Raw genomic sequence first — 57671 nt, 5'->3', positions numbered from 1 at the left:
TTCGGAACCATTCATATATCTAAGGGGGCATCTAACAATGACGAATCCAAGTGTTCAAGAGGTGGTAAAGCTGTCGCGGGATTATAATCTGATTCCTGTTGTAAAGCGACTGCTCGCGGATATGGAAACACCTATCCGATTATTCCAACGTTTCGCTGAACGTGATCGCGCGTTCTTACTTGAAAGTGTAGAGGGTGGAAAACAATGGGCACGGTATTCGTTCATCGGTAGCGATCCCTTTTTGATGATATCCGGTAAAAAGGGTGCAATTAACGTTGAAGTCGGCGGAGAGAAGAAGCAACTATACGGAAAGCCGATTGAGGAGCTTAAAGCGTTACTTCGTTCATACCGTAGTCCTAAGCTTGACGAAATGCCTCCATTTACTGGAGGGGCTATCGGATTTTTCGGATATGATCTGCTGCAATATTATGAGAAGTTACCTCAGCATCCTGTGGATGATCTCCAAATGGATGATATAAGATTTATGTTTTGCGATCGGATCATTGTTTTTGACCATGTGAAGCAACAGATTCTGCTTGTTGGTAACCTGCATGTAAAAGACGGAGATACAGATTCGGATATCAGATCCAATTATGAAAGCCTGAGTCGTAAGCTGGAGGCTATGGCCGAAGATCTACAAAAAGAAGGCCCTAAGGAAAATGTGAATCGTCGCAGCATTCCGCAGGATATCGAGCTTGGAGAGATTCATTCTAATCTCACTAAAGAGCAGTACATCAACAATGTAGAACAGGCGAAGGAATATATTCGCTCAGGCGATATTTTTCAAGTGGTATTGTCACAGCGGTTGCATATTGAAACGGAAGTTTCTCCATTGCATGTATATCGGATGCTCAGAACTCTTAACCCCTCTCCTTATATGTACTATTTGAAAATGGACGAGGAGATTATTGTTGGCACTTCACCTGAAGCACTCGTAAAGGTAGATGGAAATCGTGTGGAGACACGGCCGATTGCTGGAACTAGACCAAGGGGTGACAGTGAAGCATCAGACCGGGCGTTTGCTGCGGAGCTCTTGGAGGATGAAAAAGAACGTGCGGAACATCTGATGCTTGTTGATCTGGGTCGTAATGATCTAGGGAGAGTATCCAAATTTGGTTCAGTAAAATGTGATTCCTTTATGGAGATTGAAAGATACTCCCATGTCATGCACATGGTATCGAATGTGTCAGGCACGCTCAGTGAGGATAAAGATTTCTTTGATGCCTTTCTCTCCTGTCTGCCTGCCGGAACGGTTTCTGGGGCACCGAAGCTGCGAGCTATGGAGATTATAGCAGAGCTGGAAAAAGAAGCTCGAGGTGCTTATGCCGGAGCAATTGGATATTTAGGGTTCTCAGGAAACATGGATTCTTGTATCACCATTCGTACCATCATCTTCCGAAAAGGTCGTGCGTACGTACAGGCCGGAGCAGGTATCGTTTGGGATTCGGTTCCCGAGAAAGAGTATGAAGAAACGGTGAATAAGGCGAAGGGGATGCTGAAAGCTATTCGTATGGCAGAAGCTATGTTTCCATCCGAAGTGAAAGAAAAACAAGTTATCAACCAAGATTATATGTACGAATATACCCCTGAACAAGTGGTTTGATTTATATAGTAACTCATTAAGGCTGGGAGGAAGAACATTATGGATGCAACGAAATTAATTCAAACAGGAATCGCCGGACTAATCGAAGGCAAGAATCTGACACGTACAGAAGCACGGGATATAATGGGTGCTATAATGCTAGGAGATGCTTCACAAGCGCAAATCGGTTCACTGCTGACCGCTTTACGAATTAAAGGAGAAACCGTGGAGGAGATTACGGGTTTTGCAGAAGCTATGAGAGGGTTCGGCACATCCGTACTGACTGATCGCGCACGCTTGTTAGATACTTGTGGTACGGGCGGTTCCGGCATCCATAAATTTAATATTTCAACCGCCTCAGCAATTATTTCATCAGCGGCTTCTGTAAGAGTTGCCAAGCATGGAAATCGCTCTGCTTCAGGCAGAGCGGGAAGTGCGGATGTACTTGAAGCCCTTGGCGTAAACATTCATCTGAATGCAGACCAAGCCCGAGAATGTCTGGATCGTATCGGCATTTGCTTTTTATTCGCACAAATTTATCATCCTTCGATGCGGCATGCAGCAGCTCCTCGCAAGGAGCTTGGTGTACGTACGATCTTCAATATGTTGGGTCCTCTTACGAATCCCGCTGGAGCTGACCGTCAGCTCCTAGGGATTTATGACCGAAATAAGACGGAGACGGTGGCTAATGTACTGAAGGAGCTAGGTTCCAAGCGCGCAATGGTTGTAAGCAGTTCGGATGGTCTAGACGAGATTAGCATCTCAGCCTCTACATTAGTGTCTGAACTAAAAGAGGGTGTAGTGACAACTTATGAAATTACTCCGGAGGGATTAGGTCTTAACAGACATCCACTTGAAGCTGTTTTGGGTGGAGACGCAGCAGAGAACGCAGCAATTATTACCTCTGTGCTCCAAGGTGAGATCAATCCCTACCGAGATATCGTGTTAGCTAATGCAGGAGCATGTATATATGTTGCGGGTCTGGCAGATACCATGGCCGGAGGCGTCGAGAAAGCTAAAGAAGTAGTGGATTCGGGTAAGGCATTATCCAAGCTGAAACAGCTTGTTGTGATGACGGAGGAGCTTAATTATGTATCTTGATAAAATTGTCGCTACAAAGATCAAAGAGGTGGAGGCGCTCAGTAATAGCTTTTCTCTAGCCCAAGCTGAACGTGATATAGCAGCACTCCCTCAGACTAGAGGCTTTCGTAAGGCTCTGACCCAGGGGAAGAACAGGGATATAGGTTTGATTGCGGAGGTAAAGAAGGCATCCCCTTCAAAAGGGCTGATTCGTGAGGATTTCGATCCTGTTTCCATTGCAAAAGGTTATGAAGCGGGCGGTGCTGATTGTTTATCTGTTTTGACGGATACGGATTATTTTCAGGGAAGCGCTGCTTACTTGCAGCAAGTGAAGGAAGCTGTAAATCTGCCGCTGCTACGCAAAGATTTTATTATCGATGAGAAACAAATTTATGAAGCGCGTATTCTTGGAGCAGATGCGGTGTTGTTAATCGTTGCTATTTTGACACCGGATAAACTGTCTCATTTTATAGAAATAGCTACTGGACTTGGAATGGATGTATTAATCGAAGTTCATGATCGGAATGAGCTTGCAGTGGTATTAAGTACAGACAAGATAACACATCCTAATATTCTGCTGGGTATTAATAATCGTAATCTGCGTACCTTTGAGACGTCCTTAGAGACAACGGCAGAGCTGGCAGCACTAGTACCTCAAGGGGTACCTGTGATCAGTGAAAGCGGAATTGCAGGGCCAAGTGATATTGACTACTTAAGAACGACTGGCGCTCACGGGGTCCTCGTAGGGGAATATCTAATGCGTCAGGCAAATGTAGAAGAAGCGGTAAATGGATTGCTAGGAATGCTTCCAAATGGAAAGGACCGTGTCGTTCATGGCTGAGACATTGGTAAAAATCTGTGGACTTCAGGACGTTGAAGTGCTAAAATCTATGTTACACTTACCACTAGATTATATTGGATTTGTATTCGCTCCTAGTCGTCGCAGGGTTACTCTGGAGCGTGCTTCCGAACTGATTGCTGAACTTCCGCAATGGAAGACTAGTGAAAAACCTAAAGCTGCTGGGGTTTTTGTTAATCCAGAGCTGGATGAGCTGAGCGAACTGCTTTCCGTTGTGTCACTAGATGTCATTCAGCTACATGGGCAGGAAAGTCCAGCCTTTTGTCAAAAGGTTCAGCAAGCTTTCCCACAAGTTCAGGTGTGGAAGGCATTGTCTGTTGCTGATAAAGAGCGTGATGACGCGGATAACAAATATACATTGGAACAATACGCAGGCTTCGTTGATGCTGTATTGTTAGATACTTATGATCCTCAGCAGAGCGGCGGCTCTGGGCGCACGTTCGCTTGGGAGAGGTTGCCTGATTATCAGGAAATCGCGCTACGAAATGGTTTGCCGTTATTTGTGGCTGGCGGACTTCATCCTAATAACGTAGGAGAGTTGCTAGATACTTATGCTCCGTACGGAGTAGACGTATCTAGTGGAGTAGAGAGTGAAGGCGTTAAAGATATTATTAAAATGACAGCTTTTGTGGAAAGGGTGAAGCAATCATGACACAAGTACCGGACCAGCATGGACGTTTCGGTTCATTCGGAGGGCGCTTCGTGCCCGAAACTTTGATGACTGCATTGATTGAGCTGGAGGAAGCCTATGAGAAGTATTCGGCAGACCCTGCTTTTCAAGAAGAAATAGATTATCTATTAAAGCAATATTCCGGACGGGAGACCCCACTGTATTATGCGGAACGTCTAAGTAAACATCTGGGAGAAGCAAAAATATATTTGAAGCGTGAAGATTTGAATCATACGGGCGCTCATAAGATTAACAATGCGATTGGTCAGGGCATTCTGGCTAAAATGATGGGTAAAACCAAGGTGATCGCTGAGACTGGAGCTGGTCAGCATGGTGTAGCTACTGCTACGGTTGCAGCCCTTCTTGGTATGGAATGTAAGGTATTTATGGGGGAAGAGGATACTCGTCGCCAGGCACTCAATGTATTCCGTATGAAGCTGCTTGGTGCTGAGGTAATTCCCGTTACGTCCGGATCGCGTACCTTAAAAGATGCCGGCAACGAAGCGCTTCGCTACTGGGTTAGCAATGTGGAAGATACTTTTTACATTCTCGGTTCTGCCGTAGGCCCACATCCTTATCCGATGATGGTTCGTAACTTTCAGCGGGTTATTGGTGATGAAACGCGGCGCCAGATTCTGGAGGCTGAAGGAAGACTGCCGGATGTGCTTGTTGCTGCAGTAGGCGGCGGTAGTAATGCTATCGGCATGTTCTATCCATTCGTAGAGGATAAAGGTGTCGGTATGATTGGTGTTGAGGCAGCAGGCAAGGGAATTGACACACCATTTCATGCGGCGACGATGAGTAAGGGGACTCATGGCGTATTCCAGGGTTCGATGAGTTACCTTCTGCAGGATGAACATGGTCAAGTAACAGAGGCTCATTCCATCTCCGCAGGTCTGGATTATCCAGGCGTAGGTCCTGAACACTCTTATTTAAAAGATATCGAACGCGCAAAATATGTTCCGATTACGGATGCAGAGGCGCTTGATGCACTGAAGCTGCTATGTGTAACGGAAGGCATTATTCCAGCTTTGGAGTCAGCACATGCGATAGCCCATGTAGTGAAGATGGGTCCAACCCTTACCAAGGATGATATTGTTGTTATCTGCCTGTCAGGCCGGGGAGACAAAGATGTGGAATCGATCATGGCGTACACAGAAGGGAAGGGAAACGAATGACAACCGAAACTACAAACCGGATGGATTTGGTATTCCGGAAGCTTAAAGCTGAAGAACGGACGGCATTAATTCCTTTTCTGACGGTTGGAGACCCTGATCTGGAGACTACGCTTGCCATCATCGCAGAACTGGAGGCGGCAGGTGCAGACATTTTGGAGCTAGGAGTACCTTACTCTGATCCGCTAGCAGATGGCCCTGTCATTCAGCGAGCGTCTGCACGAGCTCTGCGGGGGGAGGTTCACCTGCGTACCTGTATGGAGACCGCGTTAAAAGCTCGTCAAGCCGGAAGCAGCCTGCCCTTTATTTTGTTTTCCTATTACAATCCTATCCTGCAAATGGGGTTGGATACATTTTTCGCAGAACTGAATGCTCATGAGATTAGTGGTCTTATTATTCCAGATCTTCCTGTCGAGGAATCAGAGGAGATGCGCCGCCGCAGTAGTGAAGTTGGCGTTAATCTCATTCCACTAGTTGCACCGACCTCAAGTGAACGTATTGCGAAGATTGTCTCAGGTGCGAGTGGGTTTATCTATTGTGTATCCTCGTTAGGTGTGACAGGGGAACGATCCACTTTCCATGCTGATGTAGAGGCGTTTATTGATTCCGTGCGTCAAGCTACGGATCTGCCGGTGGCTGTAGGATTTGGGATCTCAACTGGCGAACAGGTTGCCCGCTTTGCTCAGATTTGCGATGGCGTGGTAGTAGGTAGTGCGATTGTTCGTAAAATAGAAGAGGTCATTCCGCTGCTCGATAATCCCGCTACACGGAATGAGGGGCTGTTGCAAATTCGAGAATTTGTGGCACAATTAAAAAGACCATAACAGTGTCATTTTGACCTGTGTATAGTGGAGTAATCAACTATGGAGAGCGAGGACTATTCATGAATCCAAAACCGAATATAGTTAATCTCCCTGTCTACAAACCAGGGAAACCTATAGACGAAGTTAAGAAGGAGCTTGGCTTAAGTGAGGTTATTAAGCTTGCATCCAATGAGAACCCGTATGGAGCTTCCCCGAGTGCTAAAGAAGCTATTCTAGCAGAGCTTGAGAATCTTTATCTATATCCAGACGGATCGGCCGTTGAGTTGACGGCAGCACTTGCCAACCGTCTTGGTGTGAACAGCGATAATATTATTTTTGGCTGTGGTTCTGATGAGATTATTGCTCTTATTGCTCGTGCTTTCTTCTTGCCAGGTGATGAGACAATCATGGCTGACCAGACCTTCTCTGTGTATAAGAGTAACGCAGATATCGAAGGCGCTGTGTCCATCGAGGTACCACTTGTAAATGGTACACATGATCTGGATGGGATGCTGGCCCGTATTACGGACCGTACGAAGGTTATCTGGATTTGTAATCCGAATAACCCAACAGGAACGATTGTACCAGAGGAAGCCTTGGTTTCTTTCCTTGATGCTGTTCCTTCCAATGTAATGGTTGTTCTTGATGAAGCTTACTGTGAGTACGTAACAGATCTTTCTTACTCCAACGGTATCCAATTATTAAATCGTTATACGAATTTGGTTGTGCTTCGCACATTCTCCAAAATTTATGGCTTAGCCGCATTGCGTATTGGTTATGGCGTTGCTAGTCCTGAGATTATTTCATTGATCAACAAGGTACGCGAGCCTTTCAATACCACTCGTCTTGCGCAAGCCGCGGCTCTTGCTGCCTTGAATGACCAAGAATACGTGGAGGAATGCCGTCGTCTTAATAGCGCGGGTATTGTCCAATTACAAGGTGAATTCAAACGTCTGGGCCTTGAATCCTTCCCTGCACACGGGAACTTCATTATGGTAGATGTTCGTAAACCTGCAACCGAGGTTTTCGATGCTTTGATGCGTAAAGGAATCATAGTAAGAGCGGGTCATCAAGTTTACCCTACTTATATTCGTGTTACTGTGGGCTCTGCTGAACAGAACACAGCGTTTATAACTGCGCTGGAACAAACGCTTATAGAGTCTGGTGTGCGGGCTTAGTAATAAACAGCAAGACTAGACTAAAAAAGGCAGGTAGTTCAAAGAACATGACGACAAAAATAGCTATATTCGGTGTCGGTCTGATCGGAGGCTCACTGGCCCTTTGCTTTAAAGGCAAGGAGGGCCTGACCGTCGTAGGACATGCCCACCGTCCTGAATCCGCGAGTAAATATATAAGCAGAGGTGTGGTTGATCAAGCCACGCTTTCTGTTGAAGAAGCGGCACTTGATGCTGATTTCATTTTTTTATGTGTACCGGTAGGGATGTTAGAGGATTATCTGCAGCAATTAAGTAAATTGCCTCTAAAACCCGGCTGCATTATTACAGATGTAGGAAGCACGAAAGCTAGTATTGCCGCATGTGCGGTCTCCTTAGATATTCCTGGAGTACATTTTATCGGCGGACACCCAATGGCAGGATCAGAGCGCTCAGGTGTTGAGGCAGCTTCATCACTGCTATTTGAGAATGCCTATTATGTGTTGACGCCTCCTCCAGGAGTGCCAGATGAGGCTTATCATGCACTGGAGTCTCTACTACACCACACAAGAGCACAGATAGTACGCCTTGATCCAGAACGCCATGATGAGATTGTAGGTGCCATTAGTCATCTACCGCATATTATTGCTGTTGCTTTGGTAAATCAGATTCGTGCCTATGACGATACAGACTCCTTATATAGCACGCTAGCTGCAGGGGGCTTTCGGGATATCACTCGGATTGCGTCCAGTGATCCTATAATTTGGCGAGACATTTTGCTGAACAATCGTTCCGTAATGCTTCGTTTATTGAAGGATTGGAACGAGGAAGTTTCTTCTTTTGTTCGTCTACTGGAAAGAGAAGATGGCGTAGGGATTGAAGAGGCCTTCGAAGAAGCGAATGGCTTCCGCAGTCAGTTGCCTGAACGGCGTAAAGGCATGATCGCACCTTTATTTGACCTACATATTGATGTACCGGATCATCCGGGGATTATCGGTCGCATCGCTACTGAGCTGGGGGACCAAGGCATTAACCTTAGCAACGTACAAATCATCGAGAGTCGTGAAGATGTGCCGGGTATTATGCGCCTATCTTTTCGTCAGGAGAACGATATGGAACGAGCGAAAGTGCTCCTGCAGGAGCACGATTATACCGTATATGTGTAGTATTAAGGTTCGCTCAGGGTCATTTTCAAATCGTAATAAATAGTAAAAACAGCGATTCTCATGTTATTAGAGAATCGCTGTTTTGTTATTCTGGCTTGTTGGTTGCTAGCTTCCACATGCCGCCGTCAGTACCACCTTTGAAGTAGTCTTTCGGACTCCACTGACGCTATTTCATTTGGAGGGCTTATATTGGGTGTTTTTCGCTCTAATTTAGATTTGGCTTTTTGTAACTGTTCCCGAACTCGCTTTCTCCATTTCGATCAGTATTTCTTCCAAGAAATTCTCAGGTACATAAGTCATGCCATTCATTATAAATTCCTGGCTGACATTAACCAAATTAACTTGAGTTTATTTCGCCGTAACTATTTTGGCTATCTACAAAACGATTTCTTGCTGCTCCTATACCAACTAAAAAGAGAAAGGCCGAAGCTCCAAGCAGAATGAAAAGTGGCAGGTTCCAACTATTTGTCGCATCATGCAGATATCCTATAAGGGCAGGACCGATTGCGGCAAGCAGATATCCGATCGATTGCGCCATACCAGACAGTTCCGCCGCTTGATGCGCATTTTTAGTACGTAAACCGAAAAACATCATGGATAAGCTAAAGGCGCAGCCTCCACCAATTCCGAGTATGATGATCCACAACAGAATGATATTGGAGCTTCCGTAAAGCAGTCCGAGCGTTCCCGTCAAAAGCAAAATGGTTGTGATGACCACTAACGAACGTTGACTTGACATTCGCCCAGCAATAACGGGGACAATAAAGGTAAATGGAAGCAGCGCTAACTGCATTATTGAGAGGTACCATCCTGATTGGCTTGAGTCAATGCCTTGCTGCTTTAAAATTTCAGGCAACCATGCGATCAGCACATAGAAAATCATGGACTGCATACCCATAAACAAGGTTACTTGCCAGGCGAGAGGGGAACGCCAAACATTTACATCATTGCAGGCCATCTGTTGACTCGTCGAGGTTGTTCGCTTCGTATGCTTCCTTAATTGAGGCAACCAGCAGAGGATCGATACAAAGCTTAAGATCCCCCATATTCCCAACGCTCCCTGCCATTTTAAACCTACGTTTGCGGCTAGCGGTACACTAATTCCCGATGCGATCGCTCCAGATAAACTCATTGAAATTCCAAAGATACCAGTCATGGCACCTATTTTATTAGGGAAATCACGTTTAATTAAACTTGGCATTAATACATTACAAACGGCAATTGCAAATCCAAGAATTGCAGTTCCAATATACAGATTTGCAGCGCCAGCTAAAGAACGTATTACAATACCAACAGTCAAAAAGATCAGGGCAAACAAAATTAAAAGTTCTACTCCATACCTGCGTCCTAGTTTTGGTACTAGAGGCGATAATAAAGCAAAGGTAAGTAACGGTACCGTTGTTATCAGGCCTGCTAAAGTATTGGAGATATGAACGTCTTCCCTTATGAGACCCACTAAAGGACCGACCGAGGTTAAGGGAGCACGTAAATTTGCGGCAATAATAATAATGCCGAGTATTAGCAGCCCTAGAGATGATGGTAAGATTTTCTTGTTCGGCATTCTTCATTTCACCTTCCAGAATTATGTGTACTTTTGGTTTTCTGCTGATTGAAAAACTATGAAATAACATCCGCGCGGACAATAAAAGTATATTATAATATATTAAAATTAACAATAAGTATTTTATAGTTAACTTTATAAAGACTGTCCTATCACTTGAAGTGCTTTATATTAGTTAAAAAAAATACAACTCTGAGTTCCCATATATAATGGAATACTGAGTTGCATTTTATAAGTGAAATTTTCGGCTTTTAGAAACCATATTTTAAGGAGATATGGAGCACTGTTTCGCTATTCGTATGATTGGTATAAGAGTGAGGGCGATCTGCACGAAAACTGATCGTATCATATTGATTCAATGTGTACATCTCACCATTGACTTGAATTTCAATGGAACCAGTCATTACTGTCGCAATTTCAGTTGTATTCACATGATGACCTTCAGGGTGATACGAACTATTTGGCTGTAAGTAAGCTCGACACATTTCAATATCGTTGCTTACGTTTTTAAAGACGGGTTCAATGATCCAATTCTTTTGATCATTAGAAAACCGAAGACCTTCGCCTGCTCGATACAAACTAACAGGGTCTTCAGATTTGAACAAAGCTAGTAGGGGTAAAGATAGGCCTTTTGAAATTTTCCATATAATCGCCAAAGTTGGATTTGTCTCGCCGCGTTCGATATTCCCCAGAGTAAGTTTACTTACACCTGTTAATTCCGCTAAGTCATCTAAGTTCATGTTTTTTTCTTTTCTGTACTTTTTCAAGGCACCGCCGATTTGAAGTACAAGTTGTTTTGATTCATCGATTTCATTCATTTCATATTCACCTCAACAAATATCTTTATAGCTAGTATATTGTTTATCTTGACTCTTTTCCATACCTCTTCAAGTGGACGCAAACGGGGTAATAGATGACTGTGGGGATTTGTAGAAGCTAATTCGCTCGCTATAGTAAAATAACCTATTATAGATCATCTAACAAAAGGTACAGCGCTTACAGGACAAAAAAAGACCGCTTACAAAGTAAGCGGCTACAGTTCACAATAAATTGGAACCGTGTAGTATTTGGATAGGAGTGGAGAGAAACCATACTGTACTTTTATTATATGTATACGTTTACATTTTGTCAACAGTTTATTAAAAAGAGATTAAAGTCACATTACAGTGATCAAAGTCTTATGGTTGAACTTCATGTTCGTTTATAATCTGTTGTCAGGTCATGCTGACGAGATTACTGCTCTGAAGTCTATTAATGTCATCCTATGAGAATCTGTGATACAATAGATCTGGTATATTTCTAGATTCGTTATAAAATTTATATGCTCATAGAAATATGCCATTTTTCTTTTTATATTCATCACAATCATCATGCCTTAATTATTGGGTGTTTGAATATACATAGGTGTATTTCAAAATTGAAGAACGGATAAGTTGCACGTCATATATTTCCCCTTAAATTCCCACAAGGAACGTTTGTCTTACATAAAAGGTCGACAATATCGTTTCTTCTTGTAATAAACTAAAAAGTTGTAGTAAACCAGCGCAACTTTTAAAGCCCAAACCGGTATAATAAGTACGGACCGGACGGGAAAAGACGTGCAAGGGCGAGGAGGGCCAATCTCACCATGACGGATTCCCAGTTGATCCAGGAAATTAAACAAGGCAACACAGAATTATATTCAGAATTAATGCGTCGTTATCAACGAAAAATATTGGCATTTGTATATCATATGCTTAGAAACTCACAAATGGAGCTAATTGCAGAGGACCTTTGTTCGGAGACTTTCTACAAGGCATTCCGTAGCTTGCATTCCTTTCGAGAGGTAGATGCTTCCTTTTCAACGTGGTTGTACACTATTGCTCGTAATACCGTGCTAAGTGAGCTTCGTAAGAATCGTGCCGGAAATGTATCCCTAGAAGAGAGTGGATATACTCCCGTTGCACCGTTTGAAGTAGCGCCTGAGCAGGCTGCATTGCGTAAAGAACGGATGAATTTGGTTCGTGAGGCAATTAATAATCTTCCGGAGAAACAACGCTCTGCGCTAATCCTGCGTGAATACGATCAGATGGATTATCAAGAAATTGCAGAAATTTTGGATCAGAGTGTAAGCTCCGTGAAATCATTGTTGTTTCGTGCCAGAAGTAGTGTGAAGCTTCAACTCGAATCCTATTTCAATGAGCCTGAAGTTGAAGAGCAGGTTGAGAGGGTGTAAGGCGAATGAATTGCAGGGAAGCGCAAGAATGTATTCCGCTCTTGTGGGACGCTCCCCCCACACATCCTAGGCGGATTTTGCTCGAACAACATATTGAAACTTGTCCTTACTGCGCGGCTGAATGGTCTCTGTGGCAAGAGAGTAGCCAGCTTATGCATGATTTGAAAGAAGAGATTAGTGAAGAGCGTGCAGAAGTTATAAATGTTAAAGTTATGGAGCGGATTTATCTAGAGAGTCCTTGGTTGATGCCAGGGGATGGGAAATCCGCAGGGACATCTGCCATTGTTCGTCATAGGCTTAGTCTCTGGATCGCTTGCTTCCTGGCGGTATTTTTGTCTAGTGTTCTTTACTTTACTATGTTTAGAACACCTGCAGATATCACTGTGGCTCAAAGTGGAATTGTAGAGACTGGCGTTGCTGGCTCTATGGAATGGACTTCTACATATCCCATTTTAGGCTCTGAAGGTGGGATTATTGAACCGCTTGTAGTAAATATGGGACCTACTCATCCTCAATATTGGATGATGTTATCCATGCTTGGCGTGGGTTTTGCAGTGTTTTCGTTAACCCGGCTGAATCGATATCGCAGATCATAAAGGGTCTATTGATGTATGACTTAGCTATTGCAGTATATAATAGTGTTAAGAACGATGTAGGAGTCCCTTTATGTAAAGATAAGGGGCTTTTTTGTATTCTAATACGCATAAAAGAAGACTTTTTATTTCATCCATGTTACATTAAGAGACAAATACTTAGGTGAAAAGGGGGAGGCAATATGCTAATCGGCTTGATACGCCATGGATTGACGGACTGGAACGCAATTGGAAAGATACAGGGGCAAAGTGATATTCCGCTTAATGATGAAGGACGGATGCAAGCTGCTATGCTTGCTGACCGCTTATTACAAGAGCCGTATCGCTGGGATTATTGCATTACAAGTAACCTTTCCCGGGCAGCAGAGACAGGCAAGATCATCGCTGATAAATTAAATGTACCGTTGCTTGATCCTGATGACCGGATCCGGGAACGTGCCTACGGGCAAGTAGAAGGGCTTACTGCCGCTGAGCGTGAAGAGAAGTGGGGGAAAGATTGGAGTCAGCTTTCACTTGGTCAAGAAACTGACGAACAGCTTCAAGCACGTGCACTTGCCTTTATGGAGGATATTTCTGCGCAGCATCCCAATCGGAACATACTAGTCATATCTCATGGAGGATTCCTCGCTCAACTGTATACTGCATTTTACAAAGATAAGTATTCTGAGCGAATTGGGAATTTATCCCTGACAATTTTGGAGAAGAAAGAACGGGAGTGGAACCCTATTCTATATAATTGTACTCGCCATATCCTGCAAAATCAGCGTTAACCCGTGCATCGGGTTATTTTTTTTGCGCAAAGGGGAATAAAAAGGGCTGTATTTCCCATAATGGTAGTAAAACGGTGAGGCGATAAAACATGAATCTGGCGGATATGCTCACTTATGCAGATATTGGACAGCTGACCGCCATAGCGGGACGCTACCGGTGTGAATGCAAGCAGAATTCCAAACATGACTTGATCCAGAGTATTTTGATTATGCTTGGAAGCAGAAGTTTTATGGAGTCTCATATCCGGGAATGTGCTCCGGAGGATCTACGGTTTCTGAATACATTACTTTTTGATGAACGCAGCTACTTTAGTCTGGAAGATTTGTTGGCTGTAGCTAGACAGGCTTCTTTTGATGCTCAAGAAGGAAAGACCGGGGGCTTCCGGGAAATGGTTTCTCGTTTCAAAAGCGGAGGCTGGCTCTTTAGCGGTTCCTCCCAGCAAACCAGATACTTGTTCCAAGTGCCTAAAGACTTGAAAGAGCGCTTTCGTGAGACGATGAGCGCACATATCAAGGATAAGGTTGCGGTTAGCTCTGAACCAGCCATGTATCGAAATGAAGGAGAATTGTTATTAAGTGATCTGGTTATGCTTCTGAGATATATCAAGGAAAATGAGCCAGAGCTTAATCAGGAAGGGGCAATGTATAGGCGGTATCAGCAAGGAGTGATGAATGCACTTCATATTCCGGAGGATCTTCTTAGCAAAGGCGGCTGGAGATTTGGTTATGGTAGGGCATGTGAGCATTATCCGCCTAGATTAGCGCTCCTGTATGATTATGTTCGTCATCGCCGCTGGATCACTGAAGAAGGTTTTCGGCTAAGGCTTACGGCGACTGGAGAGGCAGTGTTAGCCGACGGAAAATGTGACTCTTTGATGCAGATATTCTCTTTTTGGTTAAAACTATATAAGGGGGCTGTACCAAACCTGCCTTCACTTGTGTATTGGGTAAGCATTAGTGCTGGGAATTGGGTGAGCGTACCTTCATTAGTGGATGGTATTGGGTGGTTAATTAAACCGTTCTATTATGACAATGCTGCCTCTATTTTGGAGCAACGAATTATTCGGATGATGGTGCACCTTGGGATGCTTAAATTAGGGGAGACTACTGCTGGTCTCACTGTGATGATGACGCCGTGGGGGATGGAGATAGCCGTGCCTAAACATCTATAGTAGTATGAAGGCATACAAGCAAATGCTTATGGGGATTACATACGTAGATGAGGACTTCGCTTTGGTTGTTGATAGGAACATTAGATGAAGTATTGATCAGAATGGGTAAATATGTAGAACGTAGACAGGATTGTTGAATATGATTTAGTAGGTGCCGTCACTTTTGAAACCGAAAACAAAATCATCTTGATGGATATCAAAATATTAAAGCAATAAGGATCTCTTAAACAGCGGAGGTGTATCGAATGGACAAAATGAAGGCTACGTACGAAGTGATGCTAGGACTTGCGGCAGAAATGGTGTGGGATGAAGCGCTGCGAAAGCGTCGCTCCGACATCTTGCACCGTGAGATTGACACGGCGCTGGCTACAGGAGATAAATTGGCTTTTCGAAATCTTACAGAAGAACTTAAAAGTTTGGCATAAAGAAATGCGCTTAGCGCATTTCTTTTTTTATTAAATAGGTACCTGTTCAACTCACTTTCTGTATCAATTAGAGGTGAAGGAAGCCGGGGGAAAATCTAAATCTAGACGTTTGTCCTCCTCTTTCAATATAATGGGATTTGTAACATCGGGCAAATTTGTGAAAAGTGGACGCGAAGAAGGATCGTAAATAGGGAGATGACATTAATGAAATTCAGTGATTTTGAAGTTGAACAGTGGGAAGAAAATCGAAAGTTCTATGATACATGTCTCATACCTTTTACAGGATTAAGTGGGTCCGAGAGTCCTCCTGAGACGGTTCAAGCATTAGAAAGATTACGTGATTTTATGGATTTGGTGGAAATACCGTTTAAGGGACGGATTGTAACTTACCCGGCGATTCAGTATGGAGGGGAAGGATATGTCGATCTAATTAATGAGGTTTGCCGAAAAGTCAAATCCAGTGGTTTCCAGTATGTCGTGGTGTTAACAGCAGATATAGCACTTCTGGAACAAGAAATTTTTGAAAGCGATTTAGTACTCTCTCTGCCTATCATTGAGGGCTCTCCGGAAGGTAAGATTAATAGTGATATTGGTATGAAAATTCAAAAGATGTGGGGACGGTGAGTCTCTTTTAAATGTGACAGAAAATCAACAATTGTAAGCGGAAATCACTTTTTGGCCTGTCACAAATTAGACAATATTCTTGACGGGTTTTAGTGCCTAAGCTATTATTAGGTTGAATCGAAATGGTATGTGATGTATTTCATTGAAAAGATTTGAAAACGGATTATTTATAGTAAGGCATCTCTGATCGGACACCTTAGATACTTTCTTATATCTTGAGAAGGGGGTTATATAACAGTATGAGCAGCCATAATGATCAACAGGATATTTGGCCTGAACAACCACCCAGCCGTAAAGAGATGTCGCGCAGGCAATTTTTGACCTACACGCTAGGTGGCGCTACTGCTTTTATGGGGGCAGGTACAATTCTCCCAATGGTCCGTTTTGTCGTGGACCCAATATTACATAAGAAGGGCGCAGGTGATTTTATAAAGGTTGCTGAAATTAGCAAAATCACCGAAGAGCCCCAAGAGTTTACGTTTGAATTGAAACAGAAAGACGGATGGTACGACAGCACAGCGACGCTGACTGCGTGGATCCGTAAAGACGCAAAGGGTGATATTTATGCGCTTTCACCCATTTGTAAACATTTAGGATGTACGGTTGGATGGAACAATGATAAGGCACATCCGGACGAGTATCACTGTCCTTGCCACGGTGCACGTTATACCAAACTCGGCAAAAATCTCGAAGTAGCTCCAAAACCGCTTGACCAGTATAAAACGAAATTTGATAACGGGTGGGTTCTTTTGGGTGATATTGTGCCTAATACAGTAGCTAGTGAGGAGGCGTAGGTTCTAATGTTTAAAAATGTCTATAACTGGATTGACGAACGTTTGGATGTTACGCCAATTTGGAGAGACGTGGCCGACCACGAGGTTCCTGAGCATGTTAACCCGGCCCATCACTTCTCTGCGTTTGTGTATTGTTTTGGCGGACTGACCTTTTTTATTACAGTGATTCAGATCTTATCGGGTATGTTCTTAACGATGTATTATGTTCCAGATATTATCAATGCTTATGCAAGTGTTGAGTATTTACAATCTAGTGTTGCCTTTGGACAAATTGTTCGCGGAATGCATCACTGGGGTGCCAGTCTTGTCATTGTTATGATGTTCCTTCATACGATGCGCGTCTTCTTTACAGGCTCTTATAAAGCTCCGCGTGAGATGAACTGGGTAGTTGGAATGCTCATCTTCTTCGTAATGTTGGGGCTTGGTTTAACGGGTTACTTATTGCCTTGGGATAATAAAGCTTACTTCGCGACTAAAGTAACACTCGAAATTGCTAACTCTGTTCCAGTGATGGGACCCGTATTGAAAGAACTTATGCAAGGCGGTACGATTGTTGGTGCAGAAACGTTGACTCGGTTCTTCGCACTTCATGTATTCTTCCTCCCAGCGGTGCTTCTTAGTCTGCTCGTAGGACACTTTATTATGATCCGCAGACAAGGGATTTCTGGACCGTTGTAAGTTAATCTGAGAGAGGAGGAATACGGATGGCACATGGAAACAATTCTAAGGAAAAGGTTGTATATGTCGGTGATACCAGAGTTCGTAAAGGCAATGGATTTATCACACCTCCAGACTATTCAGCCTATCCTGGTAAATCGGAAGCCTTTATCCCTAACTTTCTACTGAAAGAATGGATGGTTGGCGTCGTTGTACTTGTAGGAATATTAGTGCTTACTATTTCAGAGCCAGCGCCGCTAGGGTTTCCAGCGAATGCGAGTGCTACGGTTATCCCAATTCCTGACTGGTATTTCTTGTTTCTCTATCAGTATTTGAAGCTTCCTTATGCTTCAGGTGATTATATCGTTCTGGGTACATTAGGTGTAACCGGTGTAGCTTTTGGTTCACTTCTTTTAGCACCATTTCTTGACACGGGCAGAGAACGTCGCTTCTATCGTAGACCGATCGCTTCATCTTTGATGTTCTTATCGCTAGCGGCGATTGTGTACTTAACAAATACCGCTTGGACGGAATACAAACATGAAATGGCTGAAACTGGTCAAATTCCTGAAGATGTTCAACGGGAAGAGAAGGCGGCAGAGAATAGGGCGAAGGGGCTTCCAACCTCGAGTGCAGTTAAGGCAAAGGAAGTAGCGATTGTAGATAAGGATGATCCGGCTATGGGGCTGTTTAAGCAAGCTACTTGCATCTCTTGTCATGCGGCGGATTTGAAAGGGGCAGGCGGGCCTTCACTTCGCGGCGTTGGGGACACCCATGATAAAGAAGCAATCCTTACTATTATAAAAGAGGGTCAAGGACAGATGCCGAAGATGTATGATATTGCTCTGGGAGCGGGGCTTTCGGATCAAGACATTGATGCCTTGGCAGACTGGCTTGCCAAACAAAAAAGCGAACAGTAAAATAAAAATAACGCAAAACCTGATCGAAACTGCGGTCAGGTTTTTGTATGTCTAAATGTAAAGTTGCCACTACTTGGGAGGTTAATGATCTGTATGTCCGTTCTTGATAAACTGTTTAAGCACCGAGGAATCATTTGGTTGTTATTTATTGTGAATCTTCTCGGTACCATTTATGGCTACATATGGTATGGCAATCAATTGGAGTTCACGGCGGCTAACTTTCCGCTTTGGCTGCTCCCGTTTGTTCCAGATAGTCCAACCGCAAGCTTGTTCTTTACCTTGGCGCTGTTGCTAATGCTCTTTCCTCCAAAAAGCTATACGGGAAACAATGTAAGGGAGCTTATTGAGGCGTTAGCGGTTGTGACGTCTGTGAAGTATGGGATTTGGGCAGTAAGTATGATTTTTGCTGGAGGTTATCAAGGAGATATTCTAGTTTGGAAAGACTGGATGCTGGTGATCTCTCATTTGGGGATGGCGGTAGAAGCCTTGATCTATGCACGATTCTTTTCTTTCCGCAAAATGATTCCGCTAGCGCTGTTCTGGACCCTTGCTAACGATATGCTGGACTATTCCTATGGAATATACCCATGGTTACCTTCTGTACTGAATGATGATGTCACACAGGTGCAATATTTCACGATGGCGCTAACGGTGTTTAGTGTAATTGTTGCTTGGTTGTTTAGTAGTAGACAAAGATCAGTAGACTCTATCTATCAGTTTAAGAACAGGTTCTAGTAAGCAGTTCTAACCCTTGTCCGCCTGCCATACATTTAGAATTATAAGAAGTATAAGTTTTATCCTATACTTTATCCTTATAATTTTACGAGAAACGAATATCGTCTAATAAAGACGACAACGTCGTTTCTTCTTAGGTAGGAGGGGGATGTCTCATGCTCCGAGGGAGATATTATGTGTTGGTTATTCTAGTGTTTTGTTGGTTATTGACCAGCATGAATGTTGAAAAAGCTTCAGCAGCGCAAGGGAATGCTGGTGAAGGTTCTGGCAAGGTTTCGAAGCAAAGCGCCGACGTTAGTTCGGGCGACGGTTTGACAGTGATGAGTGGAAAGACTGGAGCACAGCAGCTAGAACAAGCCGCTGAGGCATTGTATGGGTATGTCTTGGAAGGGGATGTGATGAAGGTCCGACAAGAGACCGAAGAGATCTCTAGGATCATAGTGTCCTCTTCTTTTGAAGGAATGACCTCTGTAGAGGGCATTAATGCGTTGTCAGGGGTCATTATGGACCTGAAGGCTGCTGTGGCAAGTGCAAAAGTATCTCAGCAGCAATTGGAGGCTACAGCTACCAGGTTACGATTAGCTGCCAACAGTCTGAATCAACCCGGACAACCCATTTGGCTTCAGTATTATAAGCTAATTCGCGAGGATTTAAATGCGATGGAGCAAAGTGGTGCTACAAATGATCTGGCGGGATGGAAAACGGCTGTAGAGAGGCTACAGGGCAGGTATGAAAATATCCGGCCAGCGGTGATCGTCTCTCGGAAACCTGAAGTTGTAAATACATTTGATTCTTGGCTCTCATATGCCGCAGGCATTCCTTCTTCCTCACAAAAAATCGAACGGGCCCGGTTACTTGAAATTGTGTCTTATGGTCAGGATACTGTGCGGGTAATGTTCGGAAAAGAGAAGGATGAGCCGGCTTTGTCAGTACCCCTGGCCTCACAAGAATTTGGGATTTGGGGAGGACTAGCCGCAGGGTTTATTATCGCTGTATTAGCTTATGCGGGTTATCGTAAGTACCGTGGAGAGAATCAGAACTTCAAACCAATTTAGTGGAATGGTTATATAAATAACCAAAAGGAGCGGGGAAGAGTCCCCCGCTCCTTTTTTAACGAATCAAAACTTATATATTTGGGGCCCCCGCAAAGTACCTGAGTACGTATCTAAGCAAGGCCCCACTTTGTGGGGATATTTTATGTTTCTCTAAATCCCTCGCCTTGTACGTCGTGCACATCGCTAATAATTACGAACGCGTGCGGATCAATCGATTTGACCAGTAAACTAAGACGGCGAATTTCCTGCCTTGAAACTACACAGTACACCATATGTTTGGCTTGCTTAGAATACGCACCGATTGCAGGGATGAGTGTTACACCTCGTTCTAGTTCAGCAGTTATTAGATCAGCAATTTGGGGTGCCTCATCACTAATGATTGTAAATGCTTTGGCGGCATAAGCGCCTTCCTGGATAAAATCGATGACACGCGATGCGATGAACACTGCAACGAGTGTGTATAGAATTTTTTCTTTGGGAATATAGAAGATGGAAGAGCCGATAATGAAAATGTCGATGGCCAGAATAATCTGCCCCATACTCCAGCCGAAATTCCGTCCCAGAATTCTTGCCACAATGTCTACGCCACCTGTAGTGCCACCAAAACGGAACACAATCCCAAGCCCGGTTCCAAGTGTTACCCCTGCGTATAGTGCAGCAAGAATAAAGTCATGTTCGGTACTGAAAGGGACAATCCATCCAGCAGAGATCAATCTTTCGAAGATCCACAAGAAAAGGGACAAAGATCCGATTCCTACCCCTGTGTATACGATTTGGCGGCCGCCTAGGACTTTCCAACCGAGCAGAAACAATGGGAGATTGATTAGCAGTGTTGTTAAAAAGATTGGAATGTCAAAGGCATAATTAAGCAGCAGTGTGATTCCCGTTACGCCGCCTTCCATTAGTTGACTGGGAATGATGAAATACAGTAGTCCGAATGCATATACTGCGGTTCCGAGCATGATAGGGGCAACTGTTTTGCTGATTGAAATTACCTTGTTTGAATTCATGGAATCCCTCGTTAGGCCTTGTTAAGGCAGTTTTTCTTTTCCTATAATAAGTATACCTTTTCTTGCAGGTGTTAAAATATTCAAAAAAGATTTGTCTTCAAAACGTCTTTACGATAACATAGGGGCAAACAGAAGGCAAGATATACAGAGGGGGCAAAGATACATTTTATGGACAAAAGTCTTGGTGACATTCAGCGTGAAGTAGACGCTTATATATCGCAATTTAAAGAAGGGTACTTCAGTCCGCTGTCTATGTTAGCCCGCATGTCCGAGGAAGTCGGAGAGTTGGCGCGGGAAGTCAATCATGAATTCGGTGAGAAGCCGAAGAAGTCTGATGAAGCAGAGAATTCTATAGAGCTTGAACTGGGAGATATTTTGTTTATTACTGTTTGTTTTGCAAATTCTCTTGGGATTGATTTGACTGAAGCACATAATAAGGTCATGCATAAGTTTAATACCCGAGACGCTGGTCGTTGGACACCAAAAGACACCGATTAGGCCTCTATAACATATGCTGTACCAAACGAACGGGATTTAGCCGTGAGGATGGTGAGGATATGGATCAAAGGGATTATGTAAGAGAAGCCTATCGCTCTATATTGCGTAGTGACTTTGCAGAAGCTATTGTATGCTTTGAAGCCGCGATTGCAGCAAGTCCGGCTGATGCTGAAGTCAGATATCGTTGTTCCATAACGTATGCCCGCAGTGGTATGCTAGATAAAGCTTTAGTTCATGCTCAGGCGGCTATGAAGTTAGATGGCAGCAAACCTGAGTATAGTCTACATCTACAGCATCTTCAAGCTATGATGTATGTACAGGAAGCTAAGCGGTTGATAGAAGATGAAGATAACAAAACTCGTAACCCGTATCATCCGATTACGCTACTCAAAGAGGCCATCACCCTTGATCCATTATATGGGGATGCTTATGTATGGCTTGCCATCGCACATAGTCGGGTGAATGAACATATGCAGGCTATGGCCGCCTTGAAAGAAGTGATTTCTTTACATCCGGATGATTCTGGCTTGCGAGAATTGATGGTAGACCTTCAGAAATCCATACAATCGTATATGCAGTAACTATATAACTAGTGAAAGCGAGGATGAAAAGATATGAGCAACAAGATCAGAGTTATCGTATCCGGAGCAGGCGGGAGAATGGGTAAAGAGGTTGTTAAACTTGTGCTGCAGGACGAAGAGTTGGAGCTAGCGGCTGCGGTAGATCGTTCAACGATGGATATAGATGCAGGCCGTCTAGTAGGTCTCGAAGACTCAGGAGTTATTGTAACTTCAGATCTTGAGGCTGCCCTCGCGGGAAGCAACGGAGATGTTGTGGTCGATTTCACTACACCACAATCCGCGTATATGAATACAGTGCTAGCCATTAAATATGGAGTGCGTCCGGTTATCGGTACAACCGGATTCACACCGGAGCAAATTGTGGAACTGGACAAGCAGTGTCAAGACCAGGGGATAGGTGGACTTATTGCTCCAAACTTCTCCATAGGGGCTATTCTGTTGATGAGATTTGCGGCTCAAGCTTCAAAATACTTTCCACATCTGGAGATTATCGAGTATCATGGTGACCAAAAACTGGATGCTCCATCCGGAACTGCAGTCAAAACAGCAGAGATGATTTCAGAAGTACGGGAAGAGCTTCGTCAAGGAAACCCTAAAGAAGAAGAAACGATTGAGGGTGCGCGTGGGGGTTACTATAATGGATTCCGGATACATAGTGTCCGTCTTCCTGGTGTGTTTGCCCAAGAGGAAGTGATTTTTGGTGGGTTCGGACAATCCTTAAAAATCCGGCATGATTCTTATGAGCGAGCAGGCTATATGCCAGGCGTTAAGATGGGTATTCAAAAGGTAATGGGATACACTGGCTTGATCTATGGATTTGAGCACTTTATAGAATAGACAGGGGAGAACACCATGTTAAAGATCGCATTTATTGCACATGATCGTAAAAAAGATGAAATCGTAAATTTTGTATTAGCCTATGAGCATGTATTTGTAGGTCATGAACTATTTTCTACGGGGACTACTGGCCAACGGATCATGGATGTGACTAGCTTGAAGATTCATCGCTATATGTCAGGACCATTGGGTGGAGATCAGCAAATTGGGGCAATGGTAGCCCAAGATGAATTGGATCTTATTATTTTCTTGCGCGACCCATTAATGGCACAGCCACATGAACCAGATATTACAGCTTTACTTCGTCTATGTGACGTATATGGTATCCCTGTAGCAACGAATATCGCAACAGCTGAGGTGCTTGTGAAGGCGATTGATCGCGGTGACTTTGCTTGGCGTGAACTCGTCCATAAATACAAACCAGGTGTTGATGAATGAAGCTGGACATTCTTGTATTTGGGGCTCATGCGGATGATGCGGAGATCGGAATGGCAGGTACGATTGCGAAGCATACCGCTGCAGGACTAAAAGTAGGTCTGTGCGATTTAACAGCTGCGGAAATGTCCTCGAACGGTACTGTAGAGCTACGCAAGGAAGAGGCACAGCAAGCTGCTGATCTGCTTGGCGTGTCTGTGCGGACGAATTTGGGTTTATCTGACAGAGGGCTGTTTATAACAGAAGAGCATGTGGCCGCTGTGACAGCCGAAATTCGCCGGTTTGCTCCTGCGATTGTTTTTGCTCCTTATTGGGAAGATCGTCATCCGGATCATATTGCGTGCAGTAAGCTAGTAGAAGAGGCTGTTTTTAATGCTAAACTACGTAAATATATGCCGGACAAGCCGGCAGTTCCGGCTCCACAGCTGTTTTTTTATTTTATAAATGATCTAGGACGTACGGATCTTATTGTAGATGTTACTAAACAATATGGGCTGAAGGAGCAGGTGTTGTCCTGCTATCGCTCCCAGTTCACCAAGCCGCTCGGTGCCGATGCTGTATCCACACCGCTAACGGAAGGTTATATTGAACGTGTTCGTTCCAGAGACATGTTGCTTGGACAGCGGAGACTTATTCCCTATGCGGAAGGATTTGCAACAAAAGTTCCCTATGCAGTAGATCTGTTTACTGCAGGGGATCAAACTATATAAGGTATAGAAGGGGACGGAATATGGATCGTTTGAAAATAGGCATCACTTGTTATCCGTCTCTTGGCGGCTCAGGCGTAGTAGCGACTGAATTAGGAAAACTCTTGGCCGAGAAGGGACATGAAGTTCATTTTATTACACACAGCATTCCGTTTCGGTTAGGGAAATTCCAGAAAAATATATTTTACCATGAGGTAGAGGTTAATGATTATTATGTATTTAAATATCCTCCTTATGATTTAGCACTTGCTACGAAGATGGCTCAGGTTGCCAAAATGCAGAATTTAGATCTGTTGCATGTTCATTACGCCGTTCCGCATGCTGTTTGTGCTTTCCTTGCTAAGCAGATGCTTGGTAATGATATAAAAGTTGTAACGACTTTGCATGGCACTGATATTACGGTACTTGGACAGGATGAATCGCTAAAAGATCTAATCCGTCTTGGAATTAATGAAAGTGATGCCGTAACAGCCGTATCGAAGGATCTCATTAGAGAAACACGAGAAGTGCTGGATATTACGCGCCAGATCGACCTCACTTATAACTTCGTTGATCATCGTGTCTATTATCCACGGGATGTATCGAATCTGCGAGAAGATTTTGCTTCTCCTGAGGAGAAGATCTTGATGCATATCAGTAACTTCCGCCCAGTTAAAAGGGTAAGCGATGTTGTCGATATCTTTGCTAAAGTGAATCGTGAAATCCCTTCACGTCTGTTGCTTGTTGGCGAAGGGCCAGATCTTCCTAAGATTCAAGCTAAGATCAGTGAAATGGGTCTGGATGATAAAGTCCGCTTCTTAGGAAGACAGGATGAGATTGCTCAAGTTATTTCGTTGGCTGATCTTCTTCTGTTACCTTCTGAGAAGGAAAGCTTTGGTCTGGTCGCTCTAGAAGCAATGGCCTGTGGTGTTCCGACTATAGGTTCTCAAACCGGAGGCATTCCGGAGCTCATAGAACATGGCAAGACAGGATTCATTGCTCCAATTGGTGATACAGAAACTATGGCGAAATATGCAATCAAACTCCTATCGGATGATCGCATGGTGGAGCAGTTCAGACAAGCTTGTCTGGAAACGGCCTGCAAAGATTTCTGTAAGGATTCGATTACAAGTCAGTATGAGGATATATATTACCGTGTGCTCGGGCGCAAGGTACCTAGACTGGATACAGTCAGGGGGTAAGGAGTTCGTAATGAAATGGAAAATGGCGCCATCTGCTATGGCTCTTGCAGCGGAAAATGTAATTTCTGAGCTAACGCAAAACGGCCATGAGGCTTTTTGGGTTGGAGGCTGCATTCGCGATGAGCTATTGGGTAGGCCAGTGCATGATATGGATATTACAACTTCAGCAGTGCCGGAGGAAGTGATAGCCATCTTCGCACGCAGTATTCCTACAGGACTAGCACATGGGACGGTTACTGTGCTTCAGGATGGGCATGGATTTGAGGTGACGACATACCGAACTGAAAGCGGCTATATCGATCATCGTCGTCCGGACCATGTTGAATTTGTTAGTGATGTGAAGGAAGATCTTCGTCGTCGTGATTTTACGATTAACGCGATATGCTGCGGGCTGGGTGGAGATTTGATTGATCCCTTCGGAGGCGAGAAGGATCTAGCTCTCCGTGTGATCCGCTGTGTGGGTGATGCTGAGGAACGGTTCGATGAGGATGCGCTTCGCATGCTTCGCTGCGTTCGTTTCGCATCGGTGTTAGATTTCTCCATCGCTAAGAATACGTGGAGGGGGCTACTGCGCCAGCGAGATAAGCTGGCGCATATTGCTGTGGAGCGTGTCCGCGCGGAGCTGGACCGCATCGTAGAGGGGCCGCATCCTCGGCGCGGCCTTGCTATGCTAGCGCGCTGTGAGCTGCTCGCGCGCGGCAAAGCCCCGTTCCCCTGGACCGGAACCGATCTGGCGGCTGCTGCCGCCTTAACGGCCGGGATAGGGGAACTGGAGAGCGCCCACCTGCGGTGGGTGCTTCTCCTCCATGCCCTGAAGCAGTCGGCCCAGGAGGCCGATGAGCTGCTGCGGGCATGGACGTTCTCTGGGACGACGCGTACCAGCGTCGTCCAGGTGCTGCGGGTCCGCGAAGCTTGGACCGCTGCCCTGGAGGCTGTGCCGCCGGGGGAACCGGGCGGCACAGATCTACTGCGGCGGCGCTGGATCGCCGCCGTGCTGACCTTCGGCGTGGAAGCCGCCGAAGGGTGGCTCTCGCTGCTGGCGATCCTGCCAGCAGGTGGCCTTCCCGCTGCGAACCCGCCAGCGGTTTCAGAGATTTCACCCGCTGTCACTACCCCAGCGGCGCCAGAGCTTGTAAATGGCTTGATCCATTTGCAAGCTGCAAGAGACTGGATCTCACAGATGCCGCTTAAGAGCTTATCGGAGCTTGCTGTTACAGGCAATGAGTTGGCGGAAGCGCTTGAGAAACGTCCAGGACCTTGGCTTGGCAATATGCTGAGTGCACTTCTGCAGGCGACTGCTTCGGGAGATCTTCTTAACAATAAACAAGAATTGCTGCTTGAAGCAAAAAGGATGGATGGACATGAGCTATGAAAAAGCGCTGTCGCTAACCGGGTTGAAGCAGGAAGCTTCTGATTCGAATTGGCTAGACAGAGTTCAGCTCCTGGAGTCTGTCGTATCTACTCAGGAGGAAGCCAAACGATTGGCGGAAAAGGGTGCACCAGAAGGAACAACCGTAATCGCTGAAGAACAGACCGGTGCTAGAGGGCGAATGGGTAGGAAATGGTTTTCTCCTCGTGGCAAAGGCATTTGGATGAGTATTGTATTGCGTCCGAAGTTACCTTTGTTACAGACTCCTCAGTTAACACTGCTTGCTGGGGTTGCAGTCTGTAAGGCAATTCGCCGTGTAACCGGAGTAGACGCCGGGATTAAATGGCCAAATGATTTGCTTGCGGGCGGTCGAAAGATATGTGGAATTTTGCTCGAGTCTTCGCTAAGAGAAGGAGAGCTTCATTATTGCATCGCCGGGATTGGAATTTCTGCGAACTTGACTGAAGACGATTATCCTGATCATCTGAAGGAAGTAGCGACTTCTCTTCGGATTCAGCGGGGCGGTGTCCCTATTGACCGTTCGGAACTGGTAAGAGCTGTATTGAATGAGTTAGAGCTGCATTTCAATCTTTACATGGAACAAGGTTTTAAACCTATCAAAGAGCTGTGGGAGTCGATGTCAGTTACTTTGGGTCGCCAAATCGCTCTGAATAGCCCTCAGGGACGCTCTGAAAGTGTTGTGGTAGGTTTGGATGAGTTAGGTGGACTAATCCTTAAAAACAGCGCAGGAGAGATTTCTAGCGTATGCTCAGGTGAAATCGAGCTTTTATAAATCTTTTTTATATGACAGGGTGTCATCCCCTGTCATATTTTTTTCGTGTATTTCCGAGTCCTTTTTGTTATACTATGGGGCAGAGGCGGTATCGTTTTGCGAACTGTACTCTTGATCTGATGAACTTATAATGGTTTTATTATTGGAATCACCTTCATAACTGCGTTAGACGGTTACGTTGGATTCTGCTCTGAGCCGTAAGGACCGAGACAGAAGGGACGATCGCGAGTGACTCTTTTTTGCCCTTCGGACCTTTTTAGCAAATCGTTGCTAAAAGGTTTTTTTGTTGCGATTTTTACGGGGATGTAATTTCAAAAAGGAGGACGAAGAGAGAAATGGCAAACAAACAAGCACTTAATATTGTGAAAATGAAAAAAATGAAAGCAGATGGTGAGCGGTTAAGCATGCTGACTGCTTATGATTACCCATCGGCTCTACTTGCTGAAGAAGCCGGTATCGATCTTATTCTGGTGGGTGACTCCCTGGGAAATGTGGTACTTGGATATGATACAACTTTACCGGTTACGATTGACGATATGGTCTACCACACTCGTTCGGTAACTCGGGGCGCACAAAAAACATTCATTGTGGCAGATATGCCATTTATGACCTACCACGGAAGTATAGATGAAACCTTGCGGGGTGTGCGCAGACTGATGCAGGAAGGGCGGGCTCATGCCGTCAAAATGGAAGGCGGTCTCGAAATTTGTGAGACAGTTACTGCGGTTGTAGCTGCGGGAGTTCCTGTGCTGGGGCATATTGGACTTACACCACAATCGGTAAATATGATTGGCGGCTACCGCATTCAAGGTAAGGACGCCAAAGATGCAAAACGTCTGATGGATGAAGCTAAGGCCCTTGAAGCAGCAGGTGCTTTTGCAGTGGTACTGGAGCTGGTGACAGAAGAAGTAGCACAAGCAATTTCTGAGGCACTGAGCATTCCGACCATTGGGATTGGTGCAGGTCGTTATTGTGATGGACAGGTATTGGTTTTCCATGATTTGTTGCGTTATGCCTCACCCTACCGTGAGAAACGTTTTGTCAAAACCTACGCAGATGTGGGTAGCCTGATTCGTGAGGGTATCAGCCAATATGTGCAAGAAGTGAAGGATCGCTCGTACCCAGATGAAGGTCATGTTTTTAAAGCAGATGAAACCGTTCTGGAATCTTTATACGGCGGTGCCGGAAAGGATGGGGAATAAGATGAGAGTCGTCAGAAGCATTAAGCAACTTCGCGAAGCTTTGGAATATATGAGACAAGGTGGACATACCCCGATTGGGTTTGTTCCAACCATGGGATACCTACATGAAGGACATGCCAGTCTGCTTCGGCGGGCGGGAGAAATGAGCAACACGGTCGTTATGAGCATATTTGTGAACCCGCTGCAGTTCGGACCGAATGAGGATTATGATTCCTATCCGCGCGATGAAGAGCGTGATTTGGAGCTTGCGGAACGCGAAGGTGTCGATATTGTATTTATCCCCAGTGTGGAAGAAATGTATCCGCAGCCTACCCGGACTACTGTCTCGGTATCAGAGCTTACCACTCGACTTTGTGGGGCTTCGCGTCCAGGGCATTTTAATGGCGTGACAACAGTTGTTAATAAACTATTCAATATCGTGCAGCCAGATTATGCTTTCTTCGGGCTAAAGGATGCTCAGCAAGTAGCTGTGCTCCGCAGAATGGTATCTGATTTGAATATGAATGTTGAAATTGTACCTTGCCCTATCGTTCGTGAAGGAGATGGACTTGCACTTAGCTCGCGTAACGTATTCTTATCTCCAGAGGAACGTTCTCAAGCACTGGTGTTATCTCGTTCCTTGCGTGAAGCACGTCAGTCCATTGAAGAAGGAAAAGTAACAACCGTTGCTGAAGTGCGGGAATTGTTGACCTCGGTTATTTCCAGCTCTCCTTTGGCGGTCATTGATTATGCGGAAATACTGACTTTCCCTAATCTGGAAGGCTTAGAGAACGAAGTTTTATTAACGGATGTAAATGGGGAAATTATTATAGCGCTTGCCGTGAAGTTTGGCAGAACGCGATTAATTGACAATAATGTATTTATTCCAAAGGAGGTTGCCGCTCTTGTTTAGACATATGATGAAATCCAAAATTCACCGTGCGACGGTGACAGAAGCGAATTTGAATTATGTGGGAAGTATTACCATTGATGAGAACTTAATGGAAGCGGCAGATATTCTTGAGAATGAAAAAGTGCAGATCGTGGACAACAATAATGGTTCACGGTTAGAAACTTATGTTATTCCAGGGCCTCGCGGCAGTGGTGTGATCTGCCTAAATGGTGCAGCTGCACGTCTTGTTCAACCGGGAGATACAGTAATTATTATTTCGTATGCGATGTTGTCTTCGGAAGAACTGGAGTCGCATAAGCCAACGGTGGTATTCGTGGATGAGAACAACAGACCAGTGAAGCTGGCTGATCATGAATTGCATGCTACAATCGCTTAAATTATGGACTTACGCCATGTAATGAATGGCAGGGATGAAAGACCCCGTTCTCGCAGAAAATGAAGTCAGGCAAGCTGAACTGATTTCATCTTCAGTAAGGGGGGATAGCCCATGTTTCAACATTTGTTTGCTGAAATGAACAAGGTGCTTCAGGAGATCGTTACAGATTACCCTACAGCGGAGGGTGCCCGCCGGAATGAGCTTTTATGCAATTATAATATGCTGCATCGACTTAGTGATAAAGTGATGGATGAATGGCTGGCCTTTGCAGAGAAGCTAAGTCACTTTCGTGAAAGTGTAGATTTTACGACTGTGGTTGAAGAGGAAGTGCCAGAACAGGAAGCACCCGAGCTGTGCATGGATACTTTTGTTAGAGGTCAGGGGTATTATAAGCTGCTGATGTATGGAAAATGTATTGAACAGTTTAAGGAAGTTATTGTGCAATATCCGGATAGCTTGGCTGCTCGATTATATTTAGCCATCTCTTACCTGCAGGAAGGGGAGGGGGAAGCTGCTTGGAGCCATCTGAACCATATGCTCGGTTTGATACGGGAAACCAAGCTGAAGGCAATGGTTTATAACGCTTTAGGTTGCATCAGGGCCTCTCAAGAACGGTTCAATGAAGCGCAGGAGCTGTTTGGCCTTTCTTTGCAACTTGACCCGGCACTTCCTGAACCAACCGTTAATTTGGAGGTTTGCCGCCGCCGAGGAGGTAAGCTTCATTTCGGAAATCAGCTTGTTTCATTATTGTAAATTATTACGTTTACGGTTTATTATTCCGCATTTTCATTCTAGCGATGCATCCCCTGAACCAGTGGTGTGCATCGCCTTTTTTCGCAACTTCTGTTATGCTGATTAAGAGTCTCAATTGAAAGGGAATAGAATTATAATGAAATTTGCCGTGCTTGATTTTGAAACAACGGGAACCCAATCCGTGGGTGAAATTATCCAGGTTGGCCTTGCAATTATAGAAGAAGACCGGTCCATCTCCCGGGTATATGGTTCCTACGTCAAGCCCGGAACGCCGATACCTCCTTTTATAACTGGTCTAACGGGGATTACCGATGATGATGTAAAGGATGCACCTGAGCTGGATGAGATGATGATGGAGCTTGTCCCACTCTTGGATGATGTTGTGCTTGTAGGGCATAATGTCGCATTTGACTTCCATTTTTTGCAAAATGCTTTAGACCGATGTGGGTATTTACCATTTCAAGGGCGGATTTTAGATACGATTGATTTTCTGAAAATCTGCTTTCCTTCCCTCACATCCTATCAACTAGGATCAGTTAGTGCACATTTTGGAGTGACGCACGATCGTCCGCATCAGGCAGACAGTGATGCACTCGCAACTGCTCTTGTATTGCTGAAATGTCTGGAGGAGCTCTACGATTTGCCTCTGCTGACGATTCAGAGACTCTGTGAGCTGTTTACGGAAGAGGATAGTGATCTGGGTTGGTATTTTGATGGTCTGCTGCGTGAACGGGAAGCGGAGACGCTTCAGCCCGAAGGTGATCTGACTTTCTATCGTCAATTAGCGCTTGCTGTAGGAGACTGGAACGAATTAGCTCCACCTCGAGACGAGCATGCTGAGAATCCACTACACAATTTATCTTTTACAGATTATATGGATGAAGTAACGAAACGACTTAAGGAAACTTTGCCACAGTATGAAAGCCGAGAAGCTCAGGATATTATGATCAATGAGGTGATGACGGCACTTGCCGAAGATAAGCATCTATTGATCGAAGCAGGGACAGGAACCGGTAAATCCCTTGGTTATTTATTGCCTGCCATATACCAAAGCGTACGCACTAATGAAAAAGTCATGGTCAGCACTCATACTATTAATCTGCAGGATCAATTGCGTGAGCGTGATATTCCTTTGTTAACGCAGGTAGTTCCTTTTCCATTTAAAGCTGCAATTTTTAAGGGCAGAGGGCATTATTTGTGTCTTCGTAAGTTCGAACATAAAATTAATAAAAAAGACTTTATAAGTCCGAGGGAAGATGCGCTTACTGCGGCTCAGATGATCGTTTGGCTGACACAAAGTGAATCAGGAGATGACGAAGAGCTCAATCTAAGTGGACGTGGCGGAGATTTTTGGGAGACGGTGGCAAGCGATACCGATTCTTGTCTGGGTCGCTCGTGTCCTTGGTTCCGTAAGTGTTATTATCATCGGGCTAAGCATGAAGCTGGTATTGCAGACGTGGTCATTACGAACCACTCTAAGCTTTTCGCAGATGTTAAGGCTGGGCATCAACTACTTCCGGCTTATGAACATCTTGTAATAGATGAGGCCCATCATCTGGAGGACGTGGCTGGCAAGCATTTAGGCATGCATATGAAGCATTTCACGGTGGCACATACACTATCGCGTCTTTATAAGGATAGTCGAAATGGCCAACTTCCTACACTTCGCCAAATGCTTCAGTCATCAGGCAGTGAGGAAGCTTCTGAATGGAGCGGAGTGATCGATAGAATCTATCCGGACCTTCTTACCGTAAAAGAAACCTGGGATCTGCTTAGTGATAAACTATTCAGCCTCTTGCCGGAACGCAGCGATGCAGCGGCGGGAGAAGCCGGCCAGTTAGTCATGCGGCTACTTCCTACCCGTAAACCGAAAGATTGGGATGAATTGGTTGCTTTAGAGAATACTATGAATCTGACATTAAGCGAAATTATCCGTAAAGGTGATAAAATGCTTAATGAGATGCGAGATCAAGAAGGTCAATCTTCCTCAGATAGCCTAGTTACCGATATTAGCGGCTTATTTAAGGATTTAGCTTCTATACGTGAGCAAGTACGGTTTTTTATGGGATTAAATGATGAGAATGTAGTATATTGGCTGGAGGCGAATGGAAATTATCGCAGTAAATCGCTACAGCTGTATGCCGTTCCTGTTGATGTTAGTAATCAGCTTAAGGAGCTGTTTTTCGACAAGAAGAAAAGTATCGTACTAACTTCGGCGACACTCTCTGTGGATAAATCTTTCCAGTTTATGATTGATAATCTCGGACTTAATGAAGCTGCGGAAGAGGGGCGTCTGATGACATCACTCCTGCCTTCTCCCTTTAAGTATCGGGAGCAGGCGCTGTTAGTTATTCCGCGGGATTTCCCAAGTGTGAAGGGGAGTGTAGGCGATGCCCGATTTGTCGATACACTCGTACAGTCACTAGCAGAAGCAGCTATTACAACACGTGGGCGGATGCTTGTCCTGTTTACTTCTTACAAGATGCTACGCCAGGTTTATGATCCTCTGAAAGAGGCTCTAGCCTCACAAGAGATCACGGTGCTAGGTCAAGGCGTGGAGGGGGGCAGCCGTAGTAAGCTGATCCGCCGTTTTCAGGACAGTGCAGCCTCTGTGCTGTTAGGAACAAGCAGCTTTTGGGAGGGTGTAGATATTCCGGGTGAAGCATTAACATGCTTGGCTATCGTGAGGCTTCCATTTCAACCGCCGAATCACCCCCTAGCGGAAGCGAAGTCTGAGTTATTACAAGCCCAGAAGAAGAATCCGTTCATGAAGTTGTCTGTTCCTCAGGCAGTTATCCGCTTTAAGCAAGGATTTGGAAGACTGGTGCGGACAGCGCAAGATCGGGGTATTGTTATTGTGTATGACACAAGGGTGATCGAATCTCACTATGGGAAGTATTTCCTGTATTCGTTGCCTGGCCCGAAAATGGAGCATATGCTTACGGATCAAATGGTTCCTCGAATAGCGGAGTGGTTGGAGGACGGAGGCGTTTCTTGAAAAGGGCGTCTTCCCTCTAATTAATCACTCTACAATGAAGGGCGGTATAAGAATACCGCTCTTCATTGAGACGAGGTGCAGAAATTTCGATAGGATTTGAACAGAATATCACTTAAATTAGGAGGTAAATTATGAAATCGGATAAAATATCAGAAGCCGTTGTTCGCAGACTTCCTGTGTACTTGCGTTTCCTGAATGATCTCCAGAAACGTGAAATATTAACCGTTTCCTCACAAGAACTAGGACAAAAACTTGATTTGAATCCTGCTCAAATTCGTAAAGATTTAGCTTATTTTGGAGACTTTGGTAGAAAAGGTATCGGGTATGACGTAACTTATCTTATTGAAAAAATCCGTCATATTCTGAAGCTGGATCAACAATTGAATGTGGCTTTAGTAGGTGCCGGTAACCTTGGACATGCATTATCTAATTACAATGCTTATCTGAAAGATACTATGAAGATTACCGCTATATTTGACTCCTATGCACCTAAGGTAGGGCGGAAAATTAACTCTCTTACCGTTCAACCGATGGAGGAGCTTGGTCAGACGGTTCGTGAGCAAGGTATTCGAATTGGGATCATTACTGTGCCTGATTCAGAAGCGCAGAATGTAGCAGATATTCTCATTGAGTCTGGCATTGAGGCGATTTTGAATTTTGCACCAGTGATTCTAAAAACACCATCGAATATCCGGGTTCATGCTGCCGATTTTACAACGGATTTGCAAAGCCTTGCTTATTATTTGAAAGACGGAAAGGAAGAAACCGGAAATGAAGAGCAGTAAAACGATTATTAAGGGCGGGCGTTTTCTTATTCCGGGAACGGATGAGCCGGTTCTGAATGGATATATGACTATTGAAGATGATTTGATCACTTACATAGGAAAAGAAGAGCCTTTAATGGAAGATGATGTACAAGTTGTTGATGGCAGTCGTCTGCTGTTTATGCCAGGTCTGGTAAACACACATGGCCATGCGGCAATGTCATTGCTTCGTGGTTATGGAGATGATTTAGCACTTCAGGTGTGGCTTCAAGAGAAGATGTGGCCGATGGAAGCGAAATTCACTGGAGAAGATGTATACTGGGGAACCTCCTTGTCGGTACTGGAAATGCTAAAAGGTGGTACTACAACCTTCTTGGATATGTATGATCATATGGATCGAGTAGCAGAGGTAGTCGAATTATCAGGCATTCGTTCTGTACTGATGAGAGGCGTAATCGGATTATGCCCAGAGGAAGTACAAAATCACAAGCTTGCGGAAGCGATTTCTTTTGCACGAAATTGGCATGGTAAGGCTGATGGTAGAATTACGACGATGATCTCGCCACACGCCCCATATACTTGCCCACCGGACTTCTTTGTTAAGTTTGTTCAAGCGGCACATGATTTGGATTTACCGATGCATACCCATATGTCCGAGACCAAACGCGAAGTGGAGCAGAATGTGGTGGATTACGGACTTCGGCCTGTAGCGCATTTAGAGAAGCTTGGAATGTTCACACGTCCGTCTATTGTTGCACATGGCGTTCATTTGAATGATGAAGAGATCGAGATACTGGCTCGTCATGATGTAGGCGTGTCTCATAACCCAGGAAGTAATCTGAAACTGGCTAGTGGAGTGGCTCGGGTTACGGATCTTCTAAAGGCTGGTGTGAAGGTATCACTGGGTACAGATGGTGCGGCAAGCAATAATAACCTGGATATGTTTGAAGAGATGCGTCTTGCAGCCCTCATCCATAAAGGTGTAAGTGGTGATCCGACGGCTGTTCCAGCTCCGGAAGCGCTGCGTATAGCTACAGAGTATGGCGCAAAGTCTATCTTTTTAAATGATGTGGGTAGACTCGCTGTTGGCATGAAAGCGGACTTTATCGCGATTGATATAGACCAGCCGCATTTGCTACCACACACAGATCTGTTGTCTCATGCTGTATACTCTGCCAGTGCCAAGGATGTTGAGCATGTATGGGTGAATGGTAAACAGGTTGTAAAACATGGAGAATGTGTAACGCTAGATGAGGAAGCAATCCGTCGTAAGGCGCAAGAATCATTTGATGGACTGCTTAAACGGTAGTCTAAGATCATAACGAATAACTGAAAGGCTGTGACTTTCTGCGATTGCAAAGTTACAGCCTTTTGTGTTTCTGATAATTAGATCATTGAATTGGATATGAAACTTTGGATAAACACACAGGTGTGTTATATAATCAAAAAAGATATATTACTAGAAAGGGAGCTGTACCTTGAAGAAAAGGAAAAAATGGATCCTCCTGGGGTCAGTTCTGATTCTGCTCCTTCTGTTTGGACTTATCCAGTTCTATGCTTATATTATGAAAGATCAATGGAACGAGCGAGATATCGCTAAGGATGTCGCTAAAACCAGTGCTGGTCTGACAGAGGTAACCAAAGCGCAGAAATCCGTGTGGGATGAAAATGCGGTGTACTGGGTCTTAACAGGGAAGAATGAAGCCGGGACCGAGTTGATGGTTTGGGTACGTTTTACTGTAGACGGGAAGTTTGCTGAAGGAACCGACGCAGTATATGCTGAAGAACTAAGTAAAGGGACCTCTGAAGCGAAAATGCGTAGCCTTATAAAAGCCGATCTTCCGGACATCAGCATTGAGCGGTTGTTGCCAGGAGTATATAACGGGGAGTATGCTTGGCAGCTTTTTTATAAACAAAGCGGTCGATATTATTATCAATTTTATCGGTTCTCGGATGGGGCTCAAATGGGTGAAGGTTACAGTTTACCTAGCCGCTAAATTAAACAAAGGCATTATAAGAGAAACAAGCGGACCATTTATGGTTCGCTTGTTTTTTAAAATGACATATTATTTGATATACTATTAGTACACGAACTGTGATATACTATAAGAGTGGATTTATATATTGGGATTTAAAGATTCATACGAAAAAAGGTCTGTTATTTTAAGAGTAACAGCCCTTTTTTTGTCGAATTAAATCAATAAATTAAATAAAATGGAAAGAATTAAAAAATAAAATTTTAAATATCTTCACACTTTTTTTCAATATAGTATATACACCTGTGATATACTACTGTTTGTAATTAGAACAGTGTTAGTAGAACGTCAGGCTCTGGTGAGCTCTTAGCAGCTATGACTTTGGATCATTCTGTTTACATTTTTTCATCTTTGAGAGGAGGACGTTTCTTGAAATTACGTCTTGTACCTGTACTGATAACGTCTCTACTGTCGGCTATGCTATTATTCGGAGGATTCTTTTTATATCGTCAGTTTGCTTTACAGGAACCGCTCCAAAAGATTGTAACCGGATTTGAGGGAGTAAATACTTCACATATTAGTATTAACCGCGATGAGGTCACTTTGAAACTTGATTTGCAGCCGGGCACGAATTTACGTGATCTAGTATCGTATGTATCCAAAGAAGGAAAATCAGTGATTGAAGGACGTAAACTTAAACTCGATGTGGAGCAAAATTCAAGTGAACTATTGGATGATTACTGGGATAAAGCGATGTTCTCTGTAGCTGAAGCCATGGAGAGCCGTAAATATACGATTATACCTACAGAACTTGATAGATTGAAACAGCAAAATACGGAATTTAAAGATGTGATAGCATCTACTGATATCGACGACAACAATGTGTACGTAAGCTTGAGTAATGGAAAAGAAAGCAAATTTATTATTTTGCCGCGAAAACCTGCGACCTTGGGGGTATGGAATAATGCCTAAGTACCTTAAAGAAATTTTACTCGGATTTATTCCTGTACTGTTTATTTTCATGGCTTTTTTAGGTATTAATATATTCCCGATTGTTATAGCAGCTGGGATGCTCACTGCACTACTTATAATTGCTCATTTGCGTGGTGGGCTTACAGTGAACGCTGGTGCTGGAAAGAAACGCAAGAAGGAAGGACCTTCAAAGCTCACTTTTGAAGAAATAGGTGGGCAAGATAATGCGAAGCAAGAGCTTCGTGAGGCACTTGATTTTTTGATCCGGCATGAGGAGATCAGTAAATTTGGGATTCGCCCTTTGAAAGGGATTCTACTCACTGGCCCTCCAGGAACAGGTAAGACCCTTATGGCCAGAGCAGCTGCGCATTATACAAACTCTGTATTCGTGGCTGCATCAGGCAGTGAATTTGTAGAAATGTATGTAGGTGTCGGGGCCGGCCGGATCCGCGATTTGTTCAAGGATGCTCGTAACCGTGCTGTTAAGGAAAATAAACAGAGTGCCATTATTTTTATTGATGAAATTGACGTAATTGGCGGTAAACGTGAAGGCGGACAGCAGCGTGAATATGATCAGACCTTAAATCAGCTGTTGACTGAGATGGATGGTATTTATAATAACGAAACACCGCGTATTCTACTGGTAGCTGCAACAAACCGGAAAGAAATGCTTGATTCGGCATTGCTACGTCCTGGACGCTTCGACCGTCATATTCAAGTGGACATGCCTGACAAAAAGGGCCGCAAATCGATTCTGGAATTGCATGCGAAGAATAAACCTCTTCATCCAGATGTGAGTCTCGACAAAATTGCTGAAGAAGCCTATGGCTTTTCCGGTGCTCAGCTTGAAAGTGTCATGAATGAGGCTGCGATTTATATGATGCGTGAGGACTTGACGAAAGTTGAGCAGCGGCATCTGTCGATGGCGATTGACAAGGTAATGATGGGTGAAAAAACGGATAGAGAAACAAATCACGAAGAGAAAAAGAGAGTCGCCATTCATGAATTGGGACATGCCATCATGGCAGAGCTCCTTCGTCCCGGAAGCGTTAGTCAGGTTACGCTGACTCCGCGTGGGCAAGCCCTTGGTTATGTGCGACATAATCCTCAGCAAGAGCAGTATTTGTACACCAAAGATTATCTCGAAGATCAGATTATGATTGCACTTGGTGGAGCAGCTGCTGAAGAAATGTATTATGGTGGACGAAGCACAGGTTCACGCGGTGATTTCGATCAGGCGCTGAATATTGTGGAAACGATGATGAAGTCAGGTTTAACTTCGCTGGGTATTGCTAAGCTGGAAATGGTTACCACTGAAGAGCTTATGAAGGAAAATAGTAAGATATTGGATGAGCTGATGACGCGCACTCGTGAGCACCTTGAAAAGCAACGAAATGTATTTGATTACTCTCTTGACATTTTAATGAAGGAAGAAGTACTCTCTGGAGAGCAATTTCGATGTCAATTTCGTGACAGCGTCCTTTTACCAGCATAAATATTTATGCTGGTTATTTTTTTTTACTTTTCAGGCATGCTAAGATATCATTATATGTCGGGCTTTATAAATTTTTGCGACAGACAAGGTACAATACAAAAGTATAGATACCTGAAAGGATGGAGACTTTTTTATGAATTTCAAAAAAATAGGTGTCATCGGCGGTGGCACAATGGGACAAGGTATTGCTGAAATGTTAGCAGCCAAAGGCCTGGATGTATTACTAGTGGAGAAAACCGCGGAGAAACTGGACTACTCTTACGAAATGATCGAGACAAGTCTAGATAAGCAACTGGAGAAATGGGCGATCACTCAAGCTGAGAAGAAGCTGATTCTTAGCCGCATTCAAAAAGTGACACATTTCGCGGAGCTCAGCTCTTGTGACATGGTTATCGAAACCATTGTTGAGGATTTAGAAGAAAAGAAAAAGATTTTGAATCAATTGGATCAAGTATGCCCGAACCACATTATTCTTGCCAGCAATACATCAACACTTAGCTTGACTGAACTTGCAAGTTCTACGATGTATCCGGAACGCGTGATCGGAATGCATTTCATATATCCTGTAGCTAAAGTGGATCTTGTAGAAATCGTACGTGGTCTGAAAACTTCAGATGCTACTTTTGAAGATACAAAATCCTTTGTTGATGAGATTGTTGAGAAAAAAGGTGTAATGATTTATGAATCCCCAGGATTTGTAACATCACGCCTCATTTGCTTGTTTATCAATGAAGCTATGCATGTGCTACAAGAAGGCGTTGCCTCCGCACAGGATATTGACGATGCTATGCGTATTGGTTATCAATTCCAATATGGACCGCTTGAAATGGCTGACAGATTTGGCCTGGATTCGGTACTTGCGGCACTCGAAAATATGTTCCGTGAATACGGAGAACTGAAATACCGTCCTTCTACAATTCTTAAGAAGATGGTACGTGCAGGACAACTGGGTATGAAATCAGGAGAAGGCTTCTTCAAGTACGACAAGGATGGTGACCGTGTATGAATATTTTAGTTATTAACTCAGGTAGTTCTTCTTTGAAATATCAGCTGTATAACATGACCGATGAATCGGTTTTGGCTAAGGGTTTGGTTGAACGTATCGGGATGGATTCCTCCATTCTGAATCATAAACCTACTGGCAAAGCGGAAGTGACAGAAGTAAGCGAAATTCTGGAACATAATACTGCGATCCGCAAAGTCCTTGCTTGTCTTACAGACAAAGAGCATGGTGTAATTGAATCTATTAAAGAAATTGATGCTGTAGGTCACCGCGTAGTGCATGGTGGAGAGTTCTTCAAATCCTCGGCACTTGTGGATGCTGACGCAAAAACGAAAATTCGTCAATTGTTTGACCTTGCACCACTGCATAACCCAGCAGCAATGATGGGGATTACGGCTTCTGAAGTAAATATGCCAGGTGTACCGCAGGTTGTTGTATTCGATACTGCATTCCACCAAACCATGCCTGAAAAAGCTTATATGTACGCTATTCCTAGAGTATTGTACAATAAATATAAAGTTCGTCGTTATGGCGCACACGGTACATCACACGACTTCGTAAGCAAGGCTGCTGCGGAGTACTTGGAGCGTCCGCTGGAAGATCTGAAGATCATTACATGTCATATCGGTAACGGCGGTAGTGTAACTGCAGTTCAAGGTGGAGTGTCCGTGGATACTTCCATGGGTATGACCCCTCTGGAAGGTTTGATGATGGGTACTCGCAGTGGTGATCTTGACCCAGCAATTGTCCCTTACGTGATGAACAAGGAAGAATTGTCCGTAGGCGAAGTTAACTCCATGTTGAATAAACATAGTGGCCTCTTAGCAATTTCGGGCGTAAGCAGTGACATGCGCGATATTATTGATGGTATGGAAAAAGGTGAGCCTAATTCCACACTAGCTTTTGAAATGTATGAGTACCGCTTGCGCAAGTATATCGGTTCATATACGGCTGCCATGAACGGTGTAGATGCGATCGTATTTACTGCCGGTGTTGGTGAAAATGCTTCATTGCTTCGTGAGAAACTGCTAAATAACCTTACGTTCCTGGGTATTGAGTTGGATGCTGAAGCTAACAAAGTTCGTTCCGGCGATCCACGTCGTATCTCTACGGAAGATTCCAAGGTACAAGTGCTAGTAGTTCCGACAAACGAAGAACTTGTCATTGCACGTGATACACACCGTATTGTGCAAGGAATTAACGGCTAAATTAGAGGAGAGATTGAAGGCATGGCTAACAAGAGTGTAATTAAGAACGTGAATGAACATGTTGGAGAGAGTGTTGTTATCGGTTGTTGGGTAAACAACAAGCGCTCCAGTGGTAAAATTCAGTTCCTGCAGCTTCGCGATGGTACAGGTTATATTCAGGGAGTTGTAGTGAAATCAGAAGTGCCTGAAGAGGTATGGGATGCAGCTAAGAGCCTCACACAGGAAAGCTCTTTGTATGTGACCGGAATTATCCGCGAGGAACCTCGCAGTCAATCTGGTTTTGAAATGACTGTAACAGGAATTGAAGTCCTGCATCTTACAGAGAATTATCCAATTACTCCGAAAGAGCATGGCGTAGATTTCTTGATGGATCACCGTCACCTCTGGCTGCGTGCCTCGAAGCAGCGGGCTGTTCTAGTAATTCGTGCGGAAATTATTCGTGCAATCCAACAGTTCTTCAACGAGAGTGGATTTACAAAGGTGGATCCTCCGATTCTGACGCCAACGTCAGCAGAAGGAACTACTAACTTGTTCCACACGAAGTATTTCGATGAGGACGCCTATCTAACACAAAGCGGACAGTTGTATATGGAAGCTGCGGCAATGGCACTAGGCCGTGTATATTCCTTTGGACCAACTTTCCGTGCAGAGAAATCTAAGACTCGTCGCCACTTAATTGAGTTCTGGATGATCGAGCCAGAAATGGCCTTTACAGATCACGAAGAAAGCTTGAAGGTTCAGGAAGAATTTATTAGCTTCGTAGTGCAATCTGTATTGAAGAATTGCCGTGCGGAGTTGGAAGCGGTAGGTCGCGATATTTCCAAGCTGGAGAATATCAAAGCACCATTCCCGCGCATTACTTATGACGATGCGATCAAGTTCTTGAACGATAAAGGCTTTGAAGATATTGCTTGGGGTGATGATTTCGGTGCACCTCATGAAACAGCAATCGCAGAAGCATACGATAAACCTGTATTTATTACTCATTATCCTGCTTCTTTCAAAGCGTTCTATATGAAGCCAGATCCAAACCGTCCGGAAGTCGTACTGTGTGCGGATATGATCGCTCCAGAAGGCTACGGAGAGATTATTGGTGGTTCACAGCGGATCGATGATCCTGCGCTCCTTGAAGAGCGTTACAAAGAGCATAATCTTTCGATGGACTCTTACAAATGGTACATGGATCTGCGTACTTACGGATCTGTACCTCACTCTGGTTTTGGACTTGGACTTGAGCGTACTGTAGCTTGGATCTGTGGCCTTGACCATGTACGTGAGACTATTCCATTCCCACGTACACTGTACCGTCTCTACCCATAAGTTCTTATATTTGAAGGGGGACGTTCATGGACGGCAAAGGATGGAGTACCTGGGGCGAAGGCGTCTCCTTCGGTCTGGAGAACGGAATGGCCGTCATACCTTACGCATTACTGAAGTATTACCGGAAGCTGAATTTAAGCGGAAGTGAAGCTATGCTGCTGATACATCTGCTTTCTTTCAGGCAGGTGGAAGGGATTGACTTCCCTTCTCTTGAGGAGCTTCAGGTTGTAACTGGCCGTAGCATATCTGTACTAGCAGGAGAGTTGCAGAAGCTTATGAAGGAAGGTTTTATTAGCATCGATGGAGACAACGATGAGCTAAGAGACATCCATTATGAACGCTACAATTTCTCAGGGTTATACGGAAAGCTTGGTGCTTATCTAGCGACAGTTGTACAAGAGCATGAGCAAGATAAGCACGTAGGTGGCTATGCAACGTCGGCACCGCGGGCTGCTTCAGGGGGCGGATTCGGCGCAAAGCCCCCCTCATCTCCTTCTCAACTTGGGGCTGAAGAGGAAAGCCGAAATCTGTTCAGTATTTTCGAAAAGGAATTCGGACGTCCGCTATCTCCAATGGAGTGTGAGACGATATCTAGTTGGGTGGATCAAGACCGGTATCCCGAGGAGCTGATTCTGTTAGCGCTGAAGGAATCTGTTTTTGCAGGAAAGGTTCATTTCCGCTATATTGATCGAATATTGCTGGAATGGGCCCGCAACCGGGTCAAGAACGCTCAGGATGTTAAGAACTATACACAAAAATTCCGCAATGGCGGAAGATAGATAGTTTAGGAGAGAACCGCACTGCTTTAGCCCATCGCTAAAGTCAGTGCGGTTCTTTTTAATATTTTTATTAAAAAGTGCAGGGGTAGTTGTAATCTGGCGCGTCTATTGCTGTGGGAAGGAGGGGAGAGTCATTGAAGAAGAGGTATTAATCCAGCGGATTTGCCAAGGTAACGAGGATGCGTTCCGTCAATTTGTAAATACATATAGTCAGCAAATTTACAAAATTACTTATTCTGTATTACGCGATGTCAAAATGGCTGAAGATGCTGCTCAGGAAGCTTTTTTACAAATGTACAAATCTCTCCCTGACTACCGTTATCAAGGCTTAAAGTCATGGATTACACGGATCGCCTTAAATAAGGCAATTGATGCGAAACGTAAACGTGATCGACTTAGGGAACTTCCTGTTGACTATGAGCTTGTACTGAGCCAGACCGCTTCCAACGAAGAGGATGTGTTGTCAGGTGTTATACGCCGTGATCGGATGGATCGGCTGCTCGGTGAAATCAATAGCCTGCCTGAAACTCATCGTGAAATTATGGTGGCTTATTATCTGGAACATAAAAAATATGATCAGATTGCTGCAGAGCAGGGAATTTCCCTGAAGACGGTAGAGTCCAGATTGTATAGGGCGAGACAATGGATCCGAAATCATTGGAAGGAGGACGAATGGCTATGATGAAGCGTGGAGACGATCTAATCCAACGGGAACAAGCAAAAGCTTATATTGAAGGTCACATGGACGAGGCGACCAGAGAAGATTGGGAACAGTTGCTGCTGGAAGATACGGAAAGTTTTACTTCATACATGGAAATGTTGGATGAGCTACAGGAGGATCTGCCTTCATTGGAGAATTCGTCTATTTTTACAGAGAGGGTTATGGCAGATTGGGCTAGTATGACGGAATCGTCAGCAGCATTGGAACAAGTGACGGTTGAAGAAGGGGTACGGCGATATCGCTGGTATGAAAAGACAATCTTTCATTATGCGGTTGCCGCGTCACTTACGCTGTTGATAATGACATCTGGTATGTTTGATAAGCTGCACACAGGTCAAATGGAGCTTATGATCCCTAAAAAAGATAATTCCCCATCATTTAGCGAGCAAGTCATACAGGCAACTAGCGGATGGTTGGATCAGCTAATGGGCAGCAGAAAGTGATGAGAGGAGAAATGAAATATGCAACAGCAGCGTAGTAAATTAAAAGCTTTTTTTCTTAATTTGATTCCTGGAGCAGGTCATTATTATATGGGAAAACGCCCACAGGGAATTGTTTATCTTCTGTTAAGCTTTGGCATCTTATTTATGTCATTCTTAATAGCTGTGGCTGAAGGTGCCGAGGATATTCTATTAATGGGTGTGATAGGGTTCCTACTTATTGGGACGGTTTCGATGGTGCATCTGGTGGTTAAAATGCTCCAGATGCCTGCTCCTGCAATGACTCCAGATGGATCGAATTTTGATTTTTCTTCAATGCCCGTTAAGACAGACGATAATGAGCGTGTACATGTAATTTTATTATCGTTCATTCCAGGATTGGGTCATTTTCATATGGGGTTGATGCAGCGAGGATTGTCTTTCCTCATTTCTTTCTTCGGTTTTATGACCGTGATGTTATTCCTGGCAGGGATTACGTCAAGTGATGTTTTCCTTCTCCTGTTTGGCGTATTACCAGTGATTTGGTTATATTGTATGTTTGATGCGGTTCAGTTAATCCATCGTAAGCAAGCTGGTGAAGCGCTGGTTGATCGCACTTTATTCGAAGAGATGGAGGCTGGTCGTGAGGAAGGGCGCCGTAGCAAAGTTTTGGCAACATTGCTTTCTGCTTTTCCGGGTGCCGGACAAATGTATCTAGGGCTGCAAAAAAGAGGATTACAGCTCATGTTACTATTCCTAGGAAGCATTTATGTCATGGACCTACTGCGGTTAACGTTACTCTTCTTCTTGATCCCAGTCATTTGGTTTTACAGTTTGTTCGATGGATTACAGCTTGTCAGCCGGTATGGACGTGAACCCTTGCAGGATAAGCCAGTCATAGAAGGATTTTTAAATCATCAAGGATGGCTTGGCGCTGCTCTGATGTGTCTAGGACTGTATTACATTGTAGTTAATGTCGCAGTTCCTGCGCTTGATATCAGATTTCCTGGATGGCGTTTAGAGTATATAGTTAATGAATATTTCAGGACCTTTATCGTATCTGTGCTGTTGATAGGCGGTGGTTTGAAGCTGATGGCGGGAAGCAAGAACAATAAAGGGAGAAAAGGGACAGGTGGTCATTCTTGAATAATCCGACAGAATTACAGCAAGGAGTTATTTTTTCAAGTGAGTGTCCGGTTGCTGAAGTTAAAACAAGACGCTGGCGTGTGGGAACGTTGTCGATGGGATTGAGCCTTTTATTTCTGGGAGCTCTAATTATGGTCTCGCAGTGGAGGGGCACGGAGGTGTTCGAGACGACGTTAGCTTGGTGGCCGATCATTTTTATATTATTAGGCTTAGAAATTGTAATATACACTTTATGGTTTCGTGGAAAAGGAAAAATGTATTATGACGTGCTAAGCGTTCTGTTTGTTGGATTTATAGCTGTATGTTGTTTGGTTTTTGCAGCATTTAGTTCTTTAGGATTAACACAGGAATTTCGCCGTACCGTTTCAGCTGTGCAAGAAAGTTACGCATTGCCAGATTGGAAGGGAGCCGTTCCAGAGGGCGTTAGTACCATCATTATCCAAGCTGCAGAGCCTTATGGGATTAAAGTAGATCAAACGGGTGGAAACGAGCTGAATGTATTCGGGAGTTATTCTTCAAATAAAGGAAAGCTACAAGAAGCACAAGAGCAACAGCTGCTTCAAACTAAGCATGTTGGGAATACGCTATACATCATTTTAGGGGAATCTCCTAGAGATCTGCTATTCGATAATTCTAGGAACACGCTGGACGTGACTGTTGGGGCTCCGGCTAATGTTAAAGTGATTGTTCGAGATACTTATGGAAATGTTGTAACGGGCTAATCATGGCCTTAAATTGAAAAAAAAGATCGCTTCCTGACCAATGTGGTATGGGAAGCGATCTTTTTATTTTACGAATGCAGCTCTTTCTCAAGCGCAGCACCCATTTCACGGGAACGTTCGGCACAGCGATTTACTGCCGCGATGACAGTTTCGAAAAATTCTCCCTGCTCGAGTACTTCTATCGCTGCTTGTGTAGAGCCATTCGGGGATGTGACCTTTTTACGAAGTGCAGCTGGATCCTCGCCCGTCTGTTGTACCATTCTAGCAGCGCCAAGAACCGTTTGAACGGTTAACTCCGTGCTTTGATCAAGCGGCAGTCCGCCCCGTATACCGGCAGCGATCATTGCCTCCATCATATAATAAATATAGGCAGGCCCACTGCCGGAGATACCCGTTAAGGTCTCCATGCGTTCTTCATCAATGACTGTTGTTAGTCCGACAGCTTCAAAGATGTTGAGTGCTAGGCGTCGTCCTTTCTCATCTACTTCTTTGGAAAAGGCTATGCCAGTGGCACCAAGACCTATGGAACTAGAAGTATTCGGCATAGTACGGACGATGGGTTGCTCTTTGCCAAGCAGACCTTGCATCGTTCGAATGGACAGCCCAGCAATTACAGAGACTATGATCTGATCAGGTGAGAGAAGTGGGCTGAGTCCCCGAAGTGCTTCTGCAGCGTCTTTTGGTTTCATAGCCAACACGATTACTGGTGAGTTCCGTAGGTAATCTGTTTTTTGTTCAGGATCATTTGTACCGATTACACCGTAACGACTTCTTAGTTCTGCCAGACGTTCACTACTGCTACGGTTAAGCATAATAACATTATCGGATTTTACGATACTACGGCTAATCATCCCGCGAACGATGGCTTCTGCCATAGAGCCTGCGCCATAAAATACAATATTATGATTCATAAGTGGAATGGAAGGTTGCTGACACATGGCTCAAAATCCTCCTAAAAGTGGTGTAATTAAAAACGGATGCATGGACACTAACCCCGAATTTGACCTGTTCCATAAATCTTATATTTGGTTGAAGTAAGAGCAGGCAGACCCATCGGTCCACGGGCATGGAGTTTCTGTGTACTAATGCCGATCTCTGCACCAAATCCAAATTCAAAGCCGTCTGTGAAGCGGGTTGAAGCATTGTGGTAAACAGCTGCAGCATCAACCTCCTGTAAGAAGCGTGAAGCGTTATCCGGATCTTCAGTTACGATACATTCTGAGTGCTTCGTGCCATACTGGGCGATATGCTGCATAGCTTCGTCTAAATCGCTGACGATTTTGATATTCAAGATATAATCATTATATTCAGTAGCATAGTCCTCTAATGTTGCAGGTAATGCCCATGGGACAAAGGATAATGTTTCCTGGCAGCCACGTAATTCAACGTTAACATCCCGGAAAGCTTCGGCCAAAGAAAGCAGATACTCGTTTGCGTAATCCTTATGAACGAGTAGCGTCTCCATGGAATTGCAAACTGAAGGGCGCTGTGCTTTGGCATTCAGACTAATGTTCTGAGCCATTTCTGGCAAAGCGCTTGCGTCGAGATAAGTATGGCAGATGCCTGCACCCGTTTCAATGACGGGCACGGTTGCGTTAAGCACAACATTTTGAATCAGAGAACTTCCTCCGCGAGGGATAATCACATCAAGTAGTCCGTTGAGCTTAAGCATTTCATCAACGGAGGAACGGTTGGGATCTTCGATCAACTGTAGCGCATTTTTCGGCATTGAAGTATTTGCTAGAGCGTTGTGAAGAACCTCGACAATTTGTCGGTTGGAGGACAGGGCGGAGGAGCCACCACGCAACACAACAGCGTTACCAGTCTTTAGACACAGACCAGCGGCATCAACAGTTACGTTTGGACGTGCTTCATAGATGATGCCGATGACACCGAGTGGAACACGGAGTTTCTGGATGCTGAGACCATTTGGACGTTCAATAGTTTCTAGCGTGTCACCAATTGGATCAGGTAATACAGCGATTTGTTGAAGTCCTTCTGCGATACTGTTAATTCGGTCTACATCTAACGCTAGTCGATCAAGCATGGACTCGGGAGTACCACTTAAGCGTCCGCGTTCCAGATCTTCCCGGTTGGCAGCAATGATAGCTGGAGCTTCACGGCGCAGCGCATCAGCCATAACTAAGAGTGCTTCATTTTTTTGGCCGGTAGTTAGACTCGCTAATACTCCGGTGGTTTCCTTGGCTAATTTTGCTTTATTGACAACTTCACTCATGACGATTCCTCCTTAAATTTGTATGGGCAAAATTTTTACCTCAATGTAATCCATTCGTCACGGTGAATGACCTCCAGCCGGTGTACTTCTCCCAGCTTCGGTACAATCTGACGGCTGGGTAAACCTTGAATACTGCGCAGCTGAGTGTCATCGTAATTCACAATCCCGCGTCCCAGCAATTTGGAGTCTGGTCCAAGGACTTCTACAACATCCCCAGCGTGAAAGTTACCTTCGATCTGCTTGACGCCGACAGGCAGCAGACTATGACCGCCATGAAGCAGCGCTTCAACGGCGCCTTCGTCAACGTACAGGGAGCCGAGTGGGGTGGACATAAAGCCAAGCCATTGCTTTTTAACAGGTAAAGAAGATAACTTGGTTGCAAAATAAGTACCTCGGCCCGAGCCTGTCGCTGCGAGTTGTAAATCCCCTGGTTCGGTAGCTCTCCCAACAAAGACGGGCACACCGCCTCGTGTAGCGATCTTGGCAGCATCGATTTTTGAACGCATGCCACCTGTCCCCACACTAGAGCCAGCTCCACCAGCAATAGCATAAATCTCCGGCGTAATATCATCAACGAACTGATAGCGAACAGCGTCGGGATGTTTCCGAGGATCTCCACTATATAAGCCATCCATGTCAGTTAAGACTAGCAATCTGGTGGCTTTCAGCAGGTTAGCTACCAACGCGGACAAAGTATCGTTATCACCGAATTTTAACTCATCAACGGAGACGGTGTCATTCTCGTTAAATACGGGTACCGCTCCTAGGCGAAGCAGCTCTTCTACCGTCATCATCGCGTTGTTCATAGCTCTGCGACTACAAAAGTCGGTACGGGTTAGTAGGATCTGTGCTGTGGTTATTCCATGCTCGGCAAAAGCTTCCTGATATGCCTGCATGAGCAGTACTTGGCCTACAGCAGCAGCTGCTTGCTTCTCATGCAGCAGCTTCGGACGTGTAGGATAACCGATACTGCGAAAGCCTGCGGCTACAGCACCGGAGGTTACTAATAACACCTCGCAGCCGTTTCTCTTCAATTCGGCAATCTCTGAAGCGAAGAAGGACACGGCTTCGCGATTCAATCCGCCTTCTGTTCCAGTCAGTGAGCTGCTGCCTATTTTGACTACGATTCGTGTCGTCATATCTGTTCACTTCCTCAGTATTTTTATAGATGCTGAAAACGACAAAAAGCCCCCATCCTTAGACTTAGCAAAGGACGAAAGCTTGTAAACTTCCGCGGTACCACCTTCATTGATGAGGGATCATCCGACTTCATTCTCGTAACGGGAGGATCCGTCCTGCTTAGCACAGGCCGCTCGGGGGTAGGATTCGGAACGAAAACCGCGGTAAATTCTTTCAGCCTGTCGGAATTTACTCTCTAGGCGCGGTTAGACTCATTCTTACTGGTCCCGTCTGCACGTTTCACTTATTTTCAATAGAATACCATGGAGATGGTTGCTTTGCAAAGGAAAAACGAAGGGACTATTTCTCTCATTAGAAAGCTTTGATTATTCAGTTTAACCTCTAAGTAAGGGGGTGGGATACTTATAATCTGTTACCAAGAGGTGGATTAAATTGACTAAAGACAACAATCCTGAGCAGGCGCAGAATCAAGATCTAAACGAAAAAGCGGCCAGTTAATGAAAGTGCGGCTCGGTGTCAGATGATCTGAGCAGCCTTCCAAGGGTCTATTCTTCGGTTAATTCAGATACCGTAGATTTAAATGTTTCTACAAAAGCTTTAGCGGCTTTAGATAAATAACGTCCACGTCGATAGGCTACGACAAGTGTTCGGCTAGGGGCAGGATCAGTGAGCGGTAAGTAGACAGGGACGAATTCACTCCGCGGTGCACGGGCAATAAAATGAGGCACAAGAGTTACACCCATTCCAGTGGCGACCAGTGACTGAACTGTTTCCATGTTATTGCTCTCAAAAACAATTTTTGGTTCGAAGCCAGCGTTTCGGCACAGATCCATAGTCATTTTACGGAAGCCTTGGCCTTCTTTAAGTACGATAAATGGCTCGTCCTTTAGTTCTTCCAAAGAGGTCTTAGTTCCATCTAAGCTACGTTTAGCTAGCGGGTGTTCGGGTGGGACTGCAAGATCGATCCTTTCCTCACCCAGTTCTTCGTAAGCAAGAGCCGGAATTTCGAGCGGCAATGAGAGCAGGCTTAAATCAGTCTGACCACTCGCAGTGAGCTTCTCTAGGTTCATGGAGGAGTCTTCGAGCAGAGTGATTTCTACTTCCGGGTAATTTTGTTTAAAAACCGGAAGTACATGCGGTAGTAAATGTGCACCAGTGATCGGCATACTGCCTACAACGACGCGTCCGGTACGCAATTCAGAAATATCAGACATTTCTTGTCGCAGCAGTTCTACGCCATCAATAATGATTTGGGCTTGCTCTACGAATTTAGATCCAGCATAGGTCAGTTCAACAGAGCTGGTATTTCGCTGGAACAGCATTACACCGAGCTCTTTTTCCAGCTTGGAAAGCTGCTGACTGAGTGATGGTTGGGCAATGTGCAGCTTGTCCGCTGCACGGGAGAAGTTTTTTTCGGCTGCGATTTGCAGTACATATTGTAGTTGTCTCAGTTCCATGTATAAACTCCTTTGGGAGATTGTTTTTACTTATAAGTATAAGCTATGAAACTGAAGTTTTATATAGGTTCACATGTAAGTTCGTGCACGAACGCACTGACCGGCAAATAGGAAGGGGTGGATTACCAGTATTCGCTGGAGTCCTTTATGTTTGCCGGTCTAATTTCGATGCTACGCTATTACGTCTTACTATACTTTGCGGGCTGGAGAGATGCTTTGAGGGTTGTTAAATATATTTCCCGGGTCATATTTAGCTTTGACTCTCCGTAATCTAGGATAGTTCGCTCCATAATATACTGGTCCGGAATTTTTAATTCCCTGGTCTGGAACGTTGATGTAGCTCCCCACGATAAATGGCTGCAGCTTCCGGCGTGTATTTCGTACTACGAATATATTTCTGGCAGCTTCCGATTTCTTGATCCATGAGCTATTCCACTCAACATAGAATTTCGCTTTACGCCAGTAAAAGGCTGTAGATTTGGGTGACTTACGGCTCACAGCTCCACCCCAGTTGAGGAAAAAGAAACCTGCGAATTCTCCCTCCACTTTCTCTAAGAATTCACGCATGGACTTAATTGCCTTGTCCGGGAAGGGTTTTCTTACGAAACCGCTGGAGAACTGGTTGCTGACTCTTTGAGTTAGCACTGGATCAGGCACTAACATAAAACTCACTACTTTTGTATAGGGCAAAGAGCGGATGATTTGATTCGTAGGCGTTCCAACGCTCGTAACGGGCTTTAAGAGGCGGGAAGCCTCTGCCTTTGATCCGAGGAACAGCCCCGTCATAGTGACATTACCGCCTTTTTTCGGACCAATGGATAATTCACTGCCCAGTTTGGTATTAACGCAAGGAGCCCAGAGTTGCCAAGCTTTGAATACCTTCTCGAACTGATCCCAAGGCCAGGTGATACGAAAAACGGTAGCCGAAGCTGGAGCAGGACGTACTTTGAATTTGTAACTGGTGTAAACTCCGAAATTCCCCCCGCCACCTCCGCGGGAAGCCCAGAGGAGATCAGAGTTACTATTCTTATTGGCACGAATAATTTTCCCTTTGGCATCAACCATTTCGAGTTCGATTAGATTATCACTAACAAGGCCCACGGTTCGCTGGAGCGGCCCGATACCCCCGCCTAGGGTGATGCCTCCGATTCCAACCGTAGGGCTATCGCCGAATGGAGCCATATATCCTTGCCCAGCAAGCGTGTGTGCAATTCTCCCCACAGTATTTCCGGTACCCACAACAACAGTTCCTGATTTTTTATTTAGTTTGATTTTCTTCATTTCACTTACATCGATGACGATTCCTCCGGTGACCTGTGAAAGATTAACCTCCAGAGAATGTCTACCGCTTCTTGCACGGATGGGGACTTTATTCTCGTTAGCCCATTTTATGGCGTTCGCTACATCTTGTGTTTTTTGTGCGAAAACAAACACTTTCGGGAATTTGTCAGTATGCGGATCCCAATTTTTACGTGCCGTTTCATACCCTTGATCACCTTTGAAAATAACTCGCCCGGTAAGTCTCGTTCCTGACCTCAATTGTTCCAACTCCTTCTGCGCTAACAAATGCACTGCATTTCAACAACCAGGACCCGATATAGTATGAAGGGCATTCGTCTAAGGAGTGGGCTGACTAGGGTCTCAGCAAAAAAATCATCTTCAATTTATAGGTTAAACCTATCACTTCTATAGATATCATATCTTGGAATTATAAAGATGGTGATGTTATATTTAGATCATTCAAGAGAGACTCCACGCTCTCTTCCAATGAACGATTCTATTAATGAGGTGAAATTATGAGCAACAAGACAATGTTTGAAAAGATTTGGGATAATCATGTTATTCATCAAGAGGAAGGTAAACCTAGCATTATTTATATCGATCTGCATTTGGTTCATGAAGTAACTTCTCCACAAGCTTTCGAAGGACTTCGCCTCAGTAACCGCAAGGTCCGCCGTCCTGAGCTGACTTTCGCTACAATGGACCACAACGTTCCTACCAAGGATCGTTTTAACATTAAGGATCCAATTTCCAAGCAGCAAATTGATACACTTTCTAAAAACTGTGCTGATTTTGGAGTTAGATTGTTCGACCTGAATGATATCGATCAAGGCGTTGTACACGTAATGGGACCTGAGATCGGTTTGACGCACCCTGGTAAAACTATCGTTTGCGGTGACAGCCATACCTCCACACATGGAGCATTTGGTGCGCTGGCTTTTGGTATCGGTACTAGTGAAGTTGAACATGTAATGGCTACCCAATGTTTGCAGCAATCCAAAGCTAAGACTATGGAAGTTCGTTTCACAGGTAAACGCAATCCTGGTGTAACAGCAAAGGATATGATCCTTGGTGTTATTGCTAAGTATGGTACTGATTTTGCAACAGGTTATGTAATTGAATACACAGGTGAAGCTATTCGTGAGCTGTCGATGGAAGAACGTATGACCGTCTGCAACATGTCGATCGAAGGCGGAGCAAGAGCAGGTTTGATCGCTCCTGACGAAACTACTTTTAACTATCTGCGTGGACGTCAATATGTGCCGCAAGGCGAAGCATACGACGCTGCTGTTGAAGGATGGAAGAGTCTTGTTAGTGACGAAGGTGCTCAGTATGATACGGTAGTTGAATTCGATGTGGAGACATTGATTCCACAAGTGACTTGGGGTACTAGCCCGGGCATGGGTACTGATATCAACTCTAGCGTGCCAAATCCGGCTGACTTTACCACTGAAAATGAACGCAAAGCTGCTGAAAAAGCGCTTGAATATATGGATTTGACTCCTGGAACTCCTATTTCTGAAATTCCAATTGATTATGTATTTATCGGTTCTTGTACTAACGGACGGATCGAAGATTTGAGAGCCGCAGCCGTGGTAGCAAAAGGCCATAAAGTCTCTGATAAGGTTACTGCCATTGTTGTTCCTGGATCTGGTCGTGTTAAAATGCAGGCTGAGAAGGAAGGGCTTGATAAAGTCTTTACTGACGCGGGCTTTGAATGGCGCGAAGCGGGATGCAGCATGTGTCTTGCGATGAACCCTGATGTACTGCAACCGGGGCAACGCTGTGCATCTACCTCGAACCGTAACTTTGAAGGACGTCAAGGTCGCGGTGGACGCACGCATCTTGTATCCCCAGCTATGGCTGCTGCAGCTGCGATAAAAGGCCGTTTCACTGATGTACGTGATTGGAACTATAAGACGGAAGCTGTCAGCTCATAGAACTAGAGAGAACACGGGAGGATAAAACTATGGATGCTTTTAAAAAATTAACAGGAATTGTTGCACCAGTAGATCGGGTGAATGTAGATACGGATGCTATTATCCCAAAGCAGTTCCTGAAACGGATTGAACGGACAGGATTTGGACAATTTTTGTTCTACGAATGGCGTTTTGATGAAGCTGGTAACGATAACGCTGCCTTTGAAATGAATAAGCCACGCTATAAAGGTGCTTCTGTCTTGATCTCACGTGCTAACTTTGGCTGTGGTTCCTCACGGGAACATGCACCTTGGGCGATTATGGATTATGGGTTCAGAGTTGTTATTGCACCTTCTTATGCAGATATCTTCTACAACAACTGCTTTAAGAATGGCATTTTGCCGATCAAGCTTTCGGAAGAGCAAGTGGATGAGCTATTTAATCGGACAGCCGAGCATGATGGCTACCAGTTGACCGTGGATCTTGAGAGCAATACACTTCACGATGAATTTGGACTGAGCATCAGCTTTGATCTGGATGAGCACCGTCGTCAGTTCTTGCTGCAAGGTCTGGATGATATCGGATTAACCCTTCAGCATGCAGATGAAATTGCTGCGTATGAAGAGCGTCATGCGGCTAAGTTATTCTCTTAATAATAGGATATAACTGGTTTCATTCTTAACTTTTACAAAAATTACGCAAAACTTCTATTTCCGGGTGTCGGAAATAGAAGTTTTTTTGCTATAATCGAAATATTGATTGGTGATAAAGGAAACATTTGGTGATTTCTGTCGTCTTAATACTTATCTAGATCTATTACTTGCAGAAGGAGCGGGAAAATGAGAAGAGTTGGGTATCGAACGTTGCTACTATTGTTGCTGCCATTATTATTACTATCATTCACTGGACGTGAAGCTGCCGCAGCTGGTAGCAGCTCAGGCAGAATTATTATGGACAATCAAGAGCTTGCTTTGCCAAAAGGAATTAAACTTGAGAATGTCAATGGTAGCGTTATGATTCCCGTCAGAGTGGTAGTGGAGAATCTTGGATTTGAGGTATTGTGGGAGCAGCAGGCCCGCAAAGTAACGGTTCACCAAGATGGAAAAAGCATTGAGCTGGCTGTAGGAAAAAAAACAGCTGATGCGGATGGAGTAACGTTTGATTTAAACGCAGCACCCAAGCAAAGCGGTGGTACAGTTCTCGTTCCGATTCGCTTCGTAAGTGAGCAGTTCGGTCTAAAGGTTGGCTGGGATAATAGCGATAAAACGGTCTATTTGACGGGTGGACAAGCTTCGGTGGCTACACCTGAGGGAACCGTTACTAGTCCAACAGCAACAAGTACTCCTTCTCCAACCCAGATTACTACACCCGGCGTGGATAATGGCACAAGCACTGGAAGTGTTTTGCCCTCACCGACACCACAATCATCCTCAGTACCAGGAAGCACTGGTGTGAATGCAGCAGGTCCGCTGGTAAATGGGGCAGCCTTCACTGAGAATCGATTAATCATCGCTGTTTCTGGGGCCCCTAAACCTAGCATCACAAAAATGAGCAGTCCAGATCGAATCGTTGTAGATTTTCCCGGTGCAGCTTTTGCTCCTGATTTCGTAGGAGGTCTACCGAGTATTACCACAAACGGAAGTCCGCAAGGGAAGCTGGATGTTACTGGTTACCCTCTAGTTTCTGAGATCCGGTATGCGTTGTTCAGTGTAAGTCCTTCTACTGTTAGGTTCGTGATTCAAACGGTCGGGAGCCAGCCTTATCAATTAAGTACGGATGAAAGTACTGGACTGGTGACACTGGATTTGAATGTTACAGGCAGTGAAGGGAACACCTCAGGTGGTAGTGGAATGACAGGAAAGCCAGTTGTAGTTCTCGACGCGGGTCATGGAGGGACACAATCAGGAGCAGTCAGTCTCACGGGTAAGCTGGAAAAAGACTTCAATCTGGCAGTTATCCGTAAAGTGCAAACACTACTTATGCAGGAAGCTTTGGTTGACGTCGTATTTACTAGGACTGAAGACATTACGTTGGGTCTTCAGGATCGAGTAAATATCGCAGAAGCAGCAAAGGCTAATCTATTTATTTCAGTGCATGGGAATTCACTAGAGCTGGGTTATCCGAATAGAGACAAAATAAATGGCAGTGAAACGTACTATTCGCGTAGTGGGAGTCTGCCGCTTGCTCAGGTCATGCACAAACATCTGATAGCAGGTACTGGATTCAAGGACAACGGAGTAAGAACGAAAAGTCTGCATGTTACAAGAGAAACCAGTATGCCGGCAGTACTTCTAGAAGTGGGGTATCTTACTAATTCAGGAAATGAATCAGGGATGTATAGTGAGCAGCTTCAAGACAAATTAGCGAGAGAAATTGTAGCCGGTATTAAGGAATATCTAGGACTTTAATGCTTAATGTTGGTGAGATTTCTCAATTTTTATGGAATATATTCGCAACCTTTATAGATTATTAGCGTCTAATAGAGGTCTGAGGTTGACGTAGACAGGCCATCACGATCGCCATTCACAGGCGAATACTAGATTTAGAGGTGAAGAATGAAGAAATTCAGTTTGATGTTGTTTTTGTTGCTCTTAGTATTTGTTTTGCCTGAGAACGGACATGCTGCTGCCGGGAATAGCAAGATTTTTCTGGACGGCAAGGAGCTGACCGCAGGGCAAAATGTCCCGGTTGAGAATGTGAATGATACAATCATGGTGCCGTTAAGGTTGATCTCTGAAAGCCTTGGATATAACGTGGGTTGGGATCAGAAGAGCAAGACGGTAACGATTGAACAGCAAGGAAAAGTCATCAAATTGGTTGTGAATCAAAAGATAGCCTCAGTTGATGACAAGACAGTAACACTTACCACAGCACCTATCCTTCGTAGTAATACGACACTTGTACCGATTCGGTTCATTAGTGAACAGTTCGGATTAAATGTCTCGTGGGACAACGTGAAGAAGAGTGTGTATCTTATTACCCCAGGATCCTCAAATGATAACGGCAGTTCAGGTGGAAATACTGAAAATGGTGGATCTGAGGTTGTACCGCCGGTAGATCCTTCTAAGAATTTAGCGATGGTAAATGGTGTGAGCTTTAGCGAAAATCGTTTGAGCATAGCCATGGAGGGTAATTCAGTACCGAAAGTGACAGTGATGACTGGGCCGGATCGGTTAGTTGTTGATTTACCTAATGCCACCTTCTCAGACCTATTTGGCACAGGACAGATCCTTGATCCTGACCTAAACGGTAGCTTGGAAGTGAAAGATTATCCCGATGTATCAGGAGTACGTTACTCCCTTTATAGCACGAATCCTTATACAGTACGTTTTGTAATCGATTTGAACTATGCTAAGAATTACAACGTTAGCGTAACTGGAGACGATTCTAAGCTGGTTGTAATCGATCTAAATGCGGAAAGCACTGATGATACTACTACACAACCAGGAAATAATGGCAGAAAGCTAGTAG

57 protein-coding genes (1 of these 57 running past the window's edge) are annotated in these 57671 nt (G+C 44.6%); 49 read left to right on the top strand and 8 right to left on the bottom strand.

The genetic code is table 11. From position 1 onward, the window contains the following. Positions 1 to 37: 37 nt before the first annotated feature. The 8 genes from trpE to NSS87_RS21550 are packed head-to-tail and all read left to right on the top strand — an operon-like array spanning position 38 to position 8489. A complete protein-coding gene (gene trpE / locus NSS87_RS21585) occupies positions 38 to 1603 on the top strand; it encodes an anthranilate synthase component I (RefSeq protein ID WP_042190178.1) in 1566 nt (521 codons plus the stop codon). Between the two features lie 39 nt (positions 1604 to 1642). Beyond that, positions 1643 to 2683, top strand: coding sequence for an anthranilate phosphoribosyltransferase (gene trpD, locus NSS87_RS21580; protein ID WP_339242709.1), 1041 nt, complete (start codon positions 1643 to 1645; stop codon positions 2681 to 2683). After that, the gene (trpC, locus tag NSS87_RS21575) at positions 2673 to 3503 is read left to right on the top strand and encodes an indole-3-glycerol phosphate synthase TrpC (protein WP_339242707.1); all 831 of its coding nucleotides are present in this window, start codon (positions 2673 to 2675) and stop codon (positions 3501 to 3503) included. The genes trpD and trpC overlap by 11 nt, the downstream gene beginning before the upstream one ends. Next, complete coding sequence (locus tag NSS87_RS21570) at positions 3496 to 4173, top strand: phosphoribosylanthranilate isomerase (protein WP_339248630.1); 678 nt, start codon at positions 3496 to 3498, stop codon at positions 4171 to 4173. The genes trpC and NSS87_RS21570 overlap by 8 nt, the downstream gene beginning before the upstream one ends. Next, positions 4170 to 5369, top strand: coding sequence for a tryptophan synthase subunit beta (trpB, locus tag NSS87_RS21565; protein WP_042190170.1), 1200 nt, complete (start codon positions 4170 to 4172; stop codon positions 5367 to 5369). The genes NSS87_RS21570 and trpB overlap by 4 nt, the downstream gene beginning before the upstream one ends. Further along, positions 5366 to 6190 (top strand): tryptophan synthase subunit alpha, encoded by an 825-nt coding sequence (gene trpA / locus NSS87_RS21560; RefSeq protein WP_042190168.1) that lies wholly within the window; start codon positions 5366 to 5368, stop codon positions 6188 to 6190. The genes trpB and trpA overlap by 4 nt, the downstream gene beginning before the upstream one ends. 59 nt (positions 6191 to 6249) lie before the next feature. After that, positions 6250 to 7347 carry a histidinol-phosphate transaminase gene (gene hisC / locus NSS87_RS21555; RefSeq protein ID WP_076284569.1) on the top strand — a complete coding sequence of 366 codons (1098 nt, stop codon included), beginning with the start codon at positions 6250 to 6252 and terminating at the stop codon, positions 7345 to 7347. Positions 7348 to 7394: 47 nt separating this feature from the next. Further along, the gene (locus tag NSS87_RS21550) at positions 7395 to 8489 is read left to right on the top strand and encodes a prephenate dehydrogenase (protein WP_339242704.1); all 1095 of its coding nucleotides are present in this window, start codon (positions 7395 to 7397) and stop codon (positions 8487 to 8489) included. A 337-nt stretch (positions 8490 to 8826) separates the two neighbouring features. Here NSS87_RS21550 and NSS87_RS21545 read toward each other — a convergent pair whose 3' ends face one another. Together NSS87_RS21545 and NSS87_RS21540 are read right to left on the bottom strand one after the other, a co-directional pair. After that, on the bottom strand, positions 8827 to 10050 hold the full coding sequence (locus NSS87_RS21545) for an MFS transporter (protein ID WP_339242702.1): 1224 nt from the start codon (positions 10048 to 10050) through the stop codon (positions 8827 to 8829). Between the two features lie 251 nt (positions 10051 to 10301). After that, complete coding sequence (locus NSS87_RS21540) at positions 10302 to 10868, bottom strand: XRE family transcriptional regulator (protein WP_042190158.1); 567 nt, start codon at positions 10866 to 10868, stop codon at positions 10302 to 10304. 809 nt (positions 10869 to 11677) lie between these two features. Between NSS87_RS21540 and NSS87_RS21535 the strand changes: the two genes are divergently transcribed. The 11 genes from NSS87_RS21535 to NSS87_RS21485 all read left to right on the top strand — a co-directional run bounded on the left by NSS87_RS21535 (position 11678) and on the right by NSS87_RS21485 (position 20010). Then, entirely contained in the window at positions 11678 to 12265 is a 588-nt protein-coding gene (locus tag NSS87_RS21535) for a sigma-70 family RNA polymerase sigma factor (RefSeq protein ID WP_042190156.1), read from the top strand. 5 nt (positions 12266 to 12270) lie between these two features. Then, on the top strand, positions 12271 to 12861 hold the full coding sequence (locus NSS87_RS21530; RefSeq protein WP_042190154.1) for a zf-HC2 domain-containing protein: 591 nt from the start codon (positions 12271 to 12273) through the stop codon (positions 12859 to 12861). A gap of 179 nt (positions 12862 to 13040) precedes the next feature. Continuing rightward, a complete protein-coding gene (locus NSS87_RS21525; RefSeq protein ID WP_042190151.1) occupies positions 13041 to 13628 on the top strand; it encodes a histidine phosphatase family protein in 588 nt (195 codons plus the stop codon). Between the two features lie 89 nt (positions 13629 to 13717). Further along, a complete protein-coding gene (locus tag NSS87_RS21520; RefSeq protein WP_339242698.1) occupies positions 13718 to 14800 on the top strand; it encodes a hypothetical protein in 1083 nt (360 codons plus the stop codon). A gap of 245 nt (positions 14801 to 15045) precedes the next feature. Further along, positions 15046 to 15225, top strand: a complete 180-nt coding sequence (locus tag NSS87_RS21515) for an IDEAL domain-containing protein (protein WP_042129535.1) — start codon at positions 15046 to 15048, stop codon at positions 15223 to 15225. 204 nt (positions 15226 to 15429) lie between these two features. Next, positions 15430 to 15849: a DUF2487 family protein gene (locus tag NSS87_RS21510; RefSeq protein ID WP_042190146.1), complete on the top strand. Its 420-nt coding sequence runs from the start codon at positions 15430 to 15432 to the stop codon at positions 15847 to 15849. A 239-nt stretch (positions 15850 to 16088) separates the two neighbouring features. Further along, positions 16089 to 16643, top strand: coding sequence for a ubiquinol-cytochrome c reductase iron-sulfur subunit (locus NSS87_RS21505; RefSeq protein WP_042190144.1), 555 nt, complete (start codon positions 16089 to 16091; stop codon positions 16641 to 16643). Positions 16644 to 16649: 6 nt separating this feature from the next. Next, positions 16650 to 17321, top strand: coding sequence for a cytochrome b6 (locus NSS87_RS21500; protein ID WP_042129529.1), 672 nt, complete (start codon positions 16650 to 16652; stop codon positions 17319 to 17321). Positions 17322 to 17347: 26 nt separating this feature from the next. After that, positions 17348 to 18220, top strand: coding sequence for a menaquinol-cytochrome c reductase cytochrome b/c subunit (locus NSS87_RS21495; protein WP_042190142.1), 873 nt, complete (start codon positions 17348 to 17350; stop codon positions 18218 to 18220). A 93-nt stretch (positions 18221 to 18313) separates the two neighbouring features. After that, on the top strand, positions 18314 to 18955 hold the full coding sequence (locus NSS87_RS21490) for a DUF1405 domain-containing protein (protein WP_339242694.1): 642 nt from the start codon (positions 18314 to 18316) through the stop codon (positions 18953 to 18955). Between the two features lie 155 nt (positions 18956 to 19110). Beyond that, positions 19111 to 20010, top strand: coding sequence for a sporulation protein YpjB (locus NSS87_RS21485; protein WP_339242692.1), 900 nt, complete (start codon positions 19111 to 19113; stop codon positions 20008 to 20010). Positions 20011 to 20150: 140 nt separating this feature from the next. On the opposite strand, the gene NSS87_RS21480 is transcribed toward NSS87_RS21485, so the two are convergent. Then, positions 20151 to 21020 carry a YitT family protein gene (locus tag NSS87_RS21480; protein WP_042190138.1) on the bottom strand — a complete coding sequence of 290 codons (870 nt, stop codon included), beginning with the start codon at positions 21018 to 21020 and terminating at the stop codon, positions 20151 to 20153. A gap of 168 nt (positions 21021 to 21188) precedes the next feature. Here NSS87_RS21480 and NSS87_RS21475 point away from each other — a divergent pair, with 168 nt between their 5' ends. The 26 genes from NSS87_RS21475 (at position 21189) to NSS87_RS21350 (ending at position 46167) form a co-directional block, all read left to right on the top strand. Then, entirely contained in the window at positions 21189 to 21518 is a 330-nt protein-coding gene (locus NSS87_RS21475; protein ID WP_036676271.1) for a nucleotide pyrophosphohydrolase, read from the top strand. A 59-nt stretch (positions 21519 to 21577) separates the two neighbouring features. Further along, on the top strand, positions 21578 to 22099 hold the full coding sequence (locus NSS87_RS21470; RefSeq protein WP_339242690.1) for a tetratricopeptide repeat protein: 522 nt from the start codon (positions 21578 to 21580) through the stop codon (positions 22097 to 22099). A gap of 33 nt (positions 22100 to 22132) precedes the next feature. Then, positions 22133 to 22936, top strand: coding sequence for a 4-hydroxy-tetrahydrodipicolinate reductase (gene dapB / locus NSS87_RS21465; protein WP_042190132.1), 804 nt, complete (start codon positions 22133 to 22135; stop codon positions 22934 to 22936). A 15-nt stretch (positions 22937 to 22951) separates the two neighbouring features. Then, the gene (locus NSS87_RS21460) at positions 22952 to 23374 is read left to right on the top strand and encodes a methylglyoxal synthase (RefSeq protein ID WP_042129517.1); all 423 of its coding nucleotides are present in this window, start codon (positions 22952 to 22954) and stop codon (positions 23372 to 23374) included. After that, positions 23371 to 24081 (top strand): bacillithiol biosynthesis deacetylase BshB1, encoded by a 711-nt coding sequence (gene bshB1, locus NSS87_RS21455; protein WP_339242687.1) that lies wholly within the window; start codon positions 23371 to 23373, stop codon positions 24079 to 24081. The genes NSS87_RS21460 and bshB1 overlap by 4 nt, the downstream gene beginning before the upstream one ends. A gap of 20 nt (positions 24082 to 24101) precedes the next feature. Then, on the top strand, positions 24102 to 25259 hold the full coding sequence (gene bshA, locus NSS87_RS21450; protein WP_339242685.1) for an N-acetyl-alpha-D-glucosaminyl L-malate synthase BshA: 1158 nt from the start codon (positions 24102 to 24104) through the stop codon (positions 25257 to 25259). A gap of 10 nt (positions 25260 to 25269) precedes the next feature. Continuing rightward, entirely contained in the window at positions 25270 to 26631 is a 1362-nt protein-coding gene (locus tag NSS87_RS21445; RefSeq protein WP_339242683.1) for a CCA tRNA nucleotidyltransferase, read from the top strand. Then, positions 26621 to 27421, top strand: coding sequence for a biotin--[acetyl-CoA-carboxylase] ligase (locus NSS87_RS21440; protein ID WP_339242681.1), 801 nt, complete (start codon positions 26621 to 26623; stop codon positions 27419 to 27421). The genes NSS87_RS21445 and NSS87_RS21440 overlap by 11 nt, the downstream gene beginning before the upstream one ends. Before the next feature lie 335 nt (positions 27422 to 27756). Beyond that, complete coding sequence (panB, locus tag NSS87_RS21435; protein WP_042190123.1) at positions 27757 to 28623, top strand: 3-methyl-2-oxobutanoate hydroxymethyltransferase; 867 nt, start codon at positions 27757 to 27759, stop codon at positions 28621 to 28623. Between the two features lies 1 nt (position 28624). Further along, positions 28625 to 29515, top strand: coding sequence for a pantoate--beta-alanine ligase (gene panC / locus NSS87_RS21430; RefSeq protein WP_339242680.1), 891 nt, complete (start codon positions 28625 to 28627; stop codon positions 29513 to 29515). After that, complete coding sequence (gene panD / locus NSS87_RS21425; RefSeq protein ID WP_042129504.1) at positions 29508 to 29891, top strand: aspartate 1-decarboxylase; 384 nt, start codon at positions 29508 to 29510, stop codon at positions 29889 to 29891. The genes panC and panD overlap by 8 nt, the downstream gene beginning before the upstream one ends. A 111-nt stretch (positions 29892 to 30002) precedes the next feature. Next, the gene (locus NSS87_RS21420; RefSeq protein ID WP_042190119.1) at positions 30003 to 30644 is read left to right on the top strand and encodes a hypothetical protein; all 642 of its coding nucleotides are present in this window, start codon (positions 30003 to 30005) and stop codon (positions 30642 to 30644) included. Positions 30645 to 30780: 136 nt separating this feature from the next. After that, positions 30781 to 33642 carry an ATP-dependent DNA helicase DinG gene (gene dinG / locus NSS87_RS21415; RefSeq protein ID WP_339242677.1) on the top strand — a complete coding sequence of 954 codons (2862 nt, stop codon included), beginning with the start codon at positions 30781 to 30783 and terminating at the stop codon, positions 33640 to 33642. Between the two features lie 131 nt (positions 33643 to 33773). Then, complete coding sequence (locus tag NSS87_RS21410; protein ID WP_076299589.1) at positions 33774 to 34427, top strand: redox-sensing transcriptional repressor Rex; 654 nt, start codon at positions 33774 to 33776, stop codon at positions 34425 to 34427. Continuing rightward, positions 34414 to 35715, top strand: coding sequence for an amidohydrolase (locus NSS87_RS21405; RefSeq protein ID WP_042190113.1), 1302 nt, complete (start codon positions 34414 to 34416; stop codon positions 35713 to 35715). Before NSS87_RS21410 ends, NSS87_RS21405 begins: the two co-directional genes overlap by 14 nt. A gap of 169 nt (positions 35716 to 35884) precedes the next feature. Then, positions 35885 to 36403 (top strand): DUF5590 domain-containing protein, encoded by a 519-nt coding sequence (locus tag NSS87_RS21400; protein WP_339242675.1) that lies wholly within the window; start codon positions 35885 to 35887, stop codon positions 36401 to 36403. A 408-nt stretch (positions 36404 to 36811) separates the two neighbouring features. Further along, positions 36812 to 37354 (top strand): hypothetical protein, encoded by a 543-nt coding sequence (locus tag NSS87_RS21395; RefSeq protein WP_042190109.1) that lies wholly within the window; start codon positions 36812 to 36814, stop codon positions 37352 to 37354. Next, a complete protein-coding gene (locus NSS87_RS21390; protein WP_042190108.1) occupies positions 37347 to 38849 on the top strand; it encodes an AAA family ATPase in 1503 nt (500 codons plus the stop codon). Before NSS87_RS21395 ends, NSS87_RS21390 begins: the two co-directional genes overlap by 8 nt. Positions 38850 to 38982: 133 nt before the next feature. Continuing rightward, the gene (locus tag NSS87_RS21385; protein WP_042129488.1) at positions 38983 to 39855 is read left to right on the top strand and encodes a 3-hydroxyacyl-CoA dehydrogenase NAD-binding domain-containing protein; all 873 of its coding nucleotides are present in this window, start codon (positions 38983 to 38985) and stop codon (positions 39853 to 39855) included. Further along, a complete protein-coding gene (locus tag NSS87_RS21380) occupies positions 39852 to 41060 on the top strand; it encodes an acetate kinase (RefSeq protein ID WP_042190106.1) in 1209 nt (402 codons plus the stop codon). The genes NSS87_RS21385 and NSS87_RS21380 overlap by 4 nt, the downstream gene beginning before the upstream one ends. 21 nt (positions 41061 to 41081) lie before the next feature. Continuing rightward, the gene (asnS, locus tag NSS87_RS21375) at positions 41082 to 42380 is read left to right on the top strand and encodes an asparagine--tRNA ligase (RefSeq protein WP_036676308.1); all 1299 of its coding nucleotides are present in this window, start codon (positions 41082 to 41084) and stop codon (positions 42378 to 42380) included. A 26-nt stretch (positions 42381 to 42406) separates the two neighbouring features. Then, positions 42407 to 43159: a DnaD domain-containing protein gene (locus NSS87_RS21370; protein ID WP_339242672.1), complete on the top strand. Its 753-nt coding sequence runs from the start codon at positions 42407 to 42409 to the stop codon at positions 43157 to 43159. A 46-nt stretch (positions 43160 to 43205) separates the two neighbouring features. Further along, positions 43206 to 43841 (top strand): RNA polymerase sigma factor, encoded by a 636-nt coding sequence (locus NSS87_RS21365; protein WP_231573318.1) that lies wholly within the window; start codon positions 43206 to 43208, stop codon positions 43839 to 43841. After that, entirely contained in the window at positions 43838 to 44323 is a 486-nt protein-coding gene (locus NSS87_RS21360) for a hypothetical protein (protein WP_339242668.1), read from the top strand. Before NSS87_RS21365 ends, NSS87_RS21360 begins: the two co-directional genes overlap by 4 nt. Positions 44324 to 44341: 18 nt before the next feature. After that, positions 44342 to 45445: a hypothetical protein gene (locus NSS87_RS21355; RefSeq protein WP_339242666.1), complete on the top strand. Its 1104-nt coding sequence runs from the start codon at positions 44342 to 44344 to the stop codon at positions 45443 to 45445. Continuing rightward, positions 45442 to 46167, top strand: a complete 726-nt coding sequence (locus tag NSS87_RS21350) for a hypothetical protein (protein ID WP_339242665.1) — start codon at positions 45442 to 45444, stop codon at positions 46165 to 46167. Before NSS87_RS21355 ends, NSS87_RS21350 begins: the two co-directional genes overlap by 4 nt. Before the next feature lie 68 nt (positions 46168 to 46235). Here NSS87_RS21350 and proC read toward each other — a convergent pair whose 3' ends face one another. The 5 genes from proC to NSS87_RS21325 all read right to left on the bottom strand — a co-directional run bounded on the left by proC (position 46236) and on the right by NSS87_RS21325 (position 52539). Next, positions 46236 to 47105, bottom strand: coding sequence for a pyrroline-5-carboxylate reductase (proC, locus tag NSS87_RS21345; protein ID WP_042190097.1), 870 nt, complete (start codon positions 47103 to 47105; stop codon positions 46236 to 46238). A gap of 50 nt (positions 47106 to 47155) precedes the next feature. Beyond that, entirely contained in the window at positions 47156 to 48403 is a 1248-nt protein-coding gene (locus tag NSS87_RS21340; protein WP_339242662.1) for a glutamate-5-semialdehyde dehydrogenase, read from the bottom strand. A 35-nt stretch (positions 48404 to 48438) separates the two neighbouring features. Further along, positions 48439 to 49542 (bottom strand): glutamate 5-kinase, encoded by a 1104-nt coding sequence (gene proB, locus NSS87_RS21335; protein ID WP_042190091.1) that lies wholly within the window; start codon positions 49540 to 49542, stop codon positions 48439 to 48441. A 546-nt stretch (positions 49543 to 50088) separates the two neighbouring features. Next, positions 50089 to 51000, bottom strand: a complete 912-nt coding sequence (locus NSS87_RS21330; protein ID WP_076284590.1) for a LysR family transcriptional regulator — start codon at positions 50998 to 51000, stop codon at positions 50089 to 50091. A 189-nt stretch (positions 51001 to 51189) separates the two neighbouring features. After that, positions 51190 to 52539, bottom strand: coding sequence for an FAD-binding oxidoreductase (locus NSS87_RS21325; protein WP_339242659.1), 1350 nt, complete (start codon positions 52537 to 52539; stop codon positions 51190 to 51192). Positions 52540 to 52796: 257 nt separating this feature from the next. Here NSS87_RS21325 and leuC point away from each other — a divergent pair, with 257 nt between their 5' ends. The 4 genes from leuC to NSS87_RS21305 all read left to right on the top strand — a co-directional run. Further along, positions 52797 to 54221 (top strand): 3-isopropylmalate dehydratase large subunit, encoded by a 1425-nt coding sequence (gene leuC / locus NSS87_RS21320; protein ID WP_042190084.1) that lies wholly within the window; start codon positions 52797 to 52799, stop codon positions 54219 to 54221. Between the two features lie 29 nt (positions 54222 to 54250). After that, the gene (gene leuD / locus NSS87_RS21315; protein WP_042190082.1) at positions 54251 to 54853 is read left to right on the top strand and encodes a 3-isopropylmalate dehydratase small subunit; all 603 of its coding nucleotides are present in this window, start codon (positions 54251 to 54253) and stop codon (positions 54851 to 54853) included. 186 nt (positions 54854 to 55039) lie between these two features. Further along, positions 55040 to 56608, top strand: coding sequence for an N-acetylmuramoyl-L-alanine amidase family protein (locus tag NSS87_RS21310; RefSeq protein WP_042190080.1), 1569 nt, complete (start codon positions 55040 to 55042; stop codon positions 56606 to 56608). Between the two features lie 147 nt (positions 56609 to 56755). After that, a protein-coding gene (locus NSS87_RS21305) for an N-acetylmuramoyl-L-alanine amidase family protein (RefSeq protein ID WP_339242656.1) crosses the window boundary here: on the top strand, positions 56756 to 57671 show its 5' portion. The gene runs 524 nt beyond the window's last position; the window shows 916 of its 1440 coding nt (coding positions 1–916); the start codon lies at positions 56756 to 56758; its stop codon lies beyond the right edge, outside the window.

The sequence above is a fragment of the Paenibacillus sp. FSL F4-0243 genome (assembly GCF_037963295.1).
Taxonomy (GTDB): domain Bacteria; phylum Bacillota; class Bacilli; order Paenibacillales; family Paenibacillaceae; genus Paenibacillus_AQ.
This window is presented reverse-complemented; position numbering and strand designations above follow the sequence as displayed.

Bases quoted from the DNA above. Each gene is read 5' to 3' on its own strand.
- trpE (WP_042190178.1), top strand. From the start codon at position 38: ATGACGAATCCAAGTGTTCAAGAGGTGGTAAAGCTGTCGCGGGATTAT.
- trpD (WP_339242709.1), top strand. From the start codon at position 1,643: ATGGATGCAACGAAATTAATTCAAACAGGAATCGCCGGACTAATCGAA.
- trpC (WP_339242707.1), top strand. From the start codon at position 2,673: ATGTATCTTGATAAAATTGTCGCTACAAAGATCAAAGAGGTGGAGGCG.
- NSS87_RS21570 (WP_339248630.1), top strand. From the start codon at position 3,496: ATGGCTGAGACATTGGTAAAAATCTGTGGACTTCAGGACGTTGAAGTG.
- trpB (WP_042190170.1), top strand. From the start codon at position 4,170: ATGACACAAGTACCGGACCAGCATGGACGTTTCGGTTCATTCGGAGGG.
- trpA (WP_042190168.1), top strand. From the start codon at position 5,366: ATGACAACCGAAACTACAAACCGGATGGATTTGGTATTCCGGAAGCTT.
- hisC (WP_076284569.1), top strand. From the start codon at position 6,250: ATGAATCCAAAACCGAATATAGTTAATCTCCCTGTCTACAAACCAGGG.
- NSS87_RS21550 (WP_339242704.1), top strand. From the start codon at position 7,395: ATGACGACAAAAATAGCTATATTCGGTGTCGGTCTGATCGGAGGCTCA.
- NSS87_RS21545 (WP_339242702.1), bottom strand. From the start codon at position 10,050: ATGCCGAACAAGAAAATCTTACCATCATCTCTAGGGCTGCTAATACTC.
- NSS87_RS21540 (WP_042190158.1), bottom strand. From the start codon at position 10,868: ATGAATGAAATCGATGAATCAAAACAACTTGTACTTCAAATCGGCGGT.
- NSS87_RS21535 (WP_042190156.1), top strand. From the start codon at position 11,678: ATGACGGATTCCCAGTTGATCCAGGAAATTAAACAAGGCAACACAGAA.
- NSS87_RS21530 (WP_042190154.1), top strand. From the start codon at position 12,271: ATGAATTGCAGGGAAGCGCAAGAATGTATTCCGCTCTTGTGGGACGCT.
- NSS87_RS21525 (WP_042190151.1), top strand. From the start codon at position 13,041: ATGCTAATCGGCTTGATACGCCATGGATTGACGGACTGGAACGCAATT.
- NSS87_RS21520 (WP_339242698.1), top strand. From the start codon at position 13,718: ATGAATCTGGCGGATATGCTCACTTATGCAGATATTGGACAGCTGACC.
- NSS87_RS21515 (WP_042129535.1), top strand. From the start codon at position 15,046: ATGGACAAAATGAAGGCTACGTACGAAGTGATGCTAGGACTTGCGGCA.
- NSS87_RS21510 (WP_042190146.1), top strand. From the start codon at position 15,430: ATGAAATTCAGTGATTTTGAAGTTGAACAGTGGGAAGAAAATCGAAAG.
- NSS87_RS21505 (WP_042190144.1), top strand. From the start codon at position 16,089: ATGAGCAGCCATAATGATCAACAGGATATTTGGCCTGAACAACCACCC.
- NSS87_RS21500 (WP_042129529.1), top strand. From the start codon at position 16,650: ATGTTTAAAAATGTCTATAACTGGATTGACGAACGTTTGGATGTTACG.
- NSS87_RS21495 (WP_042190142.1), top strand. From the start codon at position 17,348: ATGGCACATGGAAACAATTCTAAGGAAAAGGTTGTATATGTCGGTGAT.
- NSS87_RS21490 (WP_339242694.1), top strand. From the start codon at position 18,314: ATGTCCGTTCTTGATAAACTGTTTAAGCACCGAGGAATCATTTGGTTG.
- NSS87_RS21485 (WP_339242692.1), top strand. From the start codon at position 19,111: ATGCTCCGAGGGAGATATTATGTGTTGGTTATTCTAGTGTTTTGTTGG.
- NSS87_RS21480 (WP_042190138.1), bottom strand. From the start codon at position 21,020: ATGAATTCAAACAAGGTAATTTCAATCAGCAAAACAGTTGCCCCTATC.
- NSS87_RS21475 (WP_036676271.1), top strand. From the start codon at position 21,189: ATGGACAAAAGTCTTGGTGACATTCAGCGTGAAGTAGACGCTTATATA.
- NSS87_RS21470 (WP_339242690.1), top strand. From the start codon at position 21,578: ATGGATCAAAGGGATTATGTAAGAGAAGCCTATCGCTCTATATTGCGT.
- dapB (WP_042190132.1), top strand. From the start codon at position 22,133: ATGAGCAACAAGATCAGAGTTATCGTATCCGGAGCAGGCGGGAGAATG.
- NSS87_RS21460 (WP_042129517.1), top strand. From the start codon at position 22,952: ATGTTAAAGATCGCATTTATTGCACATGATCGTAAAAAAGATGAAATC.
- bshB1 (WP_339242687.1), top strand. From the start codon at position 23,371: ATGAAGCTGGACATTCTTGTATTTGGGGCTCATGCGGATGATGCGGAG.
- bshA (WP_339242685.1), top strand. From the start codon at position 24,102: ATGGATCGTTTGAAAATAGGCATCACTTGTTATCCGTCTCTTGGCGGC.
- NSS87_RS21445 (WP_339242683.1), top strand. From the start codon at position 25,270: ATGAAATGGAAAATGGCGCCATCTGCTATGGCTCTTGCAGCGGAAAAT.
- NSS87_RS21440 (WP_339242681.1), top strand. From the start codon at position 26,621: ATGAGCTATGAAAAAGCGCTGTCGCTAACCGGGTTGAAGCAGGAAGCT.
- panB (WP_042190123.1), top strand. From the start codon at position 27,757: ATGGCAAACAAACAAGCACTTAATATTGTGAAAATGAAAAAAATGAAA.
- panC (WP_339242680.1), top strand. From the start codon at position 28,625: ATGAGAGTCGTCAGAAGCATTAAGCAACTTCGCGAAGCTTTGGAATAT.
- NSS87_RS21420 (WP_042190119.1), top strand. From the start codon at position 30,003: ATGTTTCAACATTTGTTTGCTGAAATGAACAAGGTGCTTCAGGAGATC.
- dinG (WP_339242677.1), top strand. From the start codon at position 30,781: ATGAAATTTGCCGTGCTTGATTTTGAAACAACGGGAACCCAATCCGTG.
- NSS87_RS21410 (WP_076299589.1), top strand. From the start codon at position 33,774: ATGAAATCGGATAAAATATCAGAAGCCGTTGTTCGCAGACTTCCTGTG.
- NSS87_RS21405 (WP_042190113.1), top strand. From the start codon at position 34,414: ATGAAGAGCAGTAAAACGATTATTAAGGGCGGGCGTTTTCTTATTCCG.
- NSS87_RS21390 (WP_042190108.1), top strand. From the start codon at position 37,347: ATGCCTAAGTACCTTAAAGAAATTTTACTCGGATTTATTCCTGTACTG.
- NSS87_RS21385 (WP_042129488.1), top strand. From the start codon at position 38,983: ATGAATTTCAAAAAAATAGGTGTCATCGGCGGTGGCACAATGGGACAA.
- NSS87_RS21380 (WP_042190106.1), top strand. From the start codon at position 39,852: ATGAATATTTTAGTTATTAACTCAGGTAGTTCTTCTTTGAAATATCAG.
- asnS (WP_036676308.1), top strand. From the start codon at position 41,082: ATGGCTAACAAGAGTGTAATTAAGAACGTGAATGAACATGTTGGAGAG.
- NSS87_RS21370 (WP_339242672.1), top strand. From the start codon at position 42,407: ATGGACGGCAAAGGATGGAGTACCTGGGGCGAAGGCGTCTCCTTCGGT.
- NSS87_RS21360 (WP_339242668.1), top strand. From the start codon at position 43,838: ATGATGAAGCGTGGAGACGATCTAATCCAACGGGAACAAGCAAAAGCT.
- NSS87_RS21355 (WP_339242666.1), top strand. From the start codon at position 44,342: ATGCAACAGCAGCGTAGTAAATTAAAAGCTTTTTTTCTTAATTTGATT.
- proC (WP_042190097.1), bottom strand. From the start codon at position 47,105: ATGTGTCAGCAACCTTCCATTCCACTTATGAATCATAATATTGTATTT.
- NSS87_RS21340 (WP_339242662.1), bottom strand. From the start codon at position 48,403: ATGAGTGAAGTTGTCAATAAAGCAAAATTAGCCAAGGAAACCACCGGA.
- proB (WP_042190091.1), bottom strand. From the start codon at position 49,542: ATGACGACACGAATCGTAGTCAAAATAGGCAGCAGCTCACTGACTGGA.
- NSS87_RS21330 (WP_076284590.1), bottom strand. From the start codon at position 51,000: ATGGAACTGAGACAACTACAATATGTACTGCAAATCGCAGCCGAAAAA.
- leuC (WP_042190084.1), top strand. From the start codon at position 52,797: ATGAGCAACAAGACAATGTTTGAAAAGATTTGGGATAATCATGTTATT.
- leuD (WP_042190082.1), top strand. From the start codon at position 54,251: ATGGATGCTTTTAAAAAATTAACAGGAATTGTTGCACCAGTAGATCGG.
- NSS87_RS21310 (WP_042190080.1), top strand. From the start codon at position 55,040: ATGAGAAGAGTTGGGTATCGAACGTTGCTACTATTGTTGCTGCCATTA.